This window comes from Ruegeria sp. YTSA075 (assembly GCF_059610245.1).
Genome location: NZ_JBXWNG010000009.1, coordinates 1 through 55,360 on the forward strand (window position 1 = coordinate 1; position 55,360 = coordinate 55,360).

Consider the following 55,360-nt stretch of genomic DNA (forward strand, 5'->3'; position numbering starts at 1 on the left):
GCGTCCCAACAACAACCTCAGCGCCGCCGGTGAAGGGGGTTCTAAGCATAACAAACATAAGCCGCAAGCAGAAAATTCGGAAATCTGTCAAAAAACTGAAACTTTCCATTTTAAACAATATATACAATGACTTGCTTTAAACTCGGCCCCGGGGAAAAGCACGATACCCTCTGTTTTCCAATCGAGACAGACGTCAAGCATGCGCTATGCACTGGGTTACCCACAGACTCAGGTCAAACTCAGGCGGAATCGGCTTGCCGTGTACGAGACAGCAGCCCCGACATTGGCAACCGAAGAACCAAAAGGCCGACAATCGCCAGAAGATAGAGAAGCGGCTCAAGCTGAAAGCCCTTGGCAAGCATGACATAATGCACCCCACCCAGCAGGACCGCCGGGTAGACCAGTTTGTGCAGCCTGCGCCAGCGCGGGCCTAAACGGCGCACCGACCAGTTGTTTGACGTCATGGCCAGAGGCAGCAGAAGAATAAACCCGGCCATCCCGACCGTAATATAGGGGCGCTTTACAATGTCGGCCCAAATCTGACTGGGCAGCTGAACGTCCAACACCAGCCAGACCAGCAAATGAAGCGTGACATAAGCAAAGGCCAAAACCCCGATCGCCCGGCGGAACTTGATCAGGTTCAGGCCGAGATGGCGACGCAGCGGAGTGATGGCCAGACCAAGGATCAACAGCTGCAGAGCCAGTTCGCCAAACTCATGTTCCAGCGCCTCGATCGGCTCAACCCCCAGACCGCCAGTCAGGGCGAGATAAAATAACCAAACAGCCCAGGCAGCGCCGATAGCGTAGACAAGCCAGGATGGGATACGACGCAAAAATGCGTTGAGAGACTCTTTCACCGTCATACTCATTGTCCTACGGTCGCGGCACTTGAACATCGCTGCGCTATGACGGAGAAACCATGTCCCTTGAACCGCTCTTTGCTGCAGGACCAATCGTTACACTCCACGCCGTGTTTGCAATTGCGGCGCTGATATTGGGGATTGTCCAGCTGGCGCTTCCAAAAGGCCGTGCACATCACCGAATTCTGGGGCGGATATGGGTCGCGCTGATGGCCGTCGTTGCACTTAGCAGTTTCTGGATACATGACATTCGCACCATAGGTCCCTTCAGTCTTATCCATATAGTGTCGATAGCGACATTGTACTGGCTGGTCATGGGCGTCCGGGAAGCAAGGCACGGCCAAATCAAGGCGCATAAAACAGGCATGACGCTGCTGTTTTTCGGAGCGTTGATCGGTGCCGGCGCTTTTACATTTCTGCCCGGACGGGTCATGCATTCTGTTTTCTTCGGTCAATAGAACTCCTTGAGATCCATACCTTCATACAGGCTGGCCACCTCATCCTCATATCCATTGAACATGAGTGTCGGTACGCGCTTGGAAAATAGTCCGCCACCAATCTGACGTTCCGAACCCTGCGACCAGCGCGGGTGATCCACATTCGGGTTCACATTGCTGTAGAACCCATATTCACGTGGCGCGGACATGTTCCAGCTGGTGGGCGGCTCATCTTCGGTGAGGGTGATTTTCACAATCGACTTGATCGATTTGAACCCGTATTTCCACGGCACGACCAGTCGCAAAGGCGCGCCGTTCTGATTTGGAATCGGGCGGTCATAAATGCCAGTCGCCATGATTGTCAGCGGATGCATCGCCTCGTCCAGACGCAGACCTTCGCGGTAGGGCCAGTCCAGGATCGGGAATTGAGTGCCCGGCATTTCTTCCGGGCGATAGGCGGTTTCGAACGCCACGTATTTCGCGCCCTCCTGCACACCTGCCATGTTCAAAAGGTCCGCCAATTCGAACCCATTCCAGGGGATGACCATCGACCAGGCCTCGACACAACGGAAGCGGTAGATGCGTTCCTCGATCGTCATCTCGGACAGAATGTCCTTAAACCCGTATTCACCAGGACGCTCCACCAGACCGTCGATCTGAATGCTCCACGGCTCGGTCACCAGCATATGCGCGTATTTTGCGGGGTCGTCCTTGCGGGTGCCGAATTCGTAGAAATTGTTGTAGCTGGTGATCTCTTCCCAAGTGTTCGGCTCAAGAGCGTCCTGCGCCGCTGCGGACCGTGTCATCGCAGTCAGCCCGACACCTGCCAACCCGGCCATCAGCTGCCGCCGGTTCAGAAACGCCGCCCGAGGCGTAACGTCAGCCTGTGTCAAAGTGTTGGTCCAGCGATGCGCCATTTGGGTCTCCGTCCTGTTTCAGCGTCATGTTTGACGTAGTGCCCTGATAGCACAGCGCCAAGGAAACAGGCGTCACGATTGAGCGAAGTCGCTGTAACGTTCGCCCCTACCCGGCCCTCCATTACATAAGATTCAGGTCAGTTGGTCACATTTGGGTATAGTGAACGAGTCGCAGTTCGATCTGCGGCGAATGACTGAGAATGCTGACAGGGAGACTTCATATGTGTGACATCTGCGTAATGAACGCCGTCAAAGACAAAATGCTGTCACGGCGAAACTTCTTCAAAGCCGCGGCAGCCACAGGCGTGGCCGCAGCTGCAACCGGAGCAAGCACGCCGGCAGCTTTGGCCGCAGGTCATGGCGGGGTTGAGGATATGACCCATACGCTTAGCCCCGATTTCCCAACATGGGGCGGCGCGCCCGGCATCTCGGCTGAGCAGGCGTTTAACTTCGCCGACCATGGGTTCAACCTGTTCAACCTGTCGATCAACGAGCACACCGGGACACATATAGATGCGCCGCTGCATTTCTCGGCGGACGGCACATCGGTCGACGAAATTCCGGTTAGTGATCTGGTTGCGCCTTTGTGCGTGGTGGATATCGCCGCACGCGCTGCCGAGGATGCCGACACCCGCGTCACTCCGGATGACCTAAAAGCCTGGATCGCCGCGAACGGAGACATTCCGGATGGTGCCTGCGTCGCCATGCATTCTGGCTGGGCCAGCAAAACCGCAACGGATGAGTTTCGTAACTTCGATGGCGAGGCGCAGCACTATCCCGGCTTCCATGTCGAGGCTGCGCAGATGTTGATGGAAGACACCGGCGCACGGTCAATCGCGGTGGATACATTGTCGCTGGACCATGGCATGTCCGCCGATTTCGCCACTCACTATGCATGGCTTCCGTCGGGCCGTTTCGGGATCGAATGCTTGGCCAATCTCGACCGCGTCCCCGCTGCAGGGGCCACGCTTGTTATCGGCGCGCCGAAACACAAAGGCGGCACCGGAGGGCCCGCGCGGATATTTGCTTTGGTGTGAAAACACTTTCCAACAAACAAGACCCGCAACTTTGCGGGTCTTTAAACAAAAGCGCGAAGTCCACATCTTTATAATTCGCGCAGAAAAAGGCCATTCGACTTTGAGCATCTATTTCAGGATCGCCTGTTTGGCCCTCACCATTGTGCTCTCGCTTTATGTGATTCTCCTGTTTGGAGGGCTTGGGGCCTGCCAAATGCTAGATTGCATGGGTTCGGGGAACGGAAGCAGATATCATGTCACTTTAGGCGCGGTGGCAGTTCTAATCAGCACCACTCCTTTCCTCGCAGGGCTAATTCTACTTTTCTACCTATTACGCAAACGACGCGTCGGTCGTCTGACTGCGGTCTTTGTTTGGGGACTGGTTGCCGCGATCGGCACTTTGGGCATCTACAGTATAATCATTGACCCCGGCGACATGTATTGGGCAGGGCTGCCGTTGACTGGATTGGCGATATGTCTGGGTGTTTCACTTCTGTATTCCTCACCCGCAACAAAAGACGATAGCTCGAATTCGTCAGCCACTGGAGTATAGGCGTCATAACACAACCAAAAAGGCCCGCCGATTTGGCGGGCCTTTGTACTTTCCGTGATACCAACTCAATGCACGACGGCATCATCCGGTCTGGGCCGTTCGGATGTGCCCAGCCGATCACCAATGATCAAACCATCGGTTCCGGCTGAGACCGGGACGGTTTCACCATCCTTGATCTCGCCAGCCAGCAAGGCCTCGGCCAGCGGGTTCTGCAGGGCACGTTGAATCACACGCTTCAAGGGACGCGCGCCAAAGACCGGGTCATAGCCTTCGTCGGCCAGCCATTCTTTTGCGCCATCATCCAATGCCAGCTCGATCTTGCGGGCGGCCAGACGTTTCTGCAGGCGTGCCATCTGGATATCGACGATACCGTCCATATCGGCCCGCTTGAGGCGGTCAAAGATGATAGTCTCGTCCAGACGGTTCAGGAACTCGGGCCGGAAATGCGCCCGAACCGCATCCATCACGTCTCGCTTCGCTTGCGCACTGTCCGCGCCTTCGGGCAGTTGGCTGAGCGCCTGAGACCCAAGGTTCGACGTCAGGATGATCAGCGTCTGCTTAAAGTCCACGGTGCGGCCCTGACCGTCGGTCAGTACGCCGTCGTCGAGAACCTGCAACAGCACGTTGAACACATCCGGGTGCGCCTTTTCAACCTCGTCAAACAGCACAACCTGATACGGCCGGCGCCGTACGGCTTCGGTCAGCACACCGCCTTCGTCATAGCCGACATAGCCCGGAGGGGCACCGATCAGACGGGCAACCGCGTGTTTCTCCATGAACTCGGACATATCGATGCGCACCATCGCGTTGTCGTCGTCGAACAGAAAGTTCGCTACGGCCTTGGTCAGTTCGGTTTTACCTACGCCGGTCGGCCCGAGGAACAGGAACGAGCCCAGCGGGCGGCCTTCGTCATTCAGGCCCGCACGCGCGCGGCGCACGGCATTTGCCACAGCTGTAACCGCCGCATCCTGACCGATCACGCGGGAATGCAGATCGTCTTCCATCCGCAGCAGTTTCTCACGCTCACCTTCCAGCATTTTCGAGGTCGGGATACCCGTCCAGCGCTCGACCACCGAGGCGATCTGTTCAGGACGCACTGTTTCCTCGGCCATCATGGCGTTGCTTTCGGCGTTCTCAGCCTCAGTCAATTTTTTCTCAAGCTCAGGGATAACCCCATAAGACAGCTCACCAGCCTTGGCGAGGTTGCCTTCACGCTTGGCGATCTCCAGATCAGCCCGCGCTTTGTCGAGCTGTTCCTTCAGATCGCGCGCACCCGCCAGCTTGTCGCGTTCGGCCTGCCACTGGGCGGTCATCTCGGCGGACTGCTCCTGCAGATCGGCCAGATCCTTTTGCAAGGTGTCCAGACGGTCCTTGGAGGCCGCGTCATCTTCCAGCTTCAACGCTTCTTCCTCGATCTGCATCTGCAGAATCTGACGATCCAGTTGGTCGAGTTCCTCGGGCTTGGAATCCACCTCCATCCGCAACCGCGACGCCGCCTCATCGACAAGGTCGATGGCTTTGTCGGGCAGGAAGCGGTCCGTGATATAGCGATGCGACAGCGTCGCCGCCGAGACCAGCGCCGAGTCGGAAATCCGCACGCCGTGGTGCAGTTCGTACTTTTCCTTGATGCCGCGCAGGATGCTGATCGTGTCCTCGACGGTCGGTTCGGCCACAACAACGGGCTGGAACCGGCGCGCAAGGGCCGCGTCTTTTTCAACGTATTTGCGGTACTCATCCAGCGTGGTCGCGCCAATACAGTGCAACTCACCCCGAGCCAAAGCAGGCTTGATCAGGTTGGCGGCATCCATAGCACCATCGGATTTCCCGGCCCCGACCAGCGTGTGCATCTCGTCGATGAACAGGATGATCTCACCGGCGGCTTCGGTCACCTCGGTCAGAACGGCCTTGAGCCGTTCTTCGAACTCACCGCGGTACTTCGCGCCGGCTATCAGCGCGCCCATATCGAGCGCCAGCAGCTTTTTGTCCTTGAGTGATTCCGGCACGTCACCGTTGATGATGCGCAGGGCCATACCCTCGGCAATCGCGGTTTTACCCACGCCGGGCTCCCCGATCAGAACGGGGTTGTTCTTGGTCCGACGCGACAGAACCTGCATCGAGCGGCGGATTTCTTCATCCCGCCCAATAATAGGGTCGATCTTGCCTTCAGCCGCTGCCTCGGTCAGGTCGCGCGCATATTTTTTGAGCGCGTCATAACCCTCTTCCGCCGACGCGGTGTCAGCGGTGCGACCCTTGCGGATATCATTGATCGCCTCGTTCAGTTTCTGCGCCGATACGGCACCGGCCTCCAAAGCATCCTTGGCTTTGGATTTCACCATGCACAGCGCCATCAGCACCCGTTCGACCGGCACAAAACTGTCACCAGCCTTGGTGGCGATCTTGGTGGCCTCGTCCAGAACCTTGGCGGTCTGGCCGTCCATGTAGATCTGGCTGGCATCACCGCTGATCTTGGGGATTTTCCCCATCGCGGCATCCAGCGCCTCGACCACACGGTTCGGTGCGCCGCCCGCGCGTGTGATCAGGTTGCTGGCCAGCCCCTGATCGTCATCCATCAATGCTTTGAGTACATGTGTGGGCTCCAACCGCTGGTGCCCTTCGCGCAGCGCAATGGTTTGCGCCGCTTGCACGAATCCCCGTGCCCGCTCGGTGAACTTGTTCAAGTCCATAGCATTCTCCTTTTAAAAGCGCCCCGGTATGATACGCCCGCTTGGCGGCACGCATCGGTCTGGGCCTCACATTCAATCTGGGAGATATCTTTGCAGGTTCAAGAGGCTGAGTCGCAGAAATCGCTACTCTCGCTGGATCGTATAAACGGTATACCCGCCGGTTTCGGCCACCTGAACGGCCCCGGTTTCATCTACCAGCGACTGCGACGCTGCGCTGCCGGTTGGGCAGGACACAAGATCCGCGGTGTGATCAAGAAAATCGATGGTAAACGCGGTCTCTCCGGTCAGTTGGCACCAGTCATCCTCTGACCGATATCCGCCCACCAGGCGCAGGTCGTCATTCGTGGGTGCGGGGGCCGCGCCGACCTCCGGCGCGTCGGGTGGGGTTTCATCACATCCCGTCAGCGCAACAAGCACACTCAGCAAAACCAGTTTATTCATATTCTGTCCCTTACATTGAATTCACATGCTCTATGCCAGACAGGTTAGCACAGAATGAAACCTGGCGCGCCCGGCATCGCAGATGGACAGGCGCGTCCGAAACCGTTAGGACGCAGACGTTTGCCATAAAGGAGCGTCCCACCATGTCCGATGACCGTCTGATCGTAGCCCTTGATGTACCGAACGCCCTGCAGGGGCTGGCCATGGCCGAACGGCTAGGCGACAGCGTGTCTTTTTACAAGATCGGGCTGGGTATGCTGACCGGAGGCGGGCTGGCTTTGGCCAATGAGCTGAAACAGGATCACGGCAAGCGCATCTTTCTGGACATGAAGCTGTTCGATATCGGCAACACCGTCGAAAACGCGGTGCGAGGACTGGCGCAGTTTGATCTGGACTTCCTGACCGTGCATGGCGACCCGCATGTGGTGCGTGCGGCGAAAGAAGGGGCCTCGGGCAAGGACCTGAAGATTTTGGCGGTAACTATCCTTACTTCGCTGAACCGCGATGATCTGGATGCTAGTCTGCTGAAAGAGGGCAACGTGCAGGACCTGGTCGTCGAACGTGCGGCCAAGGCATTAGAGGCCGGGGCGGACGGTGTTATCGCCAGCCCGCAAGAGGCCGCCCTGATCCGCGCCTTGCCGCAGGCCGAAGGCCGCCTGATCGTCACCCCCGGCGTGCGACCTGCAGGGTCTGCCTTGGGTGATCAAAAACGGGTTGCCACACCCGCCAGCGCGATCGGGGATGGGGCCGATCATATCGTCGTCGGGCGCCCGATCTATCAGGCAGACGACCCAAAAGCTGCGGCTGAGGCCGTACTTAACGAATTAAATTCTTTGACACGGCAATAAGCGCATCAGGGAATCAAATCCGATTTTGTCCGACAATTCCGTTCATTAACTTGACCTTACGTCAGTTTTGCGACTGTCGGGCCAAGCCCTCGCTGTTGTCCAAAATACACACAGCCTACGGCAAGTTTTGGGTCTGGCTGTTTGAAACTATCTAAATATAGCGATTTCGGTGAGTCTTTGGGGTGTAATACTCCCCAACGAACCGGTTCTTCCTGAGGTTCGTTACCTCCCCCCGCTTACGTGCGGGGGTCTTCTTTTCAAAATCACCAGACAAGATGTCAGCCCTTTGATCGCCCTTAATCGGTGATATAAAGAACACCTGATCCATTCGCGGAACGCCCGAGGACGTGTATGTCCGGTCTTTGCCGAGATTGCCTAACTACAGTAAAAAATGAAACGCGCTGCCCGTCCTGCGGCAGCCCGCGTATCACGTCGCATCCGGAGTTATTTGATCTGTCTATCGCGCATATGGATTGCGACGCTTTCTATGCCTCGGTCGAAAAGCGCGACAATCCGGAACTGGCGGATAAACCCGTCATAATAGGCGGCGGCAAGCGGGGCGTGGTATCAACGGCATGTTACGTGGCGCGTATTAGGGGTGTGCGCTCGGCAATGCCCATGTTCAAGGCCCTGCAACTCTGCCCTGACGCGGTGGTGATCCGCCCGCGTATGTCGGTTTACGTCGAAGTATCGCGAGAAATTCGCAAGATGATGGACGAATTGACGCCAGTTGTTGAACCTTTGTCTTTGGACGAAGCATTCATGGACCTGTCCGGCACAGAGCGCCTGCATGGTGCGCCACCCGCGGTCATGCTGGCGCGATTGGTCAAACGCATGAAGGATGACCTGGGCCTGACAGGTTCCATCGGGCTGAGCCACAACAAGTTTCTGGCCAAGGTCGCCTCGGACCTGGACAAGCCGCGCGGGTTTTCGGTGATCGGAAAAGCCGAGACCGCCGAGTTTCTGCACGACAAACCTGTGCGTCTGATCTGGGGCATCGGGCCAGCGGCGCAGGAATCGCTGGAACGCGCCGGAATTCGCAGCTTCTCTGATCTGCTACGCTGGGATCAGGAGGCGTTGACAGCCCGGTTTGGTTCGATGGGATATCGCCTGTGGTATCTGGCACGGGGTCAGGACAAGCGGCGCGTATCGGCCAATGAACCCATGAAATCGATCAGCAACGAAACCACGTTTTTTGAAGATACAGCCAGCATCGATATTCTGGACGGGCATATCTGGCGCATGGCGCTGAAAGTGTCTGACCGGGCCAAGGCGAAAGATCTGGCCGGTCGGGTCGTGACACTGAAACTCAAGAAAGCTAACCATAAGATCATCACCCGTCGGGTGTCGCTGCGCGATCCAACCCAGATCGCGGACCGGATTTACCGCACCGCGCGCTCTCTGTTTGATCAGGTTGGGGATAAGGGGCCCTATCGGCTGCTGGGTTGTGGGCTTTCAGATCTGTACCCAGCAGATCAGGCTGACATTTCAGGTGATTTGCTGGACCCCGATGCCACACGCCGGTCGCAGGCCGAGCGCGCAACGGACAAAATCCGTCAACGCTTTGGCACCGACGCCATCGTCAAGGGCCGCGCCCTGCGCTGAGGTCTATTCGGCCGCCAGCCGCTGAGGCCGCGCACCGATACTGGCAATCTCGGCGATGACCTGACGCAGTAGTTTGCCGAAAGCCATAAAGTTTGCGTTGGGGGCGATCTTTTCTTCGTCCATGTACAGCGCGCGATCAATCTCGATCTGGATGGCATGCTGCTGGCGACCAGGTCGACCATAGGTCTGGGTAACATAAGCCCCGGCAAACGGCGCATTGCGCGCCACGTTCAAACCGGCTGCGGCAAAGGCGGCTTCGATCCGGTCGACGATCTGGCCGGAAGCAGACGCGCCAAATCGATCGCCCAGAACAATCTCGGGGCGGTTCTCATGCGCTGCCCCCGCGATGGCCTCATGCGGCATGGAATGGCAATCGACCAGAATGGCCTGCCCGAACATTTCATGCGACTCGGCCAGCAGCGATTTCAACCGCGCATGGTAAGGACGCCAATAGTTATCTATGCGCAATCGCGCCTCATCCATGGTCAGCTTGCCGCGATAAATGGCCCGACCATTGGCCACGACACGGGGAATCACTCCCAGCCCGGACGCGACACGTGGATTGTGCCCCTGACGGCGCGCGCCGCTGATCAAGGCGGGATCAAGCTCTTCTGCGCTGCGATTCAAATCCAGATAGGCACGTGGCATGGCGGCCCGGATCAACGGCGCACCAAATTCCGAGGCCGGTGTAAACAATTGATCTACAAAAGCATCCTCAGAAGATCGAATCGCTTTTGGGCTTAGAACCGAACGGTCCAGCAACGCCTGCGGATAGCTCCGCCCGCTATGAGGCGACGAAAACACCACACTCGAACTGCGGTTCTCCGGCATATCCAGTATAAAGGCTGCGTTCGCCATAGCCCCTCCATTGCTGTTGCTCAACATAGACCGGAAATTTGTTCTTCCAAACCCCTTGAACCCCTGAACGACTCCTTTTATAGACCCCGCTACCGGCGCGGTGATCCGCGCCCCATTTCGTTATGGGGCAGGGTCCGTGACGGGAACGTGGGCGGTTAGCTCAGCGGTAGAGCACTTCGTTGACATCGAAGGGGTCACAAGTTCGATCCTTGTACCGCCCACCATCGTTTCACTGTCCCGGTTTCCGGGACCCCGATTAACCCAGGCGCTGGCCACGTCTTTGATGAAGGCGCCGCAGATTGGAGACAGACCATGAAGGTCAAGAACTCGCTCCGCTCGCTCAAGAACCGGCATCGCGATTGCCGGATTGTGCGTCGCAAAGGCCGCGTCTACGTGATCAACAAGACGCAGCGCAAGTTCAAAGCACGTCAGGGCTAAGAACTGCACTTATAGATTTCGAAGAAACCGCGCCCTAAAGCGCGGTTTTTTTGTTCCAGCATCATCTGCTGGATGCACCACCCATCGGCGCGCGCGCCGGATCATCACCACGCAAATCGACAAGCGCTTGTTCGGGATCTCTGCCCGTGACCATGTGCCCAACAATTTTAGTCGGATTTTCTTGCATCTTACCCAGAATCGTTTAATTGACAATTTCAGTCGGATAATGATCCGCCGCGTCATTCAATGCTGGGAGACACTATGCTGAAATCCTCGACCTGTATCGCCACCGCCCTGACGGCCCTGATTGCGACATCCGCAATCGCCCAGGGAGAGCTGAACCTATACTCCTCACGTCACTACGATACTGATGAACGCCTCTACTCCGACTTCGAAGAGTCGACCGGCATCAAAATCAACCGCATCGAAGGCAAGGCCGACGAACTGATCGCGCGTATGGAAGCCGAAGGTGCAAACTCGCCTGCCGACATCCTGCTGACCGTTGACACATCGCGCCTGGAGCGCGCCAAGAACGCGGGCGTTTTGCAGTCGATCAACAGCGCGGTTCTGGAAGAGCGTATTCCATCAAACCTGCAAGACAGCGACAACCAGTGGTTTGGCTTCTCGCAGCGTGCACGCATCCTGTTCTACGACAAAAACGACGTCATCGAACCGCCGCAAACCTACGCCGATCTGGCCGACCCAAAATACAAGGGTCAGGTCTGCATCCGTTCCGGCACCAACGTGTACAGCCAGACCATTCTGGCCGCGATCATCGAACACGCCGGTGCTGATGCCGCAAAAGACTGGGCCGAAGGCGTTGTCGCAAACTTCGCACGCGATCCTCAGGGCGGCGACACCGACCAGCTTCGCGGCATCGTTTCGGGCGAGTGCGACATCGCGATGTCCAACACTTACTACTTCGCACGCGCAATCCGAAGAAACGTAGATGGGGTATCGGCCGAGCGTGACATGATCGGCTGGGTCTTCCCGGACCAGGACGGCAATGGCGCGCATATGAACCTGTCAGGTGGCGGTGTCGCAGCAAACGCTCCGAACAAAGAGAACGCCATCAAGTTCCTTGAGTACCTGTCAAGCGATCAGGCGCAGCAGTATTTCTCGGCCGGGAACGACGAATACCCGGCGGTTGAAGGCGTTGCCATTTCGGCGTCGGTTTCGGAACTGGGTGACTTCAAAGGGGACAGCGTAGACCTGTCTGCCGTTGCCAAAAACGTGCCCGAAGCACAGAAGATCTTTAACGAGGTTGGTTGGAAATAAGCCAACTGATCTTTGGTAGATTGCGAAGGGTGCAGATTTTTCTGCGCCCTTTTTTTGTTGCTATATATATAAATGCCTGCAATACTTTCCATAATTGAGAATATTTCTACTATATGGACAATGCTGGATTCCCTCTCAACCCGCCTGGCAAACCGACTAAGTGAGTTACGTAAAGGCCGTGGCTGGTCACTGGATCAACTGGCCGGACACAGCGGCATCAGCCGGGCGACCCTGTCACGTATGGAAAAGGGCGAGGTCAGCCCAACCGCAGAAAACCTTGGTCGTTTGTGCAACGCCTATGGCTTGCCCATGTCGCGCCTGCTGATGATGGTCGAGGACAGTTTCGACGCCAGGGTGCCTTATGAGCGGCAAACGGAATGGAGCGATCCGGAAACCGGCTTCACCCGTCGATCCATTTCGCCTCCCTCCCGTGGGTTAAACGGCGAGGTGTTGGAATGTCACCTGCCACGCGGCACCGTAATCCGCTATGATACGCCACCAAAACCGGGGCAGGAACATCATTTGATCGTGCTGGACGGAGTGATGACACTCACGGTGGATGGCATCGCGCACGAGCTTAGCGGTGGAGATTGCCTGCGCTACCATTTGTCTGGCCCGACACGGTTTGAAACAACGGCGGCGCGTGGCGCACGCTATATTTTGGTGCTGATATGATCACGCGGCTTTCGGACGACTATTTCGATGACGCAGTTGATGACCTGTCCGATATTCTGCATGCCTGTGTCCATACCGGAGCGAGTATCGGATTCGTTCTGCCCTTCTCGATGGAAGACGCTCGCAGCTATTGGCACGATCATGTGCGACCGAACCTGAACGCGCTGGACCTGTTTGTTGCGTACGATGCGGGCCGTGTTTTGGGTACGGCGCAACTGATCCCAGCCAACATGCCCAATCAGCCGCATCGTGCCGATGTCGCCAAGCTGCTGGTTCATCCGAACGCCAGGCGGCGCGGGTTGGCCCGCGCATTAATGGACGCGCTCATGGATCGATCCCGCGACCTTGGCCACACCCTTTTGGTTCTGGACACGCGCAGCACCGACCCATCGAAACTGCTGTACCAAAGCATAGGTTTTCAGATCGCCGGAGAAATCCCAAACTATTGCCGCAACCCGTTTGAACCCACGCTAGAGCCCACCACCTATATGTACAAAGACCTGACGTAGCGCACCGCGTCAGGTTCAATCAAGGTTGGGGGGGGCAGAAACCGATCCTGCCCACACGACGCCTTAGAAATCCAGATTCTCCACACTCAACGCGTTCTGCTGGATGAATTCACGACGGGGTTCGACCACGTCACCCATCAGCTTGGTGAACAGATCATCCGCGTCGACCATGTCATCCACGCGCACCTGCAACAGCGTCCGGGCGTCAGGGTCCAACGTGGTTTCCCACAACTGATCCGGGTTCATCTCTCCCAGACCCTTATAGCGTTGCAGCGACAAGCCTTTTTCGCCCTCTTCCAGAATCGCACGCAACAGGTCAAGCGGGCCGTGGATTGCCTGACTGCGATCGCGGCGGATCAGAGTAGCAGGGCTGTTATAAATCTCCTGCAGACTTTGCGTGAAGCTGCCGGTTTTACGCGCCTCGCCCGAGCGCAACATCGGGCCATCCAGTGTGCGAACTTCTTCCACACCCCGTAAGATACGGGCCAGGCGAATGCCGTGATCCTGTGTGATGCGACCTTGCCAACCGCGTTCGTATTCCAGTGCGATCAGATCGAGACGGGCGGCGACCTTGTCCGCCACACCTTGCAGGTCGGCATCTACCGCGCCGGGCACAAAGGCCCCAGCCACAGCAGCCTGTTCGAGAATGTGCCGCGGGTAGTGGGTTGGGAAGGCATCCAGAACACGTTTCAACTGGCGCGCTTCGTCGACGACGCGGGTCAGATCATGGCCGACAATTTCCTCGCCCGAACCCAGCTTCAAAACAGCACCCTCGACGCCCTGATTGATCAGATAGTCATCAAGCGCCGCCTGATCCTTCAGGTAAACCTCTGATTTTCCGCGCGAAACTTTATAAAGCGGCGGCTGCGCGATATAGAGGTATCCACCTTCGATCAGTTCCGGCATCTGACGGTAGAAGAAGGTCAACAACAGCGTTCGGATATGCGCGCCATCAACATCCGCATCGGTCATGATGACGATCTTGTGGTAGCGCAGCTTTTCGATATTGAACTCATCGCGGCCGATGCCGGTCCCCAGCGCCATCACGAGGTTACCGATTTCCTGCGAGGACAGCATCCGGTCAAACCGCGCGCGTTCGACGTTCAGGATCTTTCCACGCAAGGGCAGAACGGCCTGGGTCAGGCGATCCCGACCTGTTTGGGCCGAACCGCCGGCTGAGTCCCCTTCGACGAGGAAGACTTCGGTCTTCGACGGGTCTTTCTCGGAACAGTCTTTCAGCTTGCCGGCCAGATAGTTCACATCCATCGCCGTCTTGCGGCGGGTCAGTTCGCGGGCCTTACGAGCGGCTTCACGAGCCAATGCGGCCTCAATGATCTTGCCAACGATCCCTTTGGCCTCGTTAGGATTCTCTTCGAACCATTCGGCCAGCTTTTCATTCATCAGACCTTCGACCGCCGGACGAACTTCGGAACTGACCAGCTTGTCCTTGGTCTGGGACGAGAACTTCGGATCTGGCACCTTGACCGACAGCACACAGGTCAGACCCTCACGCGCATCATCACCGGTAAAGTTGATCTTTTCCCTTTTTGCGATCCCGCTGGATTGCGCATAGTTGTTGATCGTGCGGGTCAGCGCACCTCGGAAACCGGCCACATGGGTGCCGCCATCGCGTTGCGGGATGTTGTTGGTGAAGGGCAGAACCGTTTCGTGATAGCTGTCATTCCACCACATGGCGATTTCGACGCCGATCTCATCGCGTTCGCCTTTGATATAGATCGGCTCGGGCATCGCCGGGGTCTTGGACCGGTCAAGGTATTTAACGAATTCCTTGACGCCACCCTCATAGAACAGCTCCGTTTCCAGCCGTTCGGCAGGGCGTTCATCAATCAGGATGATGCGCACGCCCGAGTTCAGAAAGGCCAGTTCCCGCAAGCGTTTTTCCAGCGTCTCGAACGAGTATTCTAGGTTCGAAAACGTGTTGGTCGAAGCCAAAAAACGCACTTCGGTCCCAGTGCGATCACCACACTCGCCAACAACTTTCAGATGCTCTGCGGTTTCGCCCCCTTCAAATCGCGCCACATGCTCTTTTCCCGCGCGCCAGATGCGTAGTTCCAGCCAGTCGGACAAGGCGTTTACCACTGAAACGCCAACACCATGAAGACCGCCCGACACTTTGTAAGAATTGCTGTCAAACTTACCGCCAGCATGCAGCTGGGTCATAATAACCTCTGCGGCCGAGACACCCTCTTCCGGATGAATGTCCACCGGAATCCCACGCCCATTGTCGCTGACTGACACGCTGGAATCGGCGTGAATTTTTACCGTCACATGGTCCGCATGATCGGCCAGGGCTTCGTCAATTCCGTTATCGACAACCTCATACACCATATGATGCAGGCCAGAGCCATCGTCCGTATCCCCGATATACATACCGGGGCGCTTACGAACGGCCTCTAAACCTTTGAGAACTTTGATGGAATCAGCGCCGTATTCTTGGGGTGCCTGTGCGTCTTCGGACATGCCGTTAGTACCTATATTATTTTGGTAACTTATACGTTTTCTGGTGGGGAATGTCACGCGATACCCCAACATTTTGTGTTGGCCTGCGCCGATTTTGACAACCTACAAGCGGTCGACATCCGCCGCGATATCCGCCGCAATCGCTTGTGCATCCACATCTTTGCGTTCCGCCGACAATCGCAGACCCAGAATATCCGATTGGTATCGCGCGGCCCATCGTTCAGGATCATGCTCTGATCCGATCTCACCGACGGCCTGAGCGCGTCGAAAAAGATCTGCAAAACAGGCCTTCATATCACCCATATGCAGGGCAGCCTGATCCGCAAGTGTATGATCTTTGGACTGAAGCTCGGCATAGGTTTTTGCCAACATACAGGCCTTAGAGGGGTTTTCGACCGCTTCGATCACCAACCTTGGCTGCGCCTTGAGCGCTTCTTTCGGACCCAGCTTATCAGCCAGCGCCTGCAAGCGCGCAACGCCTTCGCGCGCGTAGCTTTCAAGCGCCAAAGCATACAGCGCATCCTTTGACCCGAAAGCGGCGTAGAAGCTGCCCGGCTTCAGTTTCAACTCACGCTCCAGGTCTTTCAACGACGTCCCGGCCCAGCCTTGACGCCAGAACAGATCTCTGGCCTTGGCAATCAGTGCCTCACGGTCATAGGCGGGTTTGCGCGGCATGGGCTTCACCAATTCTTGAACGTTTGCTCAAATATATACTTGAGCGATCACTCAATAAACCCTAAATACAACTCATCGCGCCAGAAACAGGAGTTCCGACATGGCCAGTTTCCCATCCCACGATCTTGAATCCGCACCAGAAGACTCCAAACCACTGCTGGAAAAGTCAAAAGCTGCCTTTGGCCGCCTGCCCGGCCTGCACAAGGTGATGGCTGAAAGCCCGCAGCACCTGGAGGCCTATCAGGTTCTGCACGGCCTCTTCCTGCAAACAGATTTCGACAATGACGAAAAAACCGTGGTCTGGCAGACCATCAACGTAGAAAACGAATGTCACTACTGCGTACCCGCCCACACCGGCATCGCTAAGATGATGAAAATCTCGGACGACCTCACCGAAGCATTGCGCAACGAAACACCGTTGCCTACTGCCAAGCTTGAAGCGCTGCGCACCTTCACGCTGCAAGTGATGAAAAGCCACGGCAACCCGACCGAAGACCAACTGCAGGCCTTCTTTGACGCTGGATATTCACACCGCGCCGTTCTGGACGTGGTTCTGGGGCTGGCTCAGAAAACCATGTCGAACTACGTAAATCACATGGCGAAGACCCCGGTGGATGAAGTGATGCGCAGCTTTCTGTGGGAACGCAAAGTCAGCGAACCAGCCTAAGCGGACACGACCGAGCCCTCAGGGCCATCACTCACGATCAACGTCTGGGCCCGGTCGCCCAGATCCGCAAACAGCTCAGGCCCGGTTCCCGTCATCCAGGCCTGAGCTCCAAGCGCACAAATCTCATCATACAACGCTGCGCGGCGATCCGCATCCAGATGCGCCGCCACTTCATCTAACAACACAATCGGTGGGGCCCCCACCATCCCGGCAAGTGCCCGTGCATTCGACAGGATCAAAGACACCAACAGGGCCTTCTGCTCCCCGGTCGAGCAATCCTTGGCCGGAACGCCCTTGGCGGCAAACACACCATACAGATCCGAGCGATGCGGCCCGACCAGAGTGCGCCCCGCCGCAAGATCGCGAAACCGGCTTTCATTCAACGCCTCTTGCAAATCCTCAGCCGATCCCGGCATCGCACCCTCGGTCTGAACCATTTCTAGCACAGCCGAGGGAAACGCCGTCTCGGCCTGTTCCTGTGCGTTTCGCAGATGATCCAGCGCCGCCAACCGGGCCGCGTAAATGCGGTACCCGGTCTCTGCCATCTGCCCTTCCAGCGCTGCGTACCAATGGGCATCCCGCACCTGCTCTTTCAACAGACGGTTCCGTTCCCGCATCGCCTTTTCATAGGTCAGAGACGCCTCGGCATGGGCGGGTTCAAAACTCAGCGCGATACGGTCCAGAAACCGCCGCCGCCCCTCGGCGCCCTCGATCCACAACCGATCCATTGACGGGGTCAGCCAAACAACACGCGCCAGTTTCCCCAAATCTATCTGGCTGGCTGCCTTGTCATCGATCCGAACCTGCCGCGCTGCACCGTTTTCGGACCAGGTCTCGATCTCAAACCGCTGGCCCTGTGCCTCAAGCAAACCAGACAGTTTCCAGCCCAGCGCCTCGGGCCGCCGCGTCATCTCAGCCGCACTCGCGCGTCGCATTCCGCGACCGGGGGAAAACAAAGATACCGCTTCCAGGATATTAGTCTTACCGGCCCCGTTCGACCCATGGATCGCAACCGGTCGCCCGTCCAAAGACAAACGCGCCAGTTTGTGAGATCGAAAATGTGAGACCGTAAGCTCGGTCAGGGCCAATCCCATGACCCCTCCCTTCTTCTGTTCAAAAATACCTCCGCCGGAGGCATCGCGCGTCAGCGCGATCAGACGCGCATCGGCATGACTACATAAACCGCACTCAGGTCATTGCCTTCGCGCATCAGGGTCGGGTCGCCCGCCGAATTGAACATGAAAACCGCGTTTTCGCGATCGACCTGAGACGCGATCTCTAGCAGATATTTCGCGTTGAACCCGATCTCCAGCCGTTCATCGCCATACGCCACGGCCAGTTCTTCCTCGGCTGCACCGCTGTCGGGCGCATTGACCGACAACACCAGCTTATCACCATCCAACTGGAGCTTAACGGCCCGAGACCGCTCGGACGAGACTGTCGCAACGCGATCCACCGCCTGCGCAAATTCGGCAGCGTCCACTTCCAGCTTCCGTGTATTCCCCTGCGGGATCACACGTGTGTAGTCAGGGAACGTGCCATCAATCACTTTCGAGGTCAGAGTGATATCAGGTGTTGCAAACCGCACCTTGGTTTCGCTGACCGAAACCGCAATATCCATCTCATCATCTTCCAGCAGCTTGCGCAGCTCTCCCACAGTTTTGCGGGGCACAATCACGCCCGGTAAATCTGCCGCGCCATCAGGCAGATCCGCATCAATCCGTGCCAAACGGTGGCCATCGGTGGCCACGCAGCGCAGCACTTTTCCACCCTCAGACCCATCCGCCACATGCATATAGACGCCGTTCAGGTAATACCGGGTCTCCTCGGTCGAGATGGCAAATTTCGATTTATCAAACAGCCGACGCAACAAAGCCGCCGATGCTGTAAAGTTTGACGCGTATTCCGACGAGGCCATCACCGGAAAATCTTCTTTCGGCAAGGTCGCCAGCGAGAAATTCGACCGCCCGGCCTCAACCGTCAAACGACCCGCGGCGCTGTCAGCCGTCAAAGTAACCAGCGCACCATCAGGCAATTTGCGCACAATTTCATGCAGCGTTGTCGCAGCCACCGTCGTCGCCCCGGCCTTCTCTACCTGAGCGGGGGCTTTGTCGACAACCTCGATATCCAGATCGGTGGCACGGAACTGAGCCTGATCCCCTTCGGCCTCGATCAGCACATTGGCCAGTATCGGGATCGTGTTCCGGCGTTCGACAACAGATTGGGCCTGTGAAACGGCCTTGAGAAGGGTGCCGCGTTCTATGCTGATCTTCATACCCTTAATTCCTCTGACTTGCGTGCCGAAATGGGCGGGACTGGCACGTTAGCGGTTCCACCCTGAGGCACAAGGATTTTTTACGGATTTCTGGTTTGGAAAACCCGTTCGGTCAAGGGGCGCGTGCGCTGCCAGGTACAGTTCACGCGCGACCGTGGACAATTCCGCACAAGAAAACGCCCCGGACATGCATCCGGGGCATCGCTGACTGGTTATGCCTTAGACCTCAGGCTTCGAGCGCGCGGCGCAACATTTCCACGTCTTCCGCGATCTGGCCATCGGTGACTTTCAATTCTTCGATCCGCTTGACACCATGCATGACCGTGGTGTGGTCGCGTCCTCCAAACCGGCGCCCTATTTCGGGCAAGGAGCGGCTGGTCAATTGCTTGCACAGATACATCGCCACCTGACGCGGACGCGCGTAAGAGCGCAGACGTTTGGGCCCGATGATGTCCGACAAACGGATGTTGTAATAGTCGGACACTTTGCGTTGAATCTCTTCGACCGTGATTTTGCGTTCCGAGGCGCGCAGCACGTCGGCCAGACAATCCTGCGTCAACTCCATGTCGATCTCACGCCCAACCAGCGAGGCGAAAGCAAACAGACGGGTCAAAGCGCCTTCCAACACGCGCACATTGGTCGAAATGCGATGAGCCAGGAATTCAAGCACCCCATCCGCAATTACCAGATCAGGATAAGTGCTGATATGCTGTTGAACCTTGTTCTGAAGGATGCCCAGACGCAGTTCGTAATCGGTCGGGTGCAGATCGACGACCAATCCACATTGCAGGCGCGATTTTACGCGATCTTCCAGGTCCTTGATCTCACCCGGGGCGCGGTCAGCCGAGATAATGATCTGCTTGTTCTGATCCACCAGCGCATTGAAGGTATGAAAGAATTCTTCCTGAGTGGAATCCTTGCCCGCGATGAACTGCACATCATCAACCATCAGCACGTCGACCGACCGGAACAGATGTTTGAAATCCATCATCCGGCGTTCCCGCAGGGCCTGCACGAAGCGATACATGAACTGTTCCGCCGACAGATAAAGCACATTCAGTTCGGGGTGTTTGGTTTTCAGCTCCCAGGCGATGGCGTGCATCAGGTGGGTCTTACCCAGACCAACGCCCCCATACAGAACGAGTGGGTTGAAAGTGACGGGGCCGCCTTCTGACACACGACGCGCGGCGGCATGAGCCAGTTCGTTCGGCTTGCCCACCACGAAGCTGTCAAAGGTAAAACGCGCATCCAAAGGCGCGGCTTGCATCGAATCCAACGCCTCTTGCGCGGCATCAGAACGGGGTGCCACAGTCGCGTCGACGGTCTCGCTTGCTGCCGCTTCGACCACTGGTTTCGCGACGGCATTCGGACGCGCCGGGGTATTCGCCGCAACGCGGAAATCCAAACGCTGCACGGTTTCCCCCGAAGTGTTCAGCTCATACAAAATGAGATCGGCAAAGTTCTGACTGACATAGTTGCCCATGAAATTGGTCGGCACAGAGAACACCGCGACACCATCTTGCAACTCTTCAAACGTCAGAGGTTCAATCCAGGTCGTGTAGTTGTTCCGGCCAATTACCTTGATCAACTTGTTACGCAGTAGTCCCCATTTCTCTTGTGTCATTCAGCGCCTCACGCATCCCATTCTTTATTGGCCTGTCGGCCTTATTCATACGGAACCGGTTTCCCGGCTTAGGGATTCATCACGCATAGGGGTCATATGCGCCAAACCGAATGGTTCGACGAGATCGTCACCTGAATGCAACAGCGCTCTGGTTAAGACGGCTGACAAAAATCAGCCGCCCGACGAACCGGGTCGCAGGTAGCACACACATTTTCTAGACAGAGCCAGAACCATCGGTTAGTCCGAGATCCGTAGCAAATCGGCAGCCCGGACAAAGCCGGTCATCGACGCCAACCCCACAATCATTCTGATGCCCGTCAGTTTGATCGTGGAAACAGCCTGTCCCCCCAAGCGAGTGAATCGCTGAATCAGTGGTAGCAAGATGGCATGGGGCGCGGCAACGAAACTCTGATATTGACTCGGCTCTTTGGCCGAAAGAATCTCTCGGTTTTGTGAGGACGCGGCATTCCGGCAACAGCAAAAAAGGCGCCGCACTTCGCGACGCCTTCGAAATTGGTTCAGCCTTTCTGACATGACCCAAGGTCATGCAGAAGACTTAGCCCAGTGCTTTGACGCGCGCCGACAGGCGCGACATTTTACGGGCTGCGGTATTCTTGTGGAAGACGCCTTTTGTAACGCCACGCATCAGCTCGGGCTGCGCCGCGCGCAGGGCTGAGGTGGCAGCATCTTTGTCGCCGGATGCGATCGCTTCTTCGACTTTGCGCAGATAGGTACGGATGCGCGAACGGCGCGCTTTGTTTACAGCGAAACGCTTTTCGTTCTGACGGGCGCGCTTCTTTGCCTGGGGCGAGTTAGCCATGTGTTTCTTGACCTTTGTTCGGTACGGTTATCTTGGGTTGCGCGCCACGGACATATCCGCACCGGATCAGAAATCACGAGTGTGAGTCGGGCCAGGCGGGCCGCACGCGCATGTATAGCGGCGCTACCTACCCAAGTTTTCCGGCTTTGCCAAGCCGATTCTTGAACCGCATCTGCCAGACATGAAAAAGGCGGGACCTGCCCGCCAGTCTCTCACCAATTTGCGCTTTATCTGTCGCGGAACTGAGCCGCACGCTTTTCCAGGAAGGCCGCCATGCCTTCTTTCTGATCTTCGGTCGCAAACATCGAATGGAACACGCGACGCTCGAACAACAAACCTTCGCTTAGGGGCAGTTCATAGCTGCGGTTCACCGCCTCTTTGGCAGCGGCCGCCGTCAGCAGCGATTTCTCGGCGATCTTCTGTGCTGCTCCCATGGCTTCTTCAAGCAGCTTCTTGGCCGGAACAACCCGACTGACAAGCCCCGAGCGTTCAGCCTCTTCCGCATCCATGAAACGACCCGTCAGGTTCATGTCCATGGCTTTGGACTTGCCGACAAAGCGCGTCAGGCGTTGCGTACCACCGATGCCTGCAATCACACCCAGATTAATCTCGGGCTGGCCGAACTTGGCCGTATCAGCGGCAATGATGAAATCACACATCATGGCCATTTCGCATCCACCGCCCAGCGCGTAACCCGCCACCGCCGCAATAATCGGCTTGCGAATAGCCGCTACACGTTCGTTGACCGAGGCAAAAAGATCCGCGCTAAGCACATCGACAAAGCTCATCTCGGACATCTCCTTGATGTCCGCACCTGCAGCAAAGGCCTTGTCCGAGCCGGTGATCACAATGCAGCGCACCTTATCGTTCTGGTCTGCTTCTTCCAGCGCGTCGCACAGTTCACTCACCAACTGAGTGTTCAGCGCATTCATTGCGTCTGGTCTGTCCAGCTTGATCAGCCCGACATGGTCTTCGATTTCGACGATGATCGTCTCAAAAGCCATAAGGTTTAGCTTCCGGTTGTTCCGTTCAGGTACGATTCCTTATCACGCGAAAAACTTGGATCAAGTTATCTTTGGCATTGCGCACAATAGAAGGATGAGCGACCGGACTGGGTGATTCTCTTGATCGAAGCGCCGCATCCTTCGGTACGGCACGGTTCATCTTCTCGCCCATAGACGTCAAAGCTGTGCTGAAAATATCCAAGCTCTCCATCAGCTTGGCGGAAATCCCGCAGCGACGAGCCGCCAGCATCAATTGCATCCTGAAGCACCTGCCGGATGATCGGTACCAAGGTTGCAACACGCGGCTTAGAAATCTGCCCGGCTTTGCGACGTGGCGACACTCGACCTCGATAAAGCGCCTCGCAGACGTAAATGTTACCCAAACCAGCAACGATTCCCTGATCCAGAAGCGCCGATTTCACGGGCGTATTCTTGCCTTTGAACGCGTCGATCAGGTGTTGTTCGTGGAAGTCGTTGCCCAAGGGCTCTGGCCCCAGAACAGATAGCAGCTTGTGATCGTCGGCCGTCGCCGTTTGCAACAGGTCCATCGCCCCGAACCGGCGCGGATCATTGAACGTCACGCGGGCTCCGTTGGCCATATGGAATACGACATGGTCATGTTTCTGCGCCATTGGGTGCTCATGCACGAACTGGCCCAACGGATCGCCGGACACGGTCATCCGACCTGACATGCCCAAATGCACCAAAAGGGTCTCACCACTGCTGAGATCGGCCAGAATGTACTTTGACCGCCGCCGCAGCCGTTCAACACGTTGCCCGGTTAGGCGTTCGGCCATCTGCTCGGGAAATGGCCATCGCAGATCAGGGCGGTTCACGTCCGCCTGCGCGATCACCACACCTTCCATCGCCGGAGCAAGGCCGCGCCTTACAGTCTCGACCTCAGGCAACTCGGGCATTACATGGCTCCTATACCAAAGGGCCGCATTGTGCCCGCTTCTCATGGCCCTATAACAGAAGCGAAATTCGACAAACGGCAAGGCAAATGTCTGACATCAACGACAACACCACTCATTTCGGGTTCGAAACCGTGCGCGAGGCGGACAAGGCAGAGCGCGTGCAAGGCGTGTTCAGTTCTGTCGCCTCGAAATACGATGTGATGAATGATGTCATGTCGATGGGCATTCACCGGATCTGGAAAGATGCGATGATGGATTGGCTCGCGCCCCGTCCCGGTCAACGCCTGCTGGATGTGGCCGGGGGCACCGGAGATATTTCCTTCCGCTTCCTCAAGCGCGCCGGTCATGGCCAGGCAACCGTGCTGGATCTGACCGAATCGATGCTGATCGAAGGCCGTCAACGGGCCGAGGCGGATCAGATGTCTGAAAGTCTGGACTGGGTGGTGGGCGATGCAATGTCGCTGCCGTTCGAAGACAACACCTTCGACGTCTACACGATCTCCTTCGGCATCCGGAACGTCACCCGCCCACAAGAGGCGCTGAACGAGGCGTTCCGCGTCCTGAAACCCGGCGGCCGCCTGATGGTGCTGGAGTTCAGCCAGTTGCCGAATGACGGGCTGCAGAAACTCTATGACCTCTACAGCTTCAACGTCATCCCGCGCATGGGCAAGCTGATTGCCAATGACTACGACAGCTATCAGTATCTCGTGGAATCGATCCGCAAGTTTCCCGATCAAGAGACATTCCTGAACATGGTCCGCACCGCCGGGTTCGAAAACGCCAAGTACCGCAACCTAAGCATGGGAATTGCCGCGCTGCATTCCGGCTGGAAAATCTAGATGCGCGGCCCGCACAATATCATTCGCCTGATCCGAACGGGCGCCACGCTGGAACGCACCGGCGCTATGAACGTGGTACTGGATGCGTTTGAGGCCCCTAGATCGTTGCGCTTCGTGGCCCACGCCCTGGGTAAGCCCTTTCAATGGCTGGGCTACAAGGGCGATCCGGATATGCCCCCCGCGACGCGCGCCCTGACCGCACTTGGCCCCGCCTATATCAAGTTCGGGCAGGTGCTCTCGACCCGTCCCGATGTTGTCGGCGATGAACTGGCCGAACAATTGCGCGTCTTGCAGGACAAGCTCCCGCCATTCTCCAAAGCCGAAGCCATGGCTGAGGTGGAAAAGGAACTCGGGCAACCCGTCAGTGACATCTTCAGTGAATTCAGCGCCCCCATCGCCGCTGCCTCGATCGCACAGGTCCACAAGGCTAAACTGGTCACTACAGGCGAAGACGTGGCCGTCAAAGTCCTGCGCCCGGGCATCGAACGTGCCTTCCGCAAGGATGTCGACGCATTCTATTTCGCCGCCCGCATCGTGCAACTCTTTGCCCCCGGCGCACGCCGCCTCCGCCCGATGGAGGTGATCGAACATTTCGACGGCGTCGTGCGTGGCGAACTCGACCTGCGCCTCGAAAGCGCTGCCGCTTCGGAATATGCCGCCAACACCAAGGATGATGCTGGGTTCTGGTTGCCTCCGGTTGTGTGGTCGCTATCGGCCCGCAGGGTCATGACGCTCAGCTGGGCCGACGGGGTCGCGCTGGGTGACAATGACGCGCTGGATGCTGCGGGCCACAATCGCCGCGATCTGGCCGAGCGCGTCCTGCGCCTGTTCCTGCTACACGCGTTACGCGACGGCTACTTCCACGCCGATATGCATCAGGGCAACCTCAAGGTCGCTGCCAACAGCGATATCATCGCTTATGACTACGGCATCATGGGCCATATCGACGAATACACCCGCCGGGTCTATGCCGAGATCCTCTTTGGCTTCATCCGCCGCGACTATAAGCGCGTGGCCGAGGTTCATTTCGAGGCCGGATACGTCCCAGCCGACCGGGATGTCGACGAATTCGCGCGCGCCCTGCGCGCAGTGGGCGAACCCATCTTTGGAATGGACGCCTCACATATTTCCATGGGTCGCCTGCTAAACTACCTGTTCGAGGTGACCGAACGCTTCGGCATGGAAACCCGGACCGAATTGATTCTGCTGCAACGCACCATGGTTGTCGTCGAAGGCGTCGCCCGTTCACTCGATCCGCATATGAATATCTGGGAAGTCGCCCGCCCCGTGGTCGAAGATTACATCAAACGCTCAATCGGCCCACGCGCGGCGCTGCGGGACTTTGGAAAAACCGCTCTGGTTCTGGCCAGGTTCGGCCCGCGTCTGCCCGCGCTGGTAGAAAACGCACTCATCGCACAAACGCAAAAAGAAGAGCCCAATGATTCAGGCCTTCTACGCGGCATCCTCACAACCGTACTCGGCGCCGTTCTCGGAGCTGCGGCGGTTCTTCTGATCATGACGCTCAGCTAGATCCAGCCCACCTGCTTCATCTGGCCATAAATATCCTCGGGGGGAATCGCGCCCATGGCGCGATGGGGGGCAGACAGCCCCCCGCCCGATCTCTGATCAAAGCCGTTCGATGGCAAGGGCGATTCCCTGACCGCCCCCAATGCACATGGTAATCAATCCCTTCGACCCCCTTGTGCGCTCCAGCTCGTATAGTGTCTTCAGAGTGATGATCGCACCCGTCGCACCGACCGGATGTCCCAGCGCGATCGCTCCACCATTCGGGTTCACCTTCGCAGCATCCAAACCAAGTTCCTGATTGACCGCCAAAGCTTGCGAGGCGAAGGCCTCGTTGCTTTCGATCACATCAAAGTCTGCCGCTGACAAGCCTGTCTTCTTCAACAGGTGCTGAACCGCTGGAACCGGGCCAATCCCCATCACCTCGGGCCTGACGCCTGCATGGGCATATCCCAACACCCGCGCCTTGGGCTTCAACCCAGCCTTCTCCGCCGCATCCGCTGTGGCCAGAACCATCGCCGCGGCGCCATCATTGATGCCCGAGGCATTGCCCGCCGTCACGCGCCCCTCTTTCTTGAATACCGGACGCAGACCAGCCAGCGCTTCGGCGGTGGTCGCTTTGGGGTGTTCGTCCACCACAAAGTCAACCATGTCCCGCTTAATCTTGACCTGAACCGGCGCGATCTGGCTTTCGAAATATCCTGCCTCAATCGCAGCCGCCGCGCGGGTCTGGCTGGTTAGGGCAAACGCATCCATCTGTTCACGGCTGATCTGATGCTCATCCGCAACGTTCTCGGCCGTAACACCCATATGGCCAGTTCCGAACGGGCAGTTCAGCGCCCCCAGCATCATATCCAAGGATGATACATCACCCATCTTTGCCCCCCAGCGCGCCTGAGGCACGATATAGGGGCTGCGAGACATGCTCTCAGCACCGCCTGCCACCGCAAAATCCGCGTCACCCAGCATCAGCGCCTGCACCGCCGACACAATGGCCTGCGCACCAGAACCACACAGACGGTTCACATTCATCGCAGGTGTCCCGTTCGGGATCCCGGCCTGCATCGCTGCAACCCGCGAGAGGTACATATCGCGCGGCTCGGTATTGATCACATGACCAAAGACAACGGTCCCGATCTGAGCACCTTCAACACCCGAACGCTCAAGCGCTGCTTCAGTCGCCACGGTTGCCAGCTCAATCGGCGCAGTCGATGCCAATGCACCGCCAAAGGTGCCAATTGCGGTGCGCGCACCGTCGAGAATTACAATATCGGTCATGGGACAATCCTCCTGAATTTGCGCTTACTATGCACCCGCTGAATGACCCTGTCGCGCAAGACGTCCCGTCACGGTCAGAATTGACATCCGCTCTCGCAACACGCATGGATTCCGTCATGACGGAAAACACAGACGATATCCTGACCCGCCTGCCCGCCCGCCTGAAAGAGGCGCGCCGGGCCAAAGGGCTTTCGCTGGAAGCGGTGGCCAATCTCAGCGGCGTCTCGCGGTCCATGGTCAGCCAGATCGAACGCGGCGAAAGCAGCCCCACCATCTCGACCTTGTGGAACCTGACCCGCGCCTTGCAGGTCGATTTCGCGGGCCTTCTGGACGATGCCAACAGCACCGACCAGATCGAAGTTTTGCGTCAGGCCGAAGTGCCCAGCATCGACAATATGGGCGAGAAATGCCGCATCCGCATCCTCTCTCCCCCGGAAGAGGCCGGAGGGCATGAGGTCTACGATATCCAGTTCGAAGCCGGTGGGGCGCTGAACAGCCAACCGCATGCGCGGGGGGCACGGGAACAGCTGACCGTGCTTGAAGGTGCTGTCCGTATTACCTCTGGCGCGGCGGTTTCCGAACTGCACCAAGGCGATACCGCGCGATATGCGGTCGACATTGTGCATTCCATTTCAGCGATTGATGCAGCGCGCGTGTTCCTGATCGTCAAGAACGCCTGATCCGTGAAATCCGTCTTCGCGGATATTTTTCCTGAATATTGTATTTCCCCTATTTGGGAAACGTATCCGTTATGATAGATATGCGACTCAGTTGATCGGAGGTCGCCATGGCAGATGCATTCCTGTCCCACATCACGGACACACTCGCACAGATCGAATCCGAGGGTTTGTATAAACGCGAACGCATGATCACCTCGCCTCAGGGCGGTGAGATTACGGTAGGCGACAAACAGGTGATCAACCTGTGCGCCAATAACTATCTGGGTCTGGCGGATCATCCCGCACTGATCGACGCAGCAACAAATGCGATGGAGCCGAAAGGCTTTGGCATGGCCTCCGTTCGGTTCATCTGTGGCACTCAGGATATCCACCGGGAGTTGGAACAGAAGCTGGCCGAGTTCCTGAACAAGGACGACTCAATCCTGTTCGCTGCCTGTTTTGACGCAAACGGGGGGCTGTTCGAACCGTTGCTGGGCCCCGAGGATGCTATCATCTCGGACAGTCTTAACCACGCTTCGATCATCGACGGCGTGCGCCTGTGCAAGGCCAAGCGCTATCGCTACATGAACAACGACATGAACGATCTCGAGTCGTGGTTGAAACAAGCACGCGAGGACGGCGCGCGACATATCATGATCGCCACTGACGGCGTATTTTCGATGGACGGCTATCTGGCCAACCTGCCGAAAATCCGCGAACTGGCCGACAAATACGACGCCATTGTCATGGTCGACGATTGCCACGCGACTGGCTTCATGGGGCCGAACGGGGCTGGCACGCCAGATCACTTCGGTGTTGAAGTCGACATCCTGACGGGAACCCTGGGCAAGGCACTTGGGGGGGCAATCGGAGGCTACATCGCTGCGCGCCAACCAGTAATCGACCTGCTGCGGCAGCGGGCGCGGCCCTATCTGTTCTCAAACTCGCTGCCGCCCTCCATCGTCGCCGCCGGGTTGGAGGCAATTCGGCTGGTCGAAGAAGGTGACATGCTGCGCGCCCAACTGTTCGGCAACGCCAAGTACTGGCGCGCCGGGCTAGAGAAGCTGGGGTTTGATCTGCTGCCCGGGGAACATCCGATCATCCCCGTCATGCTGGGTGAGGCTCAGCTGGCACAGGACATGGCGGCAAAGCTATTTGAGGAAGGCGTTTATGTCTCGGGCTTCTTCTTCCCGGTTGTCCCGCGCGGGCAAGCGCGGATCAGAACGCAGATGAATGCAGCCCTGACGCGCGAGGAACTGGATCGCGCCTTGGCTGCCTTTGGCAAGGTCGGCAAGGACCTGGGAGTGATCTGATGCGCCCCAACACGATGAAAGCGCTGGAGAAATCCAAACCTGAGGAGGGGCTGTGGATGGTGCAGGCCCCAGTGCCCGAGATCGGCCCGGACGAGGTCTTAATCCGCGTCAACAAGACCGGCATTTGTGGCACGGATATTCACATCTGGAATTGGGATGACTGGGCGTCTCATACCGTGCCGGTTCCGATGATCACAGGCCATGAATTTGCCGGTCAGATTGTCGAGATCGGGCGGAACGTGACCGGGCTTGAGATTGGGCAGCGGTGTTCTGGCGAAGGTCACCTGATCACCACCGACAGCCGCCAAAGCCGTGCAGGCAAGTTCCATCTGGATCCCGGCACCCGTGGGATCGGCGTGAATGAACAAGGTGCCTTTGCAGAATACCTGAAACTGCCCGCCTTCAATGTCGTCCCGCTGCCCGATGAGGTGCCTGATGAAATCGGCGCCATCCTCGACCCGCTCGGCAATGCCGTTCACACCGCACTAAGTTTCGATCTGCTGGGCGAGGATGTTCTGATCACTGGCGCAGGCCCGATCGGGATCATGGCCGCCGCCGTTGCGCGCCATGCGGGTGCCCGAAACGTGGTGATTACTGATATCAACGCCGATCGGCTAAAGCTGGCCAAACATGTGGTGCCAACCGTGCACCCTGTCGATGTATCCGCCGAGGACCTGAATGACGTCATCATCGAGCTCGGTATGCAACAGGGTTTTGACGTTGGTCTGGAAATGTCTGGGTCTCAGGCCGCGCTGGACCAGATGGTCGAAGCCTTGGTGATGGGCGGCAAGATTGCTCTGCTGGGTATCCCCCCTGGCAAATCCCCGGTCGATTGGTCCCGCATCGTATTCAAGGCAATCACCATCAAGGGTGTCTATGGCCGCGAGATGTTTGAGACCTGGTACAAGATGATCGCCATGTTGCAGAATGGTTTGGATGTCAGTCGTGTGATCACCCATCGCTATGGCGTGGACGACTTTGACAAAGGCTTTGCCGCCATGAAGTCTGGCCAATCCGGCAAGGTTGTTCTGGACTGGACTTGAACCACTGGAAAGTTGCAAACGCAGCCTCTACACACGTAGCAAACAGCGCGCGTGGGGAGGCAGCATGAGCGATAAAGCCAATGAAGACCGGTACCTTGAACGCGGGATTGAGGACTCACTGGTCACCAATTTCGCCGAAACCCACCGCAAAAGCTATGGCGACTTTCTGCAACTCAAGACCCTGCTGAACCTGCAACGTACGTTTCAGGACCCGGCCCAGCCGGATGAAATGCTATTCATCATCATCCATCAGGTCAGTGAGCTATGGCTGAAACTGATGCATCACCAACTGGTCGAAGTACGACGCTTCTTGCAGCAGGATGAATTCGGCCCGGCGATGAAGAACATCGACCGGATCAAAGCCATTCAACGGCAGTTGATCACCGCATGGGAAACCCTGCTGACCATGACACCTGCCGATTACATGACATTCCGTCAGGCCCTTGGCAGTTCGTCCGGCTTTCAAAGCTACGGGTACCGCCAGATCGAATTCATTCTGGGCAACAAGGATGCCTCGACCCTGAAGGTTCATGAACATGATCCCGAGGTCATGGAGCAGCTGAACGCGGCCCTGACAAAACCGTCGCTGTATGATGAGGTGTTGCATATGCTTGTGCGCCAGGGCTTCGATGTACCGCAAGACCTGTTGGACCGCGACTATGCACAACCCTATTCAGGGGACGCTCGCGTGGTGAAAATCTGGGCGCAGGTGTACAGCGATACGGGCCGGTATTGGCAGCTGTATGCGCTGGCAGAAAAGCTGATGGATTTGGAATCCCTGTTCCAGCGCTGGCGCTTCGATCATGTCACAGCAGTCGAGCGCGTGATCGGCAATCAACCCGGCACAGGCGGATCCAGCGGCGTCTCCTTCTTGCGCAAGGCCTTGGATCTGCGGTTCTTCCATGATCTCTACGATGTACGTACCGAGTTGATGTACACAGATCAGGAGTAGGTGATGCTGTATCGCGGGTTTTCCAAGTCCGAGCTGGAGAAGGAATATTCCCCCAGTTCCATGGTCGGCGGCGACCTCACGCCTTACCTGAACAGTTATGCCGCCCTGAGTGCACAACACCGCGCGCAAATGACCGTGCAAGAAAACCTTGCATATGGCGAAAGCCCAACTCAGGTTCTGGATTTCTTCCCGGCCAAAGGCGCAGGCGCGCCGCTCCATGTATTCATCCATGGTGGATATTGGCAGGCGCTCAGCCAGCGCGAGTCGGCAATGATGGCCCCGACCTTGATCGAGGCTGAACAGTCTTTTGCAACGCTGAACTACACGCTCGCCCCCGATGCCCGCATCAGGGATATGGTCGAAGAATGCAGCAACGCGTTGTTATGGCTGGCCTCGCAGGCTGAAACGCTTGGATTTGATCCCTCGCGGATCACGCTATCAGGGCACAGCGCAGGCGCGCATCTGGCCAGTATGGTCATGGCACGTTCAGCCAACGATCTGGCACGCGCCGGGTTGCGGGTGCGTGATGTGATCCTGATCAGCGGGGTCTATGATCTGGAACCGATCAGCCTGACCCCGGTGAACGACCCGCTGCAACTGACCCCGGTCGAGGTAAATGACCTGTCGCCCATCCGCAACCTGCCTCGTCCCGGTCCGCGCTACCACGTGACCGTCGCCGAAAGGGACACGCCCGAGTTCATCCGCCAAAGCCGGGACTATGCGGAACTGCTGCGCAAAGCCGGGCATGCCGTCAGTTTCGACCTGCAAAAGGGGATGCACCATTTTGATATCATCATGCATTCGAGGACGTTTTTGGCGGTGTCACAGTAGGCAGAGTATTGGACTTCGGCGAGATTTTCGCCGCATCGCAAACCGATACAACCATAACAAACCACACTTTTGTGCAGAGCTTCGAATGTCAGCTTGGAGCCCAAACTCACCGATGCAGCGGACCGCACGAATGGCCGATTTCATTCGTAAACATTCGGCCTAGGCCGCTCAAAACCTCCCGAAAGTCCAATTTTTCCCGGTGACTATTCCGCCGATGTAGAAGCAACCGCACAACGCGGTGACATCAGTCAATGAAAGGAAAACAACATGGCCAACCTTGGCAAAACGGCTCTTCTTGCATCGCTTCTTATCCCCGGCGCTGCGCTTGCGCAGGTCAACATTGGTGATCAACTCGGGTCTTCGGAGACTGCTATCCAAGCTGCATTGGAAGCACAGGGATATACCATCACCGAGATCGAAACGGAGGATGGAGAAATCGAAGTCGAAGCCACGATCGGCGGTCAATCCTTCGAGTTCGAGGTCTCGCCGGAAACCAGCTTGGTGCTCAACGCCTACCAGGATGATGACGAGGACGGTGAAGACGCAAACGAGGATGACGACGAAGGAGAAAATAATTAAACATTTTCGTGTGTGCCCTCCAAAAGGGGCGCACCTTTGCCAAGGATGAAGGTTTGAATATGTCTCGTGTTGCGGTTCTTTGGTCCCTTTTTGCGCTTCAAGCCATCTGTTGTGCGTATTTCCTGATGGACATCGTGTGGGATCTGCTTTGGCCTTCCTCATTCAACCGCTTCGCGGAAAGCGACGTTCTCGAGGCGTTGGTGACGATCGCCTTGTTTTTTGGGTTGGCGTTTACCGGCAATGAACTCCGTCAATTGCTGACGCGGCATGACCAACTGGAAAATCAGATCAAGATCGCTTCTGGCGCATTCACGGAGGTCATGGAATCGCGCTTCAAGGACTGGTCGCTGACCAATGCTGAAAGTGAGATTGCAATTCTGGCAATCAAAGGGTTTTCCATCGCGGAAATGGCCAAGATTCGTGACACCAAGCAGGGAACGGTGAAGGCGCAATGCGCCTCTGTCTACAAGAAGGCAGATGTCGCAGGACGTTTGCAGCTCATAAGCGTTTTTCTAGATGATCTCATGGCAGATAGCTTGGTTGCTTCGACGCAGAAAGCGGCAATTTAGGACATTATCATGAACCCTATTGGACTTTTGATCATTGCGGCGACAGCGCTCTTTCCCGCATTTCAACTCTTTTCGCTGCCGAATGTGACTGACAAGGTTGCCCTCTTTTCACAGTTTCTTGGTCTTGCAGCGTTGACCCTGATGGCTTGGGGGCAAATCCTATCTACTCGGTTGCGAGGGATTGAAACCTTCTTTGGTGGGTTGGACCGCGTTTACGTCTTGCACAAATGGGCAGGCATCCTCGTCATGATAGCGCTTTTGCTGCACGATACGATTGATGCGGACATGAGCGGCCTGGGCCGCGAAACTGCACTTAACGAATTGGCGGAAACCTTAGGCGAGATCAGCCTTTATGGCTTGTTGATCCTCGTGGTCGTGTCGGTTGCGACGTTCATTCCATATCACCTCTGGAAATGGACCCACAAAGCCATGGGAGCGATGTTCGCCGCAGGGACATTCCATTTCTTTTTCATCATGAAGCCCTTTGCCATGAGCGACCCGTCAGGGCTCTATACCGGGTTTTTCTGTTTGGTGGGGCTTGCGGCATACATCTGGATGCTTCTGCCAGAAACGATGCGCCCGAGCTACGGCTACAAGATCGTAGACATTGAAGCCACGGGTGACGCCATGGCCATCACATTGTCACCTGAAGGGAAACCAATGCGCCCCAAACCGGGGCAGTTCGGTGTGTTGCGGTTCACTGGCGCGGGCAAGGCGGAGCCTCATCCATTCAGCTTTTCGAAGATTGATGAAAACGGCTCGCTGCGGGTAACGATCAAGGCACTCGGCGATTTCACAGCTAGCCTCAAGAACGCGGTTCAGATTGGTCAGGATGTACGGGTCCAGGGACCTTTTGGCAGGTTTCGACATACTGGAAAAACGCAAGAGATCTGGGTTGCCGGGGGCATCGGCATTACCCCGTTTCTGGCTTGGGCACATGCTCTTGAAGAAAGCGCCGAGCACGTTGATCTCTTTTACTGCGTAAAATCCAGGGACCAAGCACCACATCTTTCGGAGCTGAAGGCCCTTGCGGGTGCGAAATCTAACCTTGACCTGCACTTGGTCACCTCGAACGAGGGAAAGAGACTTTCAGCAGAGATGATTTCCCAAGGTGTTCACGGCAATCTGTCAAAGATGCGTGTCTCATTCTGCGGTCCCGTTTCGCTGCGTGATACACTCAGGAAAGGCTTGGCGCAGTGTGGCGTAAATGCTCGAAATTTTCACTACGAAGAGTTTGAGTTCCGGACGGGCGTTGGGTTGAAAGCGCTTGCAGCTTGGATCCTGAAGCGAAGGGAGATCTCAGCACCGAAAGCCTCGCCGCAAGCTGAAGCGGCTATTGAGCCTTAAGATACTGACAGCCGCTCCGTCCGCACACCTGCCATTGGATCAGATCAACTTGGCAGCAGGTCCGAGGTTGCATGGTGATTGATACCATCCGGAAGCAGAACGCCTCAAACAATGCACCGTAAGTTCGCCGCGCAAAAAAACAGCGGCCCGATTGGACCGCTGCTTCAAATTTCTTCGTGAACCGAGTTAGTCCAGCGTTCGAGTGACTTCTTCGCGCTCGAAAATCTCGATCACGTCGCCGGGGCGTATATCATCGTAGTTCTCAAATGCCATACCGCATTCCTGACCCGACTGAACCTCGGTCACTTCGTCCTTGAAGCGTTTCAGCGTCTTCAGCGTGCCTTCGTGGATCACCACATTGTCGCGCAGCAGGCGCACGCCTGCGGACCGGCGGGCAACGCCTTCGGTGACCAGACAGCCGGCAACCTTGCCAACGCCAGTGACTTTGAAGACTTCGCGAATTTCGGCATAACCGATGAACTTCTCGCGGATCTCGGCGCTCAGCAGGCCGGATGCGGCAGCTTTCACGTCATCCACGAGGTCATAGATCACCGAATAATACCGGATTTCCACACCCTTCTGGTTCGCTGTGTTCCGCGCCGACGCATTGGCACGCACGTTGAAGCCAAGGATCGGCGCACCGGAAGCCTCGGCCAGGCCGACATCCGTTTCGGTAATTGCACCTACGCCCGAGTGCAGAACGCGCACGCGCACTTCGTCGTTGCCGATCTTCTCCATCGCCTGAACGATGGCCTCAGCCGAGCCTTGAACGTCTGCTTTCATCAGAATTGGTAGTTCGTCGACGTTCTCGTCTTCCTTGGCCTTCTGCATCAGCTGCTCAAGGGTCGTCGCGGCACCGGCGGCGGCGCGTTTGTCCTTGGCGGCCTGCTCGCGATAGGCGGCAATCTCGCGCGCTTGCGCTTCGGTCTCGGTCACGTTCAGAACGTCGCCCGCTTCGGGCGTACCGTTGAGACCCAGAACCTCGACCGGAACCGAGGGGCCAGCCTCTTTGACGCGCTCACCCTTGTCGTTGATCAGCGCACGAACCTTACCGTATTGCTCACCCACGACGAAGATATCGCCCTGACGCAGTGTGCCGTTCTGAACCAGAACAGTGGCGACGGGGCCGCGGCCCACATCCAGCTGTGCTTCGATCACGGCACCGTGGGCGGCGCGGTTGGGGTTGGCTTTCAATTCCAGAATCTCGGCCTGCAGCGCAATGGCCTCCAGCAATTCGTCCAGACCCTGGCCGGTGATCGCGGACACTTCGACGTCCTGAACTTCACCCGACATCTTCTCGACAATGACTTCGTGCTGCAACAGATCGGTGCGCACCTTGTCCGGGTTTGCATCTGGCTTGTCGACCTTGTTGATCGCCACGATCATCGGCACTTCGGCCGCTTTGGCGTGGTTGATCGCCTCGATCGTCTGCGGCATCACCGCATCATCGGCGGCAACAACCAGAACCACGATATCCGTGACCTGAGCCCCGCGCGAACGCATCGAAGTAAAGGCCGCGTGGCCCGGTGTATCCAGGAAACTCAGCGTCGTTCCGCCATCGGTTTTCACCTGATAAGCGCCAATGTGCTGGGTGATGCCCCCGGCCTCACCAGCCACAACGCGTGCGTCGCGGATAGCGTCCAGCAACGAGGTTTTCCCGTGGTCAACGTGACCCATGATGGTAATGACCGGCGGGCGCGACTGCAGATCGTCTTCGCTGTCTTCAACCTCTTTGATGACGTCTTCGACATCCGAATCGGAGACGCGAGTCACCTTATGCCCAAACTCTTCGATGATCAGTTCCGCAGTATCTGCGTCGATGGTCTGGTTCTGTGTAACCATCATGCCCATCTGCATCAGCGACTTGACCACATCGGCCACACGCTCGGCCATACGGTTGGCCAGTTCCGAAACCATGATCGCCTCAGGGAGCTGAACATCACGAATGACCTTTTCCCGCTCGACCGTGCCGCCCATGGCTTTCTGACGCGCGCGCTCCTGCTTGCGCTTCATGGCTGCCATCGAACGCTGGCGGTTGCCTTCGCCGCCGGTCGCCTGACCCAGTGTCAGCTTGCCCGAGCGGCGGTTGTCATCACGTCCCTTGCCGCGGTTGCCGCGCTGCTCACGCTCGCGATCCTGCTTGCGTGGTGTCGCTGCTGGCGCAGGTTTGCTAGCCGGGCTGCGCGCGGCTTTTGGTTCTTCAGGAGCCGGAGCCGCAGCCGCGCGCTTGGCGGCTTCTTCAGCCTCTTTGCGCTGACGTTCTTCTTCTTCGGCCTTGGCGCGAGCGCGTTCTTCAGCTTCGCGCTGCTCGCGCTCCTTGGCCTCTTGCTCTGCACGACGGCGGGCACGTTCTTCTTCACGCGCTTTTTCCTGCGCTTCACGCTGTGCCGCTTCTTCGGATTCGCGGGCCTTGGCGGCCTGCAATGCCTTCATACGGCGTGCCATTTCCGCATCGGAAATGCCTGCAGGACGACGCGACGGATCACCCGACGGCGCAGCACCGCCACCCGGCTTGCTGGCACCCGGCTTGGGAACCACCACGCGCTTGCGCTTGGTTTCCACCACGACATTCTTGGTGCGTCCGTGGCTGAAACTCTGTTTCACATTTCCGGGGCGCGCCCCGCCACGAAGACCCAATGTCTTTTTGCCGTCATTATCGCTCATAAAGCTTCTTACCCTTCCGCGCGGCCCCTGCCGCCGTCATCCGTTTCGCGCAAGCCACGCAGGCGCTGCGCTTCCTCTACAACACGTTTGGCGAGTCCGCCAGAGGCCAAGGCCGCATGAATCACCGTTTGGCGCCCAAATGCCTGTCCTAATTCGTCTGCCGTCAGCCAACCGATGTATTTTCCAAAGTGCGGCGTGCTGAGTTTCGACTTGCCACGCCCCGATCCATCTGCGGCCTGAAGCAGCACTTGCGCCTCTTCACGGTCCAGCCAGGTCTTGACCTTTTCATAACCCGCGACCGCATCACCAGACTTGCGCGCCAGACTCAACAGCTCGATCACCCGGCGTGCAACCTGCTTTTCCACCTCGTCGATCAGGTCTTTGGGTGCGCTTACCTGCGCCTTGAACCCGCGCGAGAACAGCTTTTTGCCAACGGCCTTGTCCAATGCGGTGCGATCTGCCGCCACATAAACCCCGCGCCCCGGCAGTTTCGCCGCGACATCCGGATAGACCTGCCCATCTGGTCCGGCGACAAAGCGGATCAGCCCATATTTGGGCTGTACCTCGCCCGTGGCGATGCATTTCCGCTCTGGCCCGTCGGCCCGATCCTTATGGACGCCACTGCGACCCATGTGCGCACCCGAGGCCCTGAAATCAGGCCTCGGCCTCCTCTTCTGCAACGTCGCTGTCTTCGTCTTCAGCCTGCTCCAGCTCGGCCGGATCAACCCAACCCAGCATGATGCGCGCTGTCATCACCAAATCCTGCGCTTCTTCCAGCGTGACGCCGAAGGGTTCCAGAACACCGTCATCCTTGATGCGTTCGCCATCGACCGTGGTCCAGCCACCGGCCAGTTCCCAGTCAGCACAGGTTGCGAAGTCTTCCAGCGTCTTCACATCATCCTTGGCCAGCGCCTCTACCATCTGGGGTGTCAGGCCTTCGAATTCAATAAGGCTGTCCTCGACGCCCAGCGCACGAGCCGCATCCAGCGCCGCCTTGGCCTGTGCCTCCAGGAATTCCCGCGCACGCGTCTGCAATTCCTGTGCGGTGCCTTCGTCCACACCGTCGATGACCAAGAGTTCTTCGATCTCGACATAGGCCACCTCTTCGAGGTTGGTGAACCCTTCCGACACCAGCAGCTGGGCGAAGAATTCGTCCAGATCCAGCGTTTCCATGAACAGCTGAGTGCGAGCTTCGAATTCCTTCTGACGACGCGCCGATTCTTCGGCCTCGGTCATGATATCGATGTCCAGGTTGGTCAGCTGGCTGGCCAGACGCACGTTCTGACCACGGCGACCGATGGCGAGGCTCAGTTGCTCCTCGGGGACCACAACTTCGATCTTGCCAGCTTCTTCGTCCAGAACAACCTTGGAGACCTCGGCAGGCTGCAGAGCATTCACCAGGAAAGTCGGCTGATCTTCGTTCCACGGGATGATGTCAATTTTTTCACCCTGCAGCTCGTTCACAACGGCTTGCACGCGGCTACCGCGCATACCAACGCAGGCACCGACGGGGTCGATGGAACCGTCATAGGAAATCACGGCAATCTTGGCGCGTGAACCAGGGTCACGGGCCACGGCCTTGACCTCGATGATACCATCATAGATTTCCGGCACTTCCATTTTGAACAGCTCGGCCATGAATTCCGGCGCAGTGCGCGACAGGAAGATCTGGTGGCCACGTACTTCGCGACGAACCTCTTTGATATACGCACGCACACGGTCATTCGGGCGATAGCTTTCGCGACCGATCTTGTCATTGCGGCGCAGAACAGCCTCGGCACCGCCCAGATCGACGATGACGTTGCCGAATTCTTCGCGCTTGACCGCACCATTGATAATGGTGCCTGCGCGATCCTTGAATTCTTCGTACTGACGATCCCGCTCGGCTTCGCGAACCTTTTGCAGGATTACCTGCTTGGCGGACTGAGCCGCAATTCGGCCCATTTCAACCGGAGGCACTTCTTCGACGAAGACATCACCGACCTCGGGGTTTTCCATGTATTGTTTGGCTTGCTCGACGGTAAACTCTGCCTGATAGTTCTCAAGCTCTTCATCCTCGACCACGGTGCGGACGCGAGTAAAGGTCGCCTTGCCGGTCTTGCGGTCGATGCTGACGCGGATGTCCATCTCGGCGCCGTAACGGCTCTTGGCGGCACGCGCGAGCGATTCTTCCATCGCTTCGACAACCAGACCGGGGTCGATCATCTTTTCGCGGGCCACGGCCTCGGCGGTCTGCAGCAGCTCCAGCTGGTTGGCTGAGGTGATTGCCATCAGTTCGTCTCCTCTTCGGACCCTTCGGTCTCAATCTCGTCGAAAGCGTTTTCGTTCAGGGCACCGGCGTCTTTGCGCTGGCGCAGCATTTCCTTGATCAAATCATCGGTCAGCACAAGCTTGGCGTCGCTCAGCCAGTCGAATTGCAGACCGATGGTGATGGTTTCAGGCCCTTCGGGGATGTTGATCAGAACCTCATCCCCTTCGATCCCAGCCAGTTCACCCTTGAATCGGCGGCGACCGTCAATCAGTTCGGTAGTTTCGATCTTGGCCTCGTATCCCTCGAAAGTCTCAAAATCCTTGAGACGGGTCAGGGGCCGATCGATCCCGGGGCTGGACACTTCCAGCGTATAAGCGTCCAAAATCGGGTCCTCGACATCCAGTGTGGCGCTGACCGCGTTCGAAATCTCGGCGCAGTCATCCACTTCGATACCGCCATCGGGCTTATCGGCCATGATCTGCATCGTGGTGGTCTTGCCGCTCATCAAACGGACGCGGACAAGTTCATACCCCAGATCCTCGATCACGGGGGTGATGATCTCGGCCAGTCGCCGGTCGATGGCCGCTTTGGCTATAAGGTCGTTTGTCATCAGGTTCTCTACCCTTCAATCGGGCACAAAAAAACGGGCGCGCGGCCCGTCGAATTTTCCGGTGGAGCCTTGAACCCGAAGTCCAACGCGCCGCTGTTGCAACTGCATATACGCAGGAGTTTCCGAGTCTGCAACCCCCGGCGCAAAACGTGATCGAATTTACGCCAGCCACCACCTTTCGGCGATGCGCCCATCATCCAGCGCAGCCTTGCCGATCTGTCTGGGCATCCCGACATGCGGCGCAACAGCCAGCGACATATCCTTGTCATTCGGGAAGAATCGCAGGCCGCGTTTGTCGCGCAGCTGATCACCGGCAGGCACAGCTGCGATATCGACATAGCCATCGCGCAACGCCTCGGCCCGGACCTGCGCGTCGGGGATCACGATGACCTCAATCTTATCGGCCCATCCGGCGGTATTGCCCTTATAGTGATCGGCCACTTTTCGCCCCAGAAAATTCCGATCATCTTCGGCCCTTTCAACGCGGTAACAGCCCGTGCCGTTGGCCAGTTTCAAGGGCGTCACACCTGAACCGTTCCGCGTAATCACAAACCTTGTGTCTGCCAACAGGAACGGCAGCCCCGTGTTTGGCGTCGCAAGCTCAACGCGCATTGCAGATGCAGACAAGGCCTCTGCCCGCCCAAATTCGGCCAACACGGGAAGAGCATCCGCTAGTTCCAGGTTAGACCCATCGTGGAATTGAACGCCCTCTCGCAGATTGAACGTCCAGACGCGGGCATCCGCATCGGTCTGCCAAGAAGTCGCAAGCTCGGGCCGTAGCGTCCCGTCGGGCGCGATTTCGGTCAGGGTATCGAACACAGCGCCACGGGCGACCTGTTCCAGGCTGTCATCGCGCGGTACAGCCAAACGCAAGGTCCCGCCAGCCTTGGGTGTATCCGCCAAAGACGCCCCCGTTGCCGCCAGCAATGCAGCCGCAGCACCCGAAGCGAACAAAGCACGGCGATCCATCCGGGTCATGCCCACCCCTCCGCTACACGGTCCATGATGCGCACAAGCTCGGCGCTGATGCCCGGCTCGGAAAGGGCATGCCCGGCCTGACGTACCATCTTGAGCTCGGCATTTGGCCAGCGATCCGCAAGGCTCCACGCCGCTTGAGGCGGGCAGATCATATCGTACCGGCCCTGAACGATATGGCCAGGGATATGTGCAATCCGGTCCATCTGATCCAGAATCTGCCCGTCCTTCTCCAAGAAGGCGCCGTTGGTGAAATAGTGATTTTCGAGCCGCGCAAAGGCCCGAGCATATTCGCCGGGGCTTTCGCCCACCACGCCGTTTGAATGGATCGATGCCAACGCATTTTCCCATGCGGACCAAGCCTTGGCATACAAGACCTCGGTCGCCCGATCACCCGAGAACAGGCGTTTGTTGTAGGCTTTGATCGTGTCCGACAGCTCATCTTCGGCCAGCAGCGAAGTGAACTTCGCCCATGGCTCGGGCCAGAACCTGCCTGCACCCCCACCATAGAACCAATCCAGCTCAGCCTGGGTCGCCAGAAACACCCCACGCAGCACCAGGCGGCTCACCCGATCCGGATGGGCCTGCGCATAAATCAGCGCCAAAGTCGCGCCCCAGCTGCCGCCAAACACCGTCCATTCGTCAATATCCAGAAGCGACCGCAGGCGTTCAATATCTTCAACCAGATGCCAGGTCGTATTGTCCTCGACTGACGCATGGGGGCGCGACTTCCCGCATCCGCGCTGATCGAACAGAATCACCCGGAACACGCGCGGATCGAAATAGCGCCGCATCGCGGGGCTGCAACCACCACCGGGACCGCCATGCAGAACCACTACTGGCAGCCCGTCAGGATTGCCGCTTTGTTCCATATAAATCTGGTGCCCTTCGCCCACGCTGACCAATCGCTGATCGAACGGGTCGATCTGCGGGTACAAATATTGCACTGCGCGCTTTTGGTCCGGGTACTTGTCCATTATGGCCCTATATAGTCCTTAAGCGTAAAAGAGCATACGGAGACAGGAATGCAAGCGCATCCGAACACGGTGGACCCCTCCGAGATCGCAAAATTCGAGGCGATGGCCGCGGAATGGTGGGATCCGAACGGGAAATTCAAGCCTTTGCATATGCTGAATCCGTGTCGTCTGGATTATATCACACAGCAAATCGCCGGGGAATTTGACCGTGATCTGAAGGCTGCGAAACCGTTCGAAGGCCTGCGCCTGCTGGATATCGGCTGCGGCGGAGGTTTGCTGAGCGAACCGATGGCCCGCCTTGGCGCGACGGTCGTGGGCGCAGATGCCGCCGAGCGCAACCTGCCCGTCGCCCGCATCCATGCCGAACAATCGGGGCTGGAGATCGACTATCGCCACACCACGGCCGAGGATATGGCCGCCGCAGGCGAACAATTCGACGTGGTGCTGAACATGGAAGTGGTCGAACACGTGGCCGACCCGCAATCCTACCTGACCGCCACGCAGCAACTGCTGAAACCCGGCGGGTTACAGGTGTGTTCCACCATCAACCGCAACCCGAAATCCTATGCGATGGCCATTTTCGGGGCCGAGGTCGTCATGCGCTGGCTGCCGCGCGGCACGCATGAGTGGAACAAGTTCATCACCCCCGATGAGCTGTTTGACCTGCTACGCCAAGCCGGGCTGGAGCCGGTGGACCGCAAAGGGTTCGTGTTCAACCCGATCCTGTGGAACTGGTCGATCTCGGACCGGGATTTGAGCGTGAATTATGTGACGGCGAGTGTGAAGGCGGGGTGACTCTACTCCCCCTCCAACTGCAACCGCAAATCCCTCAACACCGGTAGTGTACTCCGAACCCGCTCCAACCCCAGCTCTCCGACTACGCGATTGATCAGAGGGGCGATCGACGCGATCGCCTGATCGCGCGCGCGGCGACCGGCGGGGCTGATGGCCACCATCTTGCGGCGGGCGTCGTCCCAGTCAGGGCGGATGTGGATGTATCCGGCCCATTCCAGCTTGGCCAAGGTGTTGGTCATCGCCCCTCGGGTCACGTGGAATGTGTTGGCCAATTGCGCCGGGCTGCGCTCGTCTCCGACAAAGACCAGATGATTCAGCACCGAGAAATGCGAGATTTCCATGCCCTTGGGCAGCACCCGGCTGAGCCGGTTGCGCAATAGCTGATCGGCGGTCAGGATCTCGCTGAACAGCGTGACCGCTAGGGCATTGGTGTCGTCTGTCATGGTCCGTTCTGGATCAGGGTCCGTCGAAAGGGCGGCGATGCGTCAGCGAAGGTACACGCCGGCGCGCCTCTGTCACAGAACTATCATCCAAATCGAAAAAGTGAATGCCCGGATTGGTGCCTGCGTCGATGACGACCTCTCCCCACGGAGCCACGACCATGCTGTGACCGTAGGTATGGCGGGTCTTTCCCCGCGTGGTGGGATGTGCACCTGTTTGCGCCGGGGCAAGCACCCAACAGCCAGTTTCAATCGCCCGCGCCCGCAACAGCGATTCCCAATGGGCCGCTCCGGTGACGGGAGAAAACGCCGCCGGAACCGTCAGGATACGCGCTCCGGCCTGCGCCAACGCGGCATGCAAATGAGGAAAACGAATGTCGTAGCAGATGGTCAGGCCGACCTTGCCGAAATCAGTCTTGGCTACAACCGCGTGTTCGCCGGGGCGGTAGTTTTTTGACTCCTGAAACGTCTCGGTTTCGGTGACCTGCACGTCGAACATATGAATCTTGTCATACCGCGCCACGATCTGACCCAGCGGGTTGATCATAAAGCTGCGATTCGCAAAGCGGCCATCCGGGTCGTGGGTCTTGACCCCCAACGACCCGATCAGCAGCCAAACGCCCAACTCGACCGCCTGTGCCCGTAGACCGGCCAGAGTGATATCGTCTTCCTCATGCTGCAACACCGCGCACTGCCGCGTGGTGCTGTTGGACACGCAATTCGTGACCTCGGGCGTAAGGATGAACTGCGCGCCCTGCGCGGCGGCCTCGGCCATCATGTTGCGAACCATATCCAGATTCGCGGCCGGGTCGTCCGTTGAGGTGATTTGCAGCAGGGCGGTTTTCATCAGGCCGCCAAAAGACGATCCAGCTTGCCCTGGCGGTCCAGCTCATAAAGGTCATCACAGCCGCCCACGTGGTCAGGACCGATGAAAATCTGCGGCACAGTACGTTTACCACCCGCGCGCTGGATCATTTCGGGCTTGCGCTTGGGGTGCATCAGCACGTCGATTTCTTTGAATTCAACGCCTTTTTGCTTCAGCAGGCGCTTTGCGGCATGGCAAAAGCCGCAAAGCGGCGATGTATAGATTTCAACCGGTTTCATGTTTCCGTCCCTTCGGGTTTCGCTCAATCTTGGGCGAAATAGGCATCCTTGGCAACGCGTACCAGCGCCAACACGGAAATATGATTTGCCCCGGCAGCGCGGCACGCCCGCGTACACGCCGCAAGCGTCGCTCCGGATGTCATCACATCATCGACCAACAGGACATCGCGCCCCGAGATCTGTTGCCGTCGCTTGGGATGCGGCGCGATGACATCAGCCAGAACCTCAGCCCGTTGCGCAGCGGTTTTACCGTCCAGCACAGGGGTACGTTTGTGGCGCACCAGCAGGTCCGGGCAGACCTTTGACCCCGTTTCAGCGGCCAGGTGTTGGGCCAGAAGCGCGGATTGGTTGTAACGCCTTTTTATCATGCGGGACCAATGCAGCGGAACCGGAGCGATCAGCATGTCAGGCCGGATAAGGTCACGCCCTGCCTGTGCCATCCAGCGTGCGGCAGGCCGGGCCAGTTCGGGCCTATCCCCGTGCTTGAGTGCCAGGATCAGAGACTTTGCGCGCCCCTCATATAACAAGGCGGCCCGACCGTCTTGCCAGGGGCGTTGTGTCTTTCGGCAATCGTCGCAGTCGATCCGATGCCCATCGCCCTCGCCCGGGACCGGCACACCACAACTGTCGCAAACCGTCCCGCCAATAAATGGCGTGTCGCGCCAGCACTGTCCGCAAAGGCCAAAATCCGAGTCGGTCAAGGCACCGCAGCTCAGGCATCTGGGTGGGTAGACCAGTTGCAACGCGGTTTGCACGCGCTGCCAAATGCGATACTTGCGGGGTATGAAGCTGCCAGTGTCCAATGCGCCCTCGCTTTTTGATCGTCCAACCCTGTCGCGCCGCCGCGCGCGGGTTCAGGATAGTGCCCTGTTCCTGCACCGCGCCGCCGTGGGCGAGGTTCAGGATCGGCTGAGCATGGTTAACAGAACCTTTACGGCACCGGCGATTGTGACTCCGTTTCCACATATCTGGCATGACGTATTGCCGGACGCTCGGATCGTCGCAGATGACGAAACCCTTGCCCTGACCCAAGGCGCACATGATCTGATCGTTCACGGGATGGCGCTGCATTGGGCCAATGATCCGGTCGGGCAATTGATCCAATGCCGCCGCGCCCTGCGCCCTGATGGCTTGTTGCTGGCTGTGTGTCTGGGTGGGGAGACCCTGCATCAGTTGCGCGCATCGCTCGGTCAGGCCGAGATTGAGGTGACAGGCGGGCTCAGCCCCCGGATCGCCCCCATGGCAGAACTTCGGGACCTGGGCGCGCTGCTTCAGCGGGCCGGTCTGGCCTTGCCCGTGGCAGATGCAGTGCCTCTGACGGCCGAATATCGCGATCTGACTCATCTGATGCATGATTTGCGGGCAATGGGAGAGACCAATGTGCTGACTGACCGACTGAAGTCACCTACCCGTCAACAGGTATTTGCGCGTGCGCAAGTGGTTTATGCCGATCATTTTGCCACGCCTGATGGCCGCCTGCCCGCCACGTTCGACATGATCTGTCTGACCGGATGGTCACCGGATGACAACCAACCCAAACCATTGCGCCCGGGATCGGCTCAGATGCGCCTTGCCGACGCGCTGAACACGGATGAGGGCAAACTGCCCGATTGACGATTGGGTTTTTCCCTTTATCTCAGGCCAGAATGTAAAAACTCAGGAAGACCCAAATGTTCGATGCAATCCGCCCTGCGCATGCTCCAGCCGATCACCCCAAAGTCAAGATGGGGCGCGTGGGTATTCTGCTGGCCAATCTGGGTACGCCGGATGATTACACCTACTGGCCGATGCGGCGCTATCTGAACGAGTTTCTGTCGGACCGCCGCGTGATCGACTACCCGGCCTGGAAATGGCAGCCGATCCTACAGGGCATCATCCTGACCAAACGGCCCTTCAGCTCGGGCGAGGCGTATAAATCGATCTGGAACCACGATAAGGGCGAAAGCCCGTTGATGACGATCACCAAGGATCAAACCGCCAAGCTGCGCGATGCGATGCAGGCGCGCTATGGCGATCAGGTGATGGTCGATTTCTGCATGCGCTACGGCAATCCGTCGACAAAGTCCAAGGTACGCCAGATGGTGGCAGAGGGCTGCAACCGCATCTTGTTTTTTCCGCTTTACCCACACTATGCCGGGGCGACGACCGCAACGGCCAATGATCAGTTCTTTCGCGCCCTTATGGAAGAGACCTGGCAACCAGCCAGCCGCACCGTACCGGCCTACTACGACGAACCCACCTATATCGAGGCATTGGCGCAGTCAGTCGAGCAAGCCTATGCCGCTATGAACGCCAAGCCAGATGTGCTTGTGTGTTCCTATCACGGGATGCCCGAACGCTATTTGCAACAGGGCGATCCCTATCACTGCCAATGCGTAAAGACATCCAGACTGCTGAAAGAACGCCTGGGCTGGTCGGATGATCAGATTGTGTCCACCTTCCAGTCCCGTTTCGGGCCTGAGGAGTGGCTGAAACCCTATACCGTGGATCACGTGGCTGATCTGGCGCGTCAGGGCAAAAAGAACATCGCCGTGATCGCGCCGGCCTTTTCCGCCGATTGCATCGAAACGCTGGAAGAGATCAACGAAGAGATCAAGGAAAGCTTTGAAGAGGCAGGCGGCGAAAGCTTTACTTACATTCCCTGCCTCAATGACGACGATTCGCACATCTCAGCGCTGGGCAAGATCATCGAAGACAATCTGAAGGGCTGGCTGGACTAATCAGCCCCAGCTTTCATGCATGAAAAAAGGCGGTGGATCGCTCCACCGCCTTTTCTCTGGATAAAGCTCGTGAGCTTAGCCAGCTGCAACAGCTGCGGCCACAACGACCAGCAGGATCAGAGGCAGCAGGATGCCCTGCGAAGAACCCTGAGTTTCTTCGACAACAACAGGTGCTTCAACAACCGGCTCTTCCAGGTTGCCCGCATATGCGGTCGAAGCAGCAGCAGTCAGAGCAGCGGCGAGAACGAGTTTTTTCATATTAACCTCCAGAATTTGCGCGATTCCAGTTTTTTGGAACGCGCATCTAAGACTTACCTCGTGGTTTTTTTCTAATCAGCAAAGCGGTTGGAATGCAATTGCAACTTGAACGCCAAGCCACCAGCTGCGCGAAAATGTCGTCAAATTAGCAACACTTGCGTGCCGACTTTGGCCATCGAAAACAGTTCGGCGATGTCTTCATTGAACAGACCGATGCAGCCGTTCGATGATTTCCGGCCAATTTTGCGCGTGTCATGCGTTCCGTGGATGCGGTAGTACTTCCACCCAAGATATAAAGCGTGTGTTCCCAATGGGTTATCCGGTCCGGGTGGGATATAGTCGGGCCATTCAGGATTCCGCTTCTTCATCGACGGGGTCGGCGCCCAGCTTGGGCCCTCGACCTTGCGGATGACGCTGGTGCGGCCACGTCGGGTCATTTCTTCGGTCAACGGCACCGATGACGGGTAGAGTTTGTACACAGTTTGGTCATCTGACCAATAATGCAGCGCCCGCGACACCGTATCGACCAGAATGGCCCCGTTTCTGGTGTTCGAGAAGTAAGGCTGCCACTCCAGCGCACGAAAGCCCGAGACGTTGCGGCGCACGGCAGCTTCGGGCTCGGGCGCAGGGCGCAATGGATCGCCCGGGATGTACTGCGCCAACGCCGGGCTTGCCACCACGGCAGCCGCGCCAGACAGGAAACCCCGACGGGTCTGAGAGGAAATGCGTTTCTTGACCATGAGTGCGGTCCTTTGCGAGGGCGAGTTCTGAATTTTTGGGCATTCTATTGCCAGAATGCTTCAGTCGCAAATCAAACCGGCAGAATCATGCGGCCCTGTGACATTGGGCGTTTGCCCCGCACCGTCTGGCACGGTATGCCCGTTAACGACACAATCATCAGGTCGATCATGACGCGTATCGTTTCTTTACTCTTGCTTTGCCTTGTCGCGCTGGCGGCATGTACCACCACTGGGCCCACCACCTTGGGTGCTGATGGCCGCCCCTTGCCCACCGTATATAAAATTCGCGGCAACCCCGAAAAGCTGCAGTTCCGGATGCTGGATTCGGTTAATGCGCTGCGTCAGGCCCAAGGGTTGCAGGCTGTACAGCTCAACTCACAGCTCAACGCGGCTGCGGCGACACATTCCAAGGATATGGCCCGGCAGAATCGCCCCTGGCATTTTGGGTCGGACGGCTCATCCCCCATCGACCGCGCCGCTCGGGTCGGGTATTTCGGGACGTTCCTGGGCGAGGCGATTTCGGAAACCTATGAAACTGAAACAGAAACACTTGCTGCCTGGATGCAGGAATCCGGCCCGCGTTCGGTGATCATGGACCCCAAGGCGACTCAGATGGGCTTTGCCTGGCATCAGGAAGATGGCGGGAAAATCTGGTGGACGCTGGAGATGGGAACCGGCGGCTGATCCGGGAATACACCCAATAAAAGAAGCCCCCGAATCTCGGGGGCTTTTTTTATTCCATCAGGTCTCTAAGCAGCTTGCATCGATTGTGCTTCGGTCAAAATAGCATAGAGCTTGACCGGATCAGGGTTGGCCCGCAGCTTAGCACAGACCGAACTGTCACGCAGGGTACGTGACACAAGGGCCAATGCCTTCAGATGATCTGCGCCCGCCTCTTCAGGGGCGAACAGGGAAAAGGCGATGTCCACCGGCTGACGATCCACCGATCCAAAATCGATCGGTTTCTCCAGCATCACAAATACGCCGGATACGCCGGTGATCTCGGGCAGGCGTGCATGCGGCAGGGCCACGCCATGGCCAACACCTGTTGGGCCAAGGCTTTCACGCTCCAACAGGCAATCAACGATGGACTGGGCCTCAAGACCCAGCGTCGCCGAAGCGACCTCACCGATTTCCTGGAACAGCCGCTTCTTGCTGGAAGCTGCTGACAAAACACGTACTGCTTCGGGCTTCAGAATGCTCGAAAGCTCCATGATCATGCTCCGTAGCGGGCCCGGCAAATGCGGGACCCCGCCTTTTCAATCTTGCCTGTTAAGGATCGATCCAGCCGATGTTACCGTCATCCCGACGATACACGACATTCAACCCATCCTTGTTTTCATTCCTGAACACCAGCACCGGGGCGCCGGCAAGTTCCATTTGCATAACGGCCTCACCGACGCTGAGCGATGGGATCTTTGTTTCCATCTCAGCCACAATCATGGGCTGCAGCGATTCGGGTTCATCAGCCGTGTCCGATTCGTCAGAGGCGAGGATATAAGAGGACGCTCCAAAGAGTTCAACCGGCTCGGACCGATCTTTGTGATGGTCTTTCAGACGACGCTTGTAGCGGCGCAATTGTGTTTCCATCTTGTCGCAGCACGCCTCAAACGCCGCGTAAATCTCGGTCGCATGGGCTTTGGCCTGCGCCGTCAGGCCCGTCGACAAATGGACAGTGGTTTCGCAAACATATTCATGCGCTGAACGGGAAAAGACGACGTTGGCATCAGTCGGACGCTGGGCATATTTGCCAACGACCTCGCCCAGCTCGGTCTGCACGTGGTTTTGCAGGGCCGCGCCGATGTCGATCTGTTTTCCGCTGATTTGGTAACGCATGTGATCTCCTTCACAATTCACACCCATTCTGACGCTGCATCGCGCAACGTACTTGTTTTTATCGGGTGGGGGGTATCGACATTCTGATCGGTTGCTGTTGACCCGACCCTTCGGGGAAGGGACATCGAGATCCAGTCTGGAACCGAATAAATGCCATGGCCCAATTGAGCCAAGAGGCGGCGGAAGAGTCAATCAAAACAAGTGCGTATATACGCGATTTCCAGCATGCGCCCGGCGCAATTCCGCGCAAGTCTATGAAATACGGAAGTTTTCGCCCAAATAGACGCGGCGCACGTTTTCGTTCTCCACCACTTCGCCCGGCGTGCCGGACATCAGCACCTGACCGTCGTGCAGAATATAGGCGCGATCGACGATTTCCAGCGTTTCACGAACATTGTGATCGGTGATCAAAACCCCGATCCCGCGCTTTTTCAAATCCGCGACCAAGTGGCGAATATCGCCCACACTGATCGGATCAACACCCGCAAAGGGTTCGTCCAGTAGCAGGTATTTCGGATCAGCAGCGAGACAGCGCGCAATCTCGACCCGACGCCGTTCGCCACCGGACAAGGCCAGCGCCGGCGCGCGGCGCAGATGTTCGATGGAAAAGTCCGACAGCAGTTCTTCCAGTCGCTCTTTGCGGCGGTGCGCATGGTTGACGGTGATATCAAGAACCGAGGCGATGTTGTCCTCAACACTCATACCCCGAAAAATCGACATCTCTTGCGGTAGATAACCGATCCCCATCCTGGCGCGACGGTACATCGGCAAGGTGGTGACATTCTGGCCGTCAATCGTCACTGTGCCTGCTTCGGGAAAGACCAGCCCGGCCACAGAATAGAATGTTGTGGTTTTGCCTGAACCATTTGGGCCCAACAACGCAACAACTTCGGACCGGTCCAGCGTCATCGACACGTCGCGGATAACGGTTTTCTTCCGATAGGATTTACGCAGCTTTTCAATCCGAAGCCCGGAATTGCCTTCGGCGACCGACAGTTGGGGACGCGCCATCAGTTGTTCCCCTGCTGCAGGATCGTTTTGACCCGGCCGGTCATGGTTGCGGTGCCTGTGGTCAGGTTTGCATTCATCTGATCACCGCTGATGATGCTGGGCCCTTGGGTTAGCAACACATTGCCCCGCATCACGATCACGCCGCTGTCGATAGTGTATTCGGCCCAATCGCCTTCTGCCGCGTCGGGCGGGCTGACCAGAACCACATTCTCGGTCGCTTCCAGCCGGTCAATGGCGGATCGTTCCTGATTGTAGATCACCAGAACCCGTTCGGCCGTCAGCCGCATTTCGCCCTGCACGACAACCACATTGCCGACAAACTCGGCCGAGCCGTCCTGTTGGTTCACATTCAGGGTTTCCGAGGTCACCTCAACCGGCAGGGTCGGGTCCGCGCGCGTAGCACCAAAAGCCACCTGCGCCTGCTGCGCAGTTGCAGAAACAGCACCTGTTACAAGCGCAAAACTCAAAAGGACGAAACGAAAATCAAACACAGGTTATCTTTCTGCTTTCTGAGGCTCATACACCAGCTTCACGCCGTCTGTAAAAAGAATATGGACCGGGCCGTCCTTTTTTTCGGCCCCAAACGTCATGCGACCCGCGGAAAAATCACCGATGGGGCCGGTTCCGTTGACCTGACCCGGCGTATCCCCCCGGATTTCGTCCAAAGCGGTGTTCAGCAAATCGGTGGTAACTTCGATGCCATCTGCTGTTCTGATCACCACATCACCCACAAAGGTCGCTGTGCCTTTGTCGGGGCGGATCATGCCTGAATTCGAATCCAGCGTGATTGCGCCACCGCTTAGCAACCCAAACCGACCCTGGAACTCCGAGGCTGTTGGCATCGACCCTTCTGTGCCTTGCGTTGCTTTTGTGGCACCGATCTGCACGTCTTCGCCTTTGCGGGTGGTGCCGCGATAATCGGGCTGCGTGACCACCTGTTCAGCCAAACGCGCATCGATATCCTGCTGCGTAAACGGGCCCGATACATTGGTTTCAATGCTACGCGACAAAAGGAATACGGTGGACAGCAGCAAAATGGCCGCAAGCGGCAACAGAACCTTCAGGAACTGTACCATGCGGGAATAGCGGTCCACCTCTGCCACTCCTTAACCCAGCCCGACGCGCAGACAGTCGTGAATATGCAGCAGCCCCTGCGCCTGCCCACCTGCATCCGGGTCGACCACAAAAAGTGAGGTTATCTTGCGGTCATTCATGATGGCCACCGCTTCTTCGGCCAAAGCATTGGGTGCAATGGTCATCGGGTCACGGGTCATCACCTCTTGGGTGGATTTCTCCAACAAGCCATCCATGTTCCGACGCAAGTCACCATCCGTGACGATGCCCAACAGGCGCCCGGCCTCGTCAGTGACCCCCACAACACCGAAGCTCTTTTGGCTCATGACCAGCAGGGCATCACTCATCGGAGTTTCAGAGGTCACAACCGGCATATCCGTATGCATCAGGTCCCGCACCTTGCTCAGCTGCGCGCCCAGCTTACCGCCGGGGTGGAAGTCGCGGAAGTTCTCGGGCTTGAAATCACGGTACTTCATCAACGCGATCGCCAGCGCATCGCCCATGGCCAGGGTCAATGTCGTCGAGATCGAAGGCACCATGCCGAACCCGCAGGCCTCACCCATCGATGGGATCAGCAAATGAACATCGGCCTGTTTCATCAGCGAGCTTTCAGGCTTGCTGGACAGACCAATCAACGGAATGCCGAACCGGCGGGTAAAGGCCAACAGGTTGGCCAGTTCCGGCGCTTCGCCAGAGTTCGAGATCGCCAAAACCACATCGCCCTTCGACACCATGCCCAGATCGCCATGGCTCGCCTCGGCGGGATGCACGAAATAGGCAGGCGTTCCGGTGCTGGCCAGGGTTGCTGCGATCTTGTGACCGATATGGCCGGATTTACCGATCCCGCTGACGATCAGACGGCCCGTGGCCTGAAGGATCATCTGAATCGCCTCTACAAAATGCGCGTCCAGACTATCGGCCAACACGTCCAGCGCGCGGGCCTCATCGGTGACAACCTGTCGGGCTGTTTTCAGGAAAGCTTCGGTATCAGTCATGAGTGCGCAAAAATATCCGTTTCGGGCCAGCCTGCGAGGTCAAGTTTCGCACGCATCGGAAGGAAGTCAAAACAGGCTTGCGCCATCTCGGACCGACCTTCGCGGTCCAGCCGCCCGTCCAACGCGTCGCGCAGTTGATGCAGATACAGAACGTCTGACGCGGCATAATCCAACTGCGCATCGGTCAGGGTTTCAGCGCCCCAATCGCTCATCTGCTGTTGTTTCGAGATATCGACGCCGATCAGCTCCTGACACAGGTTCTTAAGCCCATGACGGTCGGTATACGTGCGCACCAGACGGCTGGCGATTTTGGTGCAGTAGACCGGAGCCGCCAGCGCCCCAAACGCATGATACATCGCGGCGATATCGAACCGACCAAAGTGGAACAGCTTTAGCACATCGGGATTTTCCAGCATGGCGCACAGGTTCGGAGCCTCAGTCTGTCCTTTTTCGACTTGAATAATATGGCTGTTGCCATCGCCTCCGGACATCTGGATCACGCACAGGCGATCCCGATGCGGGTTCAGCCCCATGGTTTCACAGTCGATGGCCACGACAGGCCCCAGGTCCAGCCCGTCCGGCAGGTCATTCTTATACAGATGGTTCGCCACGGATTTATCCTTTGTGCGGTCTCGCACCCCGAGATAGGCGGTTTGGACACTAAACTCAACGCCGTCCGGCTTGTAAGGTCAACGCGTCTTGTTATCCGCCTAAATTGTTGGATAGTGGCTCATAATGGCCAGTCTCCCCGATGGTCGTATCCCAACCGAACACGATGGGGGCAATTGAAACCCATACCCCTTACGGAGCATGTCTGACCTATGCTCAGCGTCCTGCACAACCGAACCTATCGCCACCTGCTGGCCGCGCAGGTCGTTGCCTTGACGGGAACGGGGTTGGCCACTGTCGCGATTGGCCTTCTGGCCTATGATCTGGCGGGCGAGGCCGCGGGGTTGGTCTTGGGTACGGCTTTGACCATCAAAATGATTGCCTATGTAACCATCGCCCCACTTGCGGCAGCCTTTGCGGAACAGCTTGATCGGCGCAAACTGCTGGTGGTTCTTGACCTTGTTCGCGCAGCCGCCGCACTGTGCCTGCCTTTTGTTACGGATATTTGGCAGGTCTTTGTTCTGATCTTTGTGCTGCAATCGGCCTCGGCAGGGTTCACCCCGGCCTTTCAGGCAACGATCCCCGATGTGCTGACGGATGAGCACGACTATACCCGCGCTCTGTCTCTGTCGCGCCTGGCTTATGACCTTGAAAGCCTGCTTAGTCCGACTCTGGCGGCGCTTTTGTTGCTGTTTGTCAGCTTCAACACTCTGTTTCTGGGCACAAGCCTCGGCTTTATCGCCTCGGCCCTTCTGGTGGTCTCGGTGATCCTCCCATCGCCCAAACCATCTGGACGCAAAGGCATTTATGACCGGACCACACGCGGCATCCGTCTTTACCTGGCGACACCCCGCCTGCGCGGTTTGCTGGCGCTGAGTTGGTGCGCTGCGGCAATCAGTTCGATGGTCATCGTGAATACGGTGGTCTTGGTGCGATCCGATCTCGGCCTGCCCGAAAGCGCTGTGGCCATTGCCCTTGCGGGCTTCGGCGGGGGATCGATGATCGCAGCGTTTCTATTGCCGCCCTTGCTGGATCAGGTGCCGGAGCGACGGGTCATGTTGACCGGTGCGACAATTGGAACGGCCACGATGGTGCTTGCAGCCATCGTATCAAGCGCCACAACCTTGTCACTGCCGATGCTGACCGGGCTTTGGGTGCTGGCCGGGTTTGGGTATTCCATGTCCATGACGCCGTCGGGCCGCTTGCTGACCCGTTCGGCCAAGCCCGAGGATCGCCCGGCCGCCTTCGCCGCCCAATTCACACTTACTCACGCCTGCTGGCTGGTGCTGTACCCGCTCGCTGGTTGGCTGATGACACGGTTTGGGGCAACAATCGCGCTGGCTGGTACGGGCAGTGCTGCCAGTCTGGGTCTGATCACCGCCCTGTCGATCTGGCCCCGGTCCGACCACATCCAAGCGACGCAGAAACCTTGAGCCGCGGTGCAAACCTGCTTTACACCAATATGACCCCATGCCGGAGACCTCATGGATCAGATTGACCGCCGCATCATCGCAGCTCTGCAACACAACGCCCGTGACACTACCACGACCATCGCAGCAAAGCTGGGCCTGGCCCGCACCACGGTGCACGAGCGGATCAAGCGCATGGAAGAACGCGGCGTTATCGCAGGCTATTCCGTTGTTTTGAGCACAGCCGATGACGCGCCTCGGGTGCAGGTGATTGTACTGCTTGAAGTGCAGCAAAAGGAAACCACCCGTATCATCAAGCGGCTGGAAACCTACCCCGAGGTTAAACTCTGCTTGTCAATCAATGGCGAGTTTGACC

Annotated in this window: 58 protein-coding genes and 1 tRNA gene (1 of these 59 cut by a window edge); 26 read left to right on the forward strand and 33 right to left on the reverse strand. The window is 57.7% G+C overall.

Annotation, left to right across the window (positions count from 1 at the left end):
- Positions 1-239: 239 nt before the first annotated feature.
- Entirely contained in the window at positions 240-863 is a 624-nt protein-coding gene (msrQ, locus tag AC2FGE_RS15245; RefSeq protein ID WP_496820083.1) for a protein-methionine-sulfoxide reductase heme-binding subunit MsrQ, read from the reverse strand.
- A 56-nt stretch (positions 864-919) separates the two neighbouring features.
- Between msrQ and AC2FGE_RS15250 the strand changes: the two genes are divergently transcribed.
- Positions 920-1,318 carry a DUF2306 domain-containing protein gene (locus AC2FGE_RS15250; protein WP_496820084.1) on the forward strand — a complete coding sequence of 133 codons (399 nt, stop codon included), beginning with the start codon at positions 920-922 and terminating at the stop codon, positions 1,316-1,318.
- On the opposite strand, the gene msrP is transcribed toward AC2FGE_RS15250, so the two are convergent.
- Positions 1,312-2,214 carry a protein-methionine-sulfoxide reductase catalytic subunit MsrP gene (gene msrP / locus AC2FGE_RS15255; protein WP_496820086.1) on the reverse strand — a complete coding sequence of 301 codons (903 nt, stop codon included), beginning with the start codon at positions 2,212-2,214 and terminating at the stop codon, positions 1,312-1,314. The two genes, AC2FGE_RS15250 and msrP, sit on opposite strands and share 7 nt — an antisense overlap.
- 221 nt (positions 2,215-2,435) lie before the next feature.
- Here msrP and AC2FGE_RS15260 point away from each other — a divergent pair, with 221 nt between their 5' ends.
- Positions 2,436-3,251: a cyclase family protein gene (locus AC2FGE_RS15260; protein ID WP_496820087.1), complete on the forward strand. Its 816-nt coding sequence runs from the start codon at positions 2,436-2,438 to the stop codon at positions 3,249-3,251.
- 597 nt (positions 3,252-3,848) lie between these two features.
- Here the strand turns inward: AC2FGE_RS15260 and clpB are convergent.
- Complete coding sequence (gene clpB, locus AC2FGE_RS15265; RefSeq protein ID WP_496820088.1) at positions 3,849-6,467, reverse strand: ATP-dependent chaperone ClpB; 2,619 nt, start codon at positions 6,465-6,467, stop codon at positions 3,849-3,851.
- A 123-nt stretch (positions 6,468-6,590) separates the two neighbouring features.
- A complete protein-coding gene (locus AC2FGE_RS15270) occupies positions 6,591-6,908 on the reverse strand; it encodes a hypothetical protein (RefSeq protein WP_496820090.1) in 318 nt (105 codons plus the stop codon).
- Positions 6,909-7,051: 143 nt separating this feature from the next.
- Here AC2FGE_RS15270 and pyrF point away from each other — a divergent pair, with 143 nt between their 5' ends.
- Together pyrF and AC2FGE_RS15280 are read left to right on the forward strand one after the other, a co-directional pair.
- Positions 7,052-7,756, forward strand: a complete 705-nt coding sequence (pyrF, locus tag AC2FGE_RS15275; protein ID WP_496820092.1) for an orotidine-5'-phosphate decarboxylase — start codon at positions 7,052-7,054, stop codon at positions 7,754-7,756.
- 351 nt (positions 7,757-8,107) lie between these two features.
- On the forward strand, positions 8,108-9,361 hold the full coding sequence (locus AC2FGE_RS15280) for a DNA polymerase IV (protein WP_496820093.1): 1,254 nt from the start codon (positions 8,108-8,110) through the stop codon (positions 9,359-9,361).
- 3 nt (positions 9,362-9,364) lie between these two features.
- On the opposite strand, the gene AC2FGE_RS15285 is transcribed toward AC2FGE_RS15280, so the two are convergent.
- Positions 9,365-10,219 carry an N-formylglutamate amidohydrolase gene (locus AC2FGE_RS15285; protein ID WP_496820095.1) on the reverse strand — a complete coding sequence of 285 codons (855 nt, stop codon included), beginning with the start codon at positions 10,217-10,219 and terminating at the stop codon, positions 9,365-9,367.
- Positions 10,220-10,368: 149 nt separating this feature from the next.
- Between AC2FGE_RS15285 and AC2FGE_RS15290 the strand changes: the two genes are divergently transcribed.
- The 5 genes from AC2FGE_RS15290 to AC2FGE_RS15310 all read left to right on the forward strand — a co-directional run bounded on the left by AC2FGE_RS15290 (position 10,369) and on the right by AC2FGE_RS15310 (position 13,119).
- Positions 10,369-10,443 (forward strand) — tRNA-Val (locus tag AC2FGE_RS15290).
- A gap of 88 nt (positions 10,444-10,531) precedes the next feature.
- Positions 10,532-10,657, forward strand: a complete 126-nt coding sequence (gene ykgO, locus AC2FGE_RS15295; RefSeq protein ID WP_008755722.1) for a type B 50S ribosomal protein L36 — start codon at positions 10,532-10,534, stop codon at positions 10,655-10,657.
- A gap of 261 nt (positions 10,658-10,918) precedes the next feature.
- Positions 10,919-11,935: a Fe(3+) ABC transporter substrate-binding protein gene (locus tag AC2FGE_RS15300; protein WP_496820235.1), complete on the forward strand. Its 1,017-nt coding sequence runs from the start codon at positions 10,919-10,921 to the stop codon at positions 11,933-11,935.
- A gap of 120 nt (positions 11,936-12,055) precedes the next feature.
- A complete protein-coding gene (locus AC2FGE_RS15305) occupies positions 12,056-12,610 on the forward strand; it encodes a helix-turn-helix domain-containing protein (protein WP_496820096.1) in 555 nt (184 codons plus the stop codon).
- Entirely contained in the window at positions 12,607-13,119 is a 513-nt protein-coding gene (locus AC2FGE_RS15310; RefSeq protein WP_496820097.1) for a GNAT family N-acetyltransferase, read from the forward strand. Before AC2FGE_RS15305 ends, AC2FGE_RS15310 begins: the two co-directional genes overlap by 4 nt.
- Positions 13,120-13,182: 63 nt before the next feature.
- Here the strand turns inward: AC2FGE_RS15310 and gyrB are convergent, their stop codons facing one another.
- The gene (gene gyrB, locus AC2FGE_RS15315; protein WP_496820098.1) at positions 13,183-15,600 is read right to left on the reverse strand and encodes a DNA topoisomerase (ATP-hydrolyzing) subunit B; all 2,418 of its coding nucleotides are present in this window, start codon (positions 15,598-15,600) and stop codon (positions 13,183-13,185) included.
- Between the two features lie 102 nt (positions 15,601-15,702).
- Positions 15,703-16,275: a TetR/AcrR family transcriptional regulator gene (locus AC2FGE_RS15320; protein ID WP_496820099.1), complete on the reverse strand. Its 573-nt coding sequence runs from the start codon at positions 16,273-16,275 to the stop codon at positions 15,703-15,705.
- Between the two features lie 100 nt (positions 16,276-16,375).
- Between AC2FGE_RS15320 and AC2FGE_RS15325 the strand changes: the two genes are divergently transcribed.
- A complete protein-coding gene (locus AC2FGE_RS15325; protein WP_496820100.1) occupies positions 16,376-16,942 on the forward strand; it encodes a carboxymuconolactone decarboxylase family protein in 567 nt (188 codons plus the stop codon).
- Here AC2FGE_RS15325 and recF read toward each other — a convergent pair.
- The 6 genes from recF to mutM form a co-directional block, all read right to left on the reverse strand.
- Positions 16,939-18,036, reverse strand: a complete 1,098-nt coding sequence (gene recF / locus AC2FGE_RS15330; protein ID WP_496820101.1) for a DNA replication/repair protein RecF — start codon at positions 18,034-18,036, stop codon at positions 16,939-16,941. The genes AC2FGE_RS15325 and recF overlap by 4 nt on opposite strands.
- Positions 18,037-18,095: 59 nt before the next feature.
- Entirely contained in the window at positions 18,096-19,217 is a 1,122-nt protein-coding gene (gene dnaN, locus AC2FGE_RS15335) for a DNA polymerase III subunit beta (RefSeq protein ID WP_496820102.1), read from the reverse strand.
- A 226-nt stretch (positions 19,218-19,443) separates the two neighbouring features.
- The gene (gene dnaA / locus AC2FGE_RS15340) at positions 19,444-20,841 is read right to left on the reverse strand and encodes a chromosomal replication initiator protein DnaA (protein WP_496820103.1); all 1,398 of its coding nucleotides are present in this window, start codon (positions 20,839-20,841) and stop codon (positions 19,444-19,446) included.
- Between the two features lie 556 nt (positions 20,842-21,397).
- Positions 21,398-21,661, reverse strand: a complete 264-nt coding sequence (gene rpsT / locus AC2FGE_RS15345) for a 30S ribosomal protein S20 (RefSeq protein ID WP_496820104.1) — start codon at positions 21,659-21,661, stop codon at positions 21,398-21,400.
- A gap of 227 nt (positions 21,662-21,888) precedes the next feature.
- Positions 21,889-22,665 (reverse strand): acryloyl-CoA hydratase, encoded by a 777-nt coding sequence (acuK, locus tag AC2FGE_RS15350; RefSeq protein WP_496820105.1) that lies wholly within the window; start codon positions 22,663-22,665, stop codon positions 21,889-21,891.
- A gap of 65 nt (positions 22,666-22,730) precedes the next feature.
- Complete coding sequence (gene mutM / locus AC2FGE_RS15355; RefSeq protein WP_496820106.1) at positions 22,731-23,582, reverse strand: bifunctional DNA-formamidopyrimidine glycosylase/DNA-(apurinic or apyrimidinic site) lyase; 852 nt, start codon at positions 23,580-23,582, stop codon at positions 22,731-22,733.
- A gap of 86 nt (positions 23,583-23,668) precedes the next feature.
- Here mutM and ubiE point away from each other — a divergent pair, with 86 nt between their 5' ends.
- The gene (gene ubiE, locus AC2FGE_RS15360; protein WP_496820107.1) at positions 23,669-24,421 is read left to right on the forward strand and encodes a bifunctional demethylmenaquinone methyltransferase/2-methoxy-6-polyprenyl-1,4-benzoquinol methylase UbiE; all 753 of its coding nucleotides are present in this window, start codon (positions 23,669-23,671) and stop codon (positions 24,419-24,421) included.
- Positions 24,422-25,951 (forward strand): 2-polyprenylphenol 6-hydroxylase, encoded by a 1,530-nt coding sequence (ubiB, locus tag AC2FGE_RS15365; protein ID WP_496820108.1) that lies wholly within the window; start codon positions 24,422-24,424, stop codon positions 25,949-25,951.
- A gap of 96 nt (positions 25,952-26,047) precedes the next feature.
- Here ubiB and AC2FGE_RS15370 read toward each other — a convergent pair whose 3' ends face one another.
- Positions 26,048-27,223, reverse strand: coding sequence for an acetyl-CoA C-acyltransferase family protein (locus tag AC2FGE_RS15370; RefSeq protein WP_496820109.1), 1,176 nt, complete (start codon positions 27,221-27,223; stop codon positions 26,048-26,050).
- Between the two features lie 116 nt (positions 27,224-27,339).
- On the opposite strand from AC2FGE_RS15370, the gene AC2FGE_RS15375 reads away from it, so the two are divergent.
- The 8 genes from AC2FGE_RS15375 (at position 27,340) to AC2FGE_RS15410 (ending at position 34,516) form a co-directional block, all read left to right on the forward strand.
- Positions 27,340-27,903, forward strand: a complete 564-nt coding sequence (locus tag AC2FGE_RS15375; RefSeq protein ID WP_496820110.1) for a helix-turn-helix domain-containing protein — start codon at positions 27,340-27,342, stop codon at positions 27,901-27,903.
- 107 nt (positions 27,904-28,010) lie between these two features.
- On the forward strand, positions 28,011-29,195 hold the full coding sequence (locus AC2FGE_RS15380) for a glycine C-acetyltransferase (RefSeq protein WP_496820111.1): 1,185 nt from the start codon (positions 28,011-28,013) through the stop codon (positions 29,193-29,195).
- Positions 29,196-29,209: 14 nt separating this feature from the next.
- The gene (tdh, locus tag AC2FGE_RS15385) at positions 29,210-30,238 is read left to right on the forward strand and encodes an L-threonine 3-dehydrogenase (protein WP_496820237.1); all 1,029 of its coding nucleotides are present in this window, start codon (positions 29,210-29,212) and stop codon (positions 30,236-30,238) included.
- A 64-nt stretch (positions 30,239-30,302) separates the two neighbouring features.
- Positions 30,303-31,190: a tryptophan 2,3-dioxygenase gene (locus AC2FGE_RS15390; protein ID WP_496820112.1), complete on the forward strand. Its 888-nt coding sequence runs from the start codon at positions 30,303-30,305 to the stop codon at positions 31,188-31,190.
- A 3-nt stretch (positions 31,191-31,193) separates the two neighbouring features.
- Positions 31,194-32,021 carry an alpha/beta hydrolase gene (locus AC2FGE_RS15395; protein WP_496820113.1) on the forward strand — a complete coding sequence of 276 codons (828 nt, stop codon included), beginning with the start codon at positions 31,194-31,196 and terminating at the stop codon, positions 32,019-32,021.
- Positions 32,022-32,288: 267 nt separating this feature from the next.
- Complete coding sequence (locus AC2FGE_RS15400) at positions 32,289-32,600, forward strand: PepSY domain-containing protein (protein ID WP_496820114.1); 312 nt, start codon at positions 32,289-32,291, stop codon at positions 32,598-32,600.
- Positions 32,601-32,797: 197 nt separating this feature from the next.
- Positions 32,798-33,169, forward strand: a complete 372-nt coding sequence (locus AC2FGE_RS15405) for a helix-turn-helix transcriptional regulator (protein WP_496820115.1) — start codon at positions 32,798-32,800, stop codon at positions 33,167-33,169.
- Between the two features lie 9 nt (positions 33,170-33,178).
- The gene (locus AC2FGE_RS15410; protein ID WP_496820116.1) at positions 33,179-34,516 is read left to right on the forward strand and encodes a ferredoxin reductase family protein; all 1,338 of its coding nucleotides are present in this window, start codon (positions 33,179-33,181) and stop codon (positions 34,514-34,516) included.
- Between the two features lie 186 nt (positions 34,517-34,702).
- Here AC2FGE_RS15410 and infB read toward each other — a convergent pair whose 3' ends face one another.
- The 6 genes from infB to pip all read right to left on the reverse strand — a co-directional run bounded on the left by infB (position 34,703) and on the right by pip (position 41,993).
- Positions 34,703-37,180 carry a translation initiation factor IF-2 gene (infB, locus tag AC2FGE_RS15415; protein WP_496820117.1) on the reverse strand — a complete coding sequence of 826 codons (2,478 nt, stop codon included), beginning with the start codon at positions 37,178-37,180 and terminating at the stop codon, positions 34,703-34,705.
- Positions 37,181-37,188: 8 nt separating this feature from the next.
- On the reverse strand, positions 37,189-37,812 hold the full coding sequence (locus AC2FGE_RS15420; protein ID WP_496820118.1) for an RNA-binding protein: 624 nt from the start codon (positions 37,810-37,812) through the stop codon (positions 37,189-37,191).
- 22 nt (positions 37,813-37,834) lie between these two features.
- Positions 37,835-39,451 carry a transcription termination factor NusA gene (gene nusA, locus AC2FGE_RS15425; RefSeq protein WP_496820119.1) on the reverse strand — a complete coding sequence of 539 codons (1,617 nt, stop codon included), beginning with the start codon at positions 39,449-39,451 and terminating at the stop codon, positions 37,835-37,837.
- Positions 39,451-40,041, reverse strand: coding sequence for a ribosome maturation factor RimP (gene rimP, locus AC2FGE_RS15430; RefSeq protein WP_496820120.1), 591 nt, complete (start codon positions 40,039-40,041; stop codon positions 39,451-39,453). The genes nusA and rimP overlap by 1 nt, the downstream gene beginning before the upstream one ends.
- A 159-nt stretch (positions 40,042-40,200) precedes the next feature.
- A complete protein-coding gene (locus AC2FGE_RS15435) occupies positions 40,201-41,019 on the reverse strand; it encodes an ABC transporter substrate-binding protein (RefSeq protein WP_496820122.1) in 819 nt (272 codons plus the stop codon).
- Positions 41,016-41,993, reverse strand: a complete 978-nt coding sequence (gene pip / locus AC2FGE_RS15440) for a prolyl aminopeptidase (RefSeq protein WP_496820124.1) — start codon at positions 41,991-41,993, stop codon at positions 41,016-41,018. Before pip ends, AC2FGE_RS15435 begins: the two co-directional genes overlap by 4 nt.
- A 48-nt stretch (positions 41,994-42,041) precedes the next feature.
- On the opposite strand from pip, the gene ubiG reads away from it, so the two are divergent.
- Positions 42,042-42,788: a bifunctional 2-polyprenyl-6-hydroxyphenol methylase/3-demethylubiquinol 3-O-methyltransferase UbiG gene (gene ubiG, locus AC2FGE_RS15445; protein ID WP_496820125.1), complete on the forward strand. Its 747-nt coding sequence runs from the start codon at positions 42,042-42,044 to the stop codon at positions 42,786-42,788.
- Positions 42,789-42,790: 2 nt separating this feature from the next.
- Here the strand turns inward: ubiG and AC2FGE_RS15450 are convergent, their stop codons facing one another.
- Genes AC2FGE_RS15450 through AC2FGE_RS15465 form a run of 4 tightly spaced genes read right to left on the reverse strand, consistent with a single transcriptional unit; the run spans position 42,791 to position 45,135 of the window.
- Positions 42,791-43,231 (reverse strand): MarR family winged helix-turn-helix transcriptional regulator, encoded by a 441-nt coding sequence (locus tag AC2FGE_RS15450; RefSeq protein ID WP_496820126.1) that lies wholly within the window; start codon positions 43,229-43,231, stop codon positions 42,791-42,793.
- Between the two features lie 13 nt (positions 43,232-43,244).
- A complete protein-coding gene (locus AC2FGE_RS15455) occupies positions 43,245-44,075 on the reverse strand; it encodes a carbon-nitrogen hydrolase family protein (RefSeq protein ID WP_496820127.1) in 831 nt (276 codons plus the stop codon).
- Entirely contained in the window at positions 44,075-44,332 is a 258-nt protein-coding gene (gene grxC, locus AC2FGE_RS15460; protein WP_480551495.1) for a glutaredoxin 3, read from the reverse strand. The genes AC2FGE_RS15455 and grxC overlap by 1 nt, the downstream gene beginning before the upstream one ends.
- Positions 44,333-44,355: 23 nt before the next feature.
- On the reverse strand, positions 44,356-45,135 hold the full coding sequence (locus AC2FGE_RS15465) for a double zinc ribbon domain-containing protein (protein WP_496820129.1): 780 nt from the start codon (positions 45,133-45,135) through the stop codon (positions 44,356-44,358).
- On the opposite strand from AC2FGE_RS15465, the gene AC2FGE_RS15470 reads away from it, so the two are divergent.
- Positions 45,116-45,946: a methyltransferase domain-containing protein gene (locus AC2FGE_RS15470; protein WP_496820130.1), complete on the forward strand. Its 831-nt coding sequence runs from the start codon at positions 45,116-45,118 to the stop codon at positions 45,944-45,946. The two genes, AC2FGE_RS15465 and AC2FGE_RS15470, sit on opposite strands and share 20 nt — an antisense overlap.
- Positions 45,947-46,002: 56 nt before the next feature.
- Positions 46,003-47,052, forward strand: a complete 1,050-nt coding sequence (gene hemH, locus AC2FGE_RS15475; RefSeq protein ID WP_496820131.1) for a ferrochelatase — start codon at positions 46,003-46,005, stop codon at positions 47,050-47,052.
- Positions 47,053-47,127: 75 nt separating this feature from the next.
- Here hemH and AC2FGE_RS15480 read toward each other — a convergent pair whose 3' ends face one another.
- Positions 47,128-47,310: a hypothetical protein gene (locus AC2FGE_RS15480; RefSeq protein ID WP_170455786.1), complete on the reverse strand. Its 183-nt coding sequence runs from the start codon at positions 47,308-47,310 to the stop codon at positions 47,128-47,130.
- Between the two features lie 140 nt (positions 47,311-47,450).
- Positions 47,451-48,050 (reverse strand): L,D-transpeptidase, encoded by a 600-nt coding sequence (locus AC2FGE_RS15485; protein WP_496820132.1) that lies wholly within the window; start codon positions 48,048-48,050, stop codon positions 47,451-47,453.
- A 168-nt stretch (positions 48,051-48,218) separates the two neighbouring features.
- Here AC2FGE_RS15485 and dalA point away from each other — a divergent pair, with 168 nt between their 5' ends.
- Positions 48,219-48,734: a divisome-associated lipoprotein DalA gene (gene dalA / locus AC2FGE_RS15490; protein ID WP_496820133.1), complete on the forward strand. Its 516-nt coding sequence runs from the start codon at positions 48,219-48,221 to the stop codon at positions 48,732-48,734.
- Positions 48,735-48,799: 65 nt separating this feature from the next.
- Here dalA and AC2FGE_RS15495 read toward each other — a convergent pair whose 3' ends face one another.
- From AC2FGE_RS15495 to AC2FGE_RS15525, 7 genes are all read right to left on the reverse strand, one after another.
- Entirely contained in the window at positions 48,800-49,264 is a 465-nt protein-coding gene (locus AC2FGE_RS15495; RefSeq protein WP_496820134.1) for a PTS sugar transporter subunit IIA, read from the reverse strand.
- Positions 49,265-49,322: 58 nt separating this feature from the next.
- A complete protein-coding gene (gene hpf, locus AC2FGE_RS15500; protein ID WP_496820135.1) occupies positions 49,323-49,886 on the reverse strand; it encodes a ribosome hibernation-promoting factor, HPF/YfiA family in 564 nt (187 codons plus the stop codon).
- Positions 49,887-50,138: 252 nt separating this feature from the next.
- On the reverse strand, positions 50,139-50,897 hold the full coding sequence (gene lptB, locus AC2FGE_RS15505; RefSeq protein ID WP_170537150.1) for an LPS export ABC transporter ATP-binding protein: 759 nt from the start codon (positions 50,895-50,897) through the stop codon (positions 50,139-50,141).
- Entirely contained in the window at positions 50,897-51,388 is a 492-nt protein-coding gene (locus AC2FGE_RS15510; protein ID WP_353012630.1) for an LptA/OstA family protein, read from the reverse strand. Before AC2FGE_RS15510 ends, lptB begins: the two co-directional genes overlap by 1 nt.
- Positions 51,389-51,391: 3 nt before the next feature.
- Positions 51,392-51,991, reverse strand: a complete 600-nt coding sequence (locus AC2FGE_RS15515; protein WP_496820136.1) for an LPS export ABC transporter periplasmic protein LptC — start codon at positions 51,989-51,991, stop codon at positions 51,392-51,394.
- A gap of 12 nt (positions 51,992-52,003) precedes the next feature.
- Positions 52,004-52,966, reverse strand: coding sequence for a KpsF/GutQ family sugar-phosphate isomerase (locus tag AC2FGE_RS15520; RefSeq protein ID WP_496820137.1), 963 nt, complete (start codon positions 52,964-52,966; stop codon positions 52,004-52,006).
- Positions 52,963-53,577 carry a ribonuclease D gene (locus tag AC2FGE_RS15525; protein WP_496820138.1) on the reverse strand — a complete coding sequence of 205 codons (615 nt, stop codon included), beginning with the start codon at positions 53,575-53,577 and terminating at the stop codon, positions 52,963-52,965. The genes AC2FGE_RS15520 and AC2FGE_RS15525 overlap by 4 nt, the downstream gene beginning before the upstream one ends.
- A 210-nt stretch (positions 53,578-53,787) precedes the next feature.
- Between AC2FGE_RS15525 and AC2FGE_RS15530 the strand changes: the two genes are divergently transcribed.
- Positions 53,788-55,008, forward strand: a complete 1,221-nt coding sequence (locus tag AC2FGE_RS15530; protein ID WP_496820139.1) for an MFS transporter — start codon at positions 53,788-53,790, stop codon at positions 55,006-55,008.
- Positions 55,009-55,059: 51 nt separating this feature from the next.
- Positions 55,060-55,360, forward strand: partial view of an Lrp/AsnC family transcriptional regulator gene (locus AC2FGE_RS15535; protein ID WP_496820140.1) — the 5' portion only. The gene runs 128 nt beyond the window's last position; 301 of the gene's 429 nt are visible here — the first part of the coding sequence; the start codon lies at positions 55,060-55,062; the stop codon falls past the right edge of the window.

What these genes read in the sequence shown, in the direction of transcription:
- nusA (WP_496820119.1), bottom strand. Translation starts at nt 39,451, where the DNA reads ATGGCAATCACCTCAGCCAACCAGCTGGAGCTGCTGCAGACCGCCGAG.
- AC2FGE_RS15305 (WP_496820096.1), top strand. Translation starts at nt 12,056, where the DNA reads ATGCTGGATTCCCTCTCAACCCGCCTGGCAAACCGACTAAGTGAGTTA.
- AC2FGE_RS15320 (WP_496820099.1), bottom strand. Translation starts at nt 16,275, where the DNA reads ATGCCGCGCAAACCCGCCTATGACCGTGAGGCACTGATTGCCAAGGCC.
- rimP (WP_496820120.1), bottom strand. Translation starts at nt 40,041, where the DNA reads ATGACAAACGACCTTATAGCCAAAGCGGCCATCGACCGGCGACTGGCC.
- AC2FGE_RS15420 (WP_496820118.1), bottom strand. Translation starts at nt 37,812, where the DNA reads ATGGGTCGCAGTGGCGTCCATAAGGATCGGGCCGACGGGCCAGAGCGG.
- AC2FGE_RS15435 (WP_496820122.1), bottom strand. Translation starts at nt 41,019, where the DNA reads ATGACCCGGATGGATCGCCGTGCTTTGTTCGCTTCGGGTGCTGCGGCT.
- gyrB (WP_496820098.1), bottom strand. Translation starts at nt 15,600, where the DNA reads ATGTCCGAAGACGCACAGGCACCCCAAGAATACGGCGCTGATTCCATC.
- ubiE (WP_496820107.1), top strand. Translation starts at nt 23,669, where the DNA reads ATGTCTGACATCAACGACAACACCACTCATTTCGGGTTCGAAACCGTG.
- AC2FGE_RS15400 (WP_496820114.1), top strand. Translation starts at nt 32,289, where the DNA reads ATGGCCAACCTTGGCAAAACGGCTCTTCTTGCATCGCTTCTTATCCCC.
- grxC (WP_480551495.1), bottom strand. Translation starts at nt 44,332, where the DNA reads ATGAAACCGGTTGAAATCTATACATCGCCGCTTTGCGGCTTTTGCCAT.
- AC2FGE_RS15485 (WP_496820132.1), bottom strand. Translation starts at nt 48,050, where the DNA reads ATGGTCAAGAAACGCATTTCCTCTCAGACCCGTCGGGGTTTCCTGTCT.
- AC2FGE_RS15455 (WP_496820127.1), bottom strand. Translation starts at nt 44,075, where the DNA reads ATGAAAACCGCCCTGCTGCAAATCACCTCAACGGACGACCCGGCCGCG.
- pyrF (WP_496820092.1), top strand. Translation starts at nt 7,052, where the DNA reads ATGTCCGATGACCGTCTGATCGTAGCCCTTGATGTACCGAACGCCCTG.
- pip (WP_496820124.1), bottom strand. Translation starts at nt 41,993, where the DNA reads ATGGACAAGTACCCGGACCAAAAGCGCGCAGTGCAATATTTGTACCCG.
- AC2FGE_RS15270 (WP_496820090.1), bottom strand. Translation starts at nt 6,908, where the DNA reads ATGAATAAACTGGTTTTGCTGAGTGTGCTTGTTGCGCTGACGGGATGT.
- AC2FGE_RS15495 (WP_496820134.1), bottom strand. Translation starts at nt 49,264, where the DNA reads ATGGAGCTTTCGAGCATTCTGAAGCCCGAAGCAGTACGTGTTTTGTCA.
- AC2FGE_RS15450 (WP_496820126.1), bottom strand. Translation starts at nt 43,231, where the DNA reads ATGACAGACGACACCAATGCCCTAGCGGTCACGCTGTTCAGCGAGATC.
- tdh (WP_496820237.1), top strand. Translation starts at nt 29,210, where the DNA reads ATGAAAGCGCTGGAGAAATCCAAACCTGAGGAGGGGCTGTGGATGGTG.
- AC2FGE_RS15285 (WP_496820095.1), bottom strand. Translation starts at nt 10,219, where the DNA reads ATGGCGAACGCAGCCTTTATACTGGATATGCCGGAGAACCGCAGTTCG.
- AC2FGE_RS15520 (WP_496820137.1), bottom strand. Translation starts at nt 52,966, where the DNA reads ATGACTGATACCGAAGCTTTCCTGAAAACAGCCCGACAGGTTGTCACC.
- AC2FGE_RS15300 (WP_496820235.1), top strand. Translation starts at nt 10,919, where the DNA reads ATGCTGAAATCCTCGACCTGTATCGCCACCGCCCTGACGGCCCTGATT.
- AC2FGE_RS15325 (WP_496820100.1), top strand. Translation starts at nt 16,376, where the DNA reads ATGGCCAGTTTCCCATCCCACGATCTTGAATCCGCACCAGAAGACTCC.
- AC2FGE_RS15370 (WP_496820109.1), bottom strand. Translation starts at nt 27,223, where the DNA reads ATGACCGATATTGTAATTCTCGACGGTGCGCGCACCGCAATTGGCACC.
- ykgO (WP_008755722.1), top strand. Translation starts at nt 10,532, where the DNA reads ATGAAGGTCAAGAACTCGCTCCGCTCGCTCAAGAACCGGCATCGCGAT.
- ubiB (WP_496820108.1), top strand. Translation starts at nt 24,422, where the DNA reads ATGCGCGGCCCGCACAATATCATTCGCCTGATCCGAACGGGCGCCACG.
- rpsT (WP_496820104.1), bottom strand. Translation starts at nt 21,661, where the DNA reads ATGGCTAACTCGCCCCAGGCAAAGAAGCGCGCCCGTCAGAACGAAAAG.
- acuK (WP_496820105.1), bottom strand. Translation starts at nt 22,665, where the DNA reads ATGGCTTTTGAGACGATCATCGTCGAAATCGAAGACCATGTCGGGCTG.
- AC2FGE_RS15390 (WP_496820112.1), top strand. Translation starts at nt 30,303, where the DNA reads ATGAGCGATAAAGCCAATGAAGACCGGTACCTTGAACGCGGGATTGAG.
- AC2FGE_RS15250 (WP_496820084.1), top strand. Translation starts at nt 920, where the DNA reads ATGTCCCTTGAACCGCTCTTTGCTGCAGGACCAATCGTTACACTCCAC.
- AC2FGE_RS15310 (WP_496820097.1), top strand. Translation starts at nt 12,607, where the DNA reads ATGATCACGCGGCTTTCGGACGACTATTTCGATGACGCAGTTGATGAC.
- clpB (WP_496820088.1), bottom strand. Translation starts at nt 6,467, where the DNA reads ATGGACTTGAACAAGTTCACCGAGCGGGCACGGGGATTCGTGCAAGCG.
- AC2FGE_RS15375 (WP_496820110.1), top strand. Translation starts at nt 27,340, where the DNA reads ATGACGGAAAACACAGACGATATCCTGACCCGCCTGCCCGCCCGCCTG.
- dnaN (WP_496820102.1), bottom strand. Translation starts at nt 19,217, where the DNA reads ATGAAGATCAGCATAGAACGCGGCACCCTTCTCAAGGCCGTTTCACAG.
- AC2FGE_RS15395 (WP_496820113.1), top strand. Translation starts at nt 31,194, where the DNA reads ATGCTGTATCGCGGGTTTTCCAAGTCCGAGCTGGAGAAGGAATATTCC.
- hpf (WP_496820135.1), bottom strand. Translation starts at nt 49,886, where the DNA reads ATGCGTTACCAAATCAGCGGAAAACAGATCGACATCGGCGCGGCCCTG.
- AC2FGE_RS15410 (WP_496820116.1), top strand. Translation starts at nt 33,179, where the DNA reads ATGAACCCTATTGGACTTTTGATCATTGCGGCGACAGCGCTCTTTCCC.
- AC2FGE_RS15280 (WP_496820093.1), top strand. Translation starts at nt 8,108, where the DNA reads ATGTCCGGTCTTTGCCGAGATTGCCTAACTACAGTAAAAAATGAAACG.
- hemH (WP_496820131.1), top strand. Translation starts at nt 46,003, where the DNA reads ATGTTCGATGCAATCCGCCCTGCGCATGCTCCAGCCGATCACCCCAAA.
- recF (WP_496820101.1), bottom strand. Translation starts at nt 18,036, where the DNA reads ATGGGATTGGCCCTGACCGAGCTTACGGTCTCACATTTTCGATCTCAC.
- dalA (WP_496820133.1), top strand. Translation starts at nt 48,219, where the DNA reads ATGACGCGTATCGTTTCTTTACTCTTGCTTTGCCTTGTCGCGCTGGCG.
- AC2FGE_RS15260 (WP_496820087.1), top strand. Translation starts at nt 2,436, where the DNA reads ATGTGTGACATCTGCGTAATGAACGCCGTCAAAGACAAAATGCTGTCA.
- AC2FGE_RS15480 (WP_170455786.1), bottom strand. Translation starts at nt 47,310, where the DNA reads ATGAAAAAACTCGTTCTCGCCGCTGCTCTGACTGCTGCTGCTTCGACC.
- AC2FGE_RS15530 (WP_496820139.1), top strand. Translation starts at nt 53,788, where the DNA reads ATGCTCAGCGTCCTGCACAACCGAACCTATCGCCACCTGCTGGCCGCG.
- mutM (WP_496820106.1), bottom strand. Translation starts at nt 23,582, where the DNA reads ATGCCCGAGTTGCCTGAGGTCGAGACTGTAAGGCGCGGCCTTGCTCCG.
- msrQ (WP_496820083.1), bottom strand. Translation starts at nt 863, where the DNA reads ATGACGGTGAAAGAGTCTCTCAACGCATTTTTGCGTCGTATCCCATCC.
- ubiG (WP_496820125.1), top strand. Translation starts at nt 42,042, where the DNA reads ATGCAAGCGCATCCGAACACGGTGGACCCCTCCGAGATCGCAAAATTC.
- AC2FGE_RS15470 (WP_496820130.1), top strand. Translation starts at nt 45,116, where the DNA reads ATGAAGCTGCCAGTGTCCAATGCGCCCTCGCTTTTTGATCGTCCAACC.
- msrP (WP_496820086.1), bottom strand. Translation starts at nt 2,214, where the DNA reads ATGGCGCATCGCTGGACCAACACTTTGACACAGGCTGACGTTACGCCT.
- dnaA (WP_496820103.1), bottom strand. Translation starts at nt 20,841, where the DNA reads ATGACACAAGAGAAATGGGGACTACTGCGTAACAAGTTGATCAAGGTA.
- infB (WP_496820117.1), bottom strand. Translation starts at nt 37,180, where the DNA reads ATGAGCGATAATGACGGCAAAAAGACATTGGGTCTTCGTGGCGGGGCG.
- lptB (WP_170537150.1), bottom strand. Translation starts at nt 50,897, where the DNA reads ATGGCGCGTCCCCAACTGTCGGTCGCCGAAGGCAATTCCGGGCTTCGG.
- AC2FGE_RS15380 (WP_496820111.1), top strand. Translation starts at nt 28,011, where the DNA reads ATGGCAGATGCATTCCTGTCCCACATCACGGACACACTCGCACAGATC.